The sequence below is a fragment of the Enterococcus sp. genome, assembly GCF_032555305.1.
Classification (GTDB): domain Bacteria; phylum Bacillota; class Bacilli; order Lactobacillales; family Enterococcaceae; genus Enterococcus_A.
This window is the reverse complement of record NZ_JAWGOQ010000019.1, coordinates 1-57,671: the sequence shown is the minus strand read 5'-3', so window position 1 is coordinate 57,671 and position 57,671 is coordinate 1. Positions and strand designations below refer to the sequence as shown.

57 protein-coding genes and 1 other annotated feature (1 of these 58 running past the window's edge) are annotated in these 57,671 nt (G+C 40.4%); of the genes, 7 read left to right on the top strand and 50 right to left on the bottom strand.

Annotation, left to right across the window (positions count from 1 at the left end; genetic code table 11):
- Nucleotides 1-62 carry the start of a Gfo/Idh/MocA family oxidoreductase gene (locus E6139_RS14250; RefSeq protein ID WP_316403746.1) on the bottom strand. It extends 940 nt beyond the left edge of the window, so only the first 62 of its 1,002 coding nucleotides appear in the window; its start codon is at nucleotides 60-62; its stop codon lies beyond the left edge, outside the window.
- Nucleotides 63-82: 20 nt separating this feature from the next.
- Nucleotides 83-814 (bottom strand): DNA/RNA nuclease SfsA, encoded by a 732-nt coding sequence (sfsA, locus tag E6139_RS14245; RefSeq protein ID WP_316403744.1) that lies wholly within the window; start codon nucleotides 812-814, stop codon nucleotides 83-85.
- Between the two features lie 237 nt (nucleotides 815-1,051).
- Between sfsA and E6139_RS14240 the strand changes: the two genes are divergently transcribed.
- Nucleotides 1,052-1,408 (top strand): DUF4828 domain-containing protein, encoded by a 357-nt coding sequence (locus E6139_RS14240; protein ID WP_316403742.1) that lies wholly within the window; start codon nucleotides 1,052-1,054, stop codon nucleotides 1,406-1,408.
- 32 nt (nucleotides 1,409-1,440) lie between these two features.
- Here the strand turns inward: E6139_RS14240 and E6139_RS14235 are convergent, their stop codons facing one another.
- The gene (locus E6139_RS14235; RefSeq protein WP_316403741.1) at nucleotides 1,441-2,877 is read right to left on the bottom strand and encodes a glutamate synthase subunit beta; all 1,437 of its coding nucleotides are present in this window, start codon (nucleotides 2,875-2,877) and stop codon (nucleotides 1,441-1,443) included.
- A 1-nt stretch (nucleotide 2,878) separates the two neighbouring features.
- Entirely contained in the window at nucleotides 2,879-7,375 is a 4,497-nt protein-coding gene (gene gltB / locus E6139_RS14230; protein WP_410470545.1) for a glutamate synthase large subunit, read from the bottom strand.
- A 209-nt stretch (nucleotides 7,376-7,584) separates the two neighbouring features.
- Between gltB and E6139_RS14225 the strand changes: the two genes are divergently transcribed.
- Nucleotides 7,585-8,232: a metal-dependent transcriptional regulator gene (locus E6139_RS14225; protein WP_316403738.1), complete on the top strand. Its 648-nt coding sequence runs from the start codon at nucleotides 7,585-7,587 to the stop codon at nucleotides 8,230-8,232.
- A 287-nt stretch (nucleotides 8,233-8,519) separates the two neighbouring features.
- A complete protein-coding gene (zwf, locus tag E6139_RS14220) occupies nucleotides 8,520-10,034 on the top strand; it encodes a glucose-6-phosphate dehydrogenase (protein ID WP_316403737.1) in 1,515 nt (504 codons plus the stop codon).
- 148 nt (nucleotides 10,035-10,182) lie between these two features.
- Here the strand turns inward: zwf and ileS are convergent, their stop codons facing one another.
- The 17 genes from ileS to E6139_RS14135 form a co-directional block, all read right to left on the bottom strand.
- On the bottom strand, nucleotides 10,183-12,969 hold the full coding sequence (gene ileS / locus E6139_RS14215) for an isoleucine--tRNA ligase (protein ID WP_316403735.1): 2,787 nt from the start codon (nucleotides 12,967-12,969) through the stop codon (nucleotides 10,183-10,185).
- 148 nt (nucleotides 12,970-13,117) lie between these two features.
- Nucleotides 13,118-13,330: a binding site (T-box leader), on the bottom strand.
- Nucleotides 13,322-14,029 carry a DivIVA domain-containing protein gene (locus E6139_RS14210; protein WP_316403734.1) on the bottom strand — a complete coding sequence of 236 codons (708 nt, stop codon included), beginning with the start codon at nucleotides 14,027-14,029 and terminating at the stop codon, nucleotides 13,322-13,324. It overlaps the preceding feature by 9 nt.
- A gap of 22 nt (nucleotides 14,030-14,051) precedes the next feature.
- Nucleotides 14,052-14,834, bottom strand: a complete 783-nt coding sequence (locus E6139_RS14205) for an RNA-binding protein (RefSeq protein WP_316403733.1) — start codon at nucleotides 14,832-14,834, stop codon at nucleotides 14,052-14,054.
- A 12-nt stretch (nucleotides 14,835-14,846) separates the two neighbouring features.
- Nucleotides 14,847-15,116, bottom strand: a complete 270-nt coding sequence (locus E6139_RS14200; RefSeq protein WP_316403732.1) for a YggT family protein — start codon at nucleotides 15,114-15,116, stop codon at nucleotides 14,847-14,849.
- An 18-nt stretch (nucleotides 15,117-15,134) separates the two neighbouring features.
- A complete protein-coding gene (locus E6139_RS14195; RefSeq protein ID WP_316403731.1) occupies nucleotides 15,135-15,767 on the bottom strand; it encodes a cell division protein SepF in 633 nt (210 codons plus the stop codon).
- A gap of 9 nt (nucleotides 15,768-15,776) precedes the next feature.
- Nucleotides 15,777-16,454, bottom strand: coding sequence for a YggS family pyridoxal phosphate-dependent enzyme (locus E6139_RS14190; protein WP_316403730.1), 678 nt, complete (start codon nucleotides 16,452-16,454; stop codon nucleotides 15,777-15,779).
- Between the two features lie 14 nt (nucleotides 16,455-16,468).
- Nucleotides 16,469-17,707: a cell division protein FtsZ gene (ftsZ, locus tag E6139_RS14185; RefSeq protein ID WP_316403729.1), complete on the bottom strand. Its 1,239-nt coding sequence runs from the start codon at nucleotides 17,705-17,707 to the stop codon at nucleotides 16,469-16,471.
- Between the two features lie 21 nt (nucleotides 17,708-17,728).
- Nucleotides 17,729-19,054, bottom strand: coding sequence for a cell division protein FtsA (gene ftsA / locus E6139_RS14180; RefSeq protein ID WP_316403727.1), 1,326 nt, complete (start codon nucleotides 19,052-19,054; stop codon nucleotides 17,729-17,731).
- Nucleotides 19,055-19,219: 165 nt separating this feature from the next.
- Nucleotides 19,220-20,338 (bottom strand): cell division protein FtsQ/DivIB, encoded by a 1,119-nt coding sequence (locus E6139_RS14175; RefSeq protein WP_410470544.1) that lies wholly within the window; start codon nucleotides 20,336-20,338, stop codon nucleotides 19,220-19,222.
- A gap of 4 nt (nucleotides 20,339-20,342) precedes the next feature.
- Nucleotides 20,343-21,434, bottom strand: coding sequence for an undecaprenyldiphospho-muramoylpentapeptide beta-N-acetylglucosaminyltransferase (murG, locus tag E6139_RS14170; protein WP_316403725.1), 1,092 nt, complete (start codon nucleotides 21,432-21,434; stop codon nucleotides 20,343-20,345).
- Nucleotides 21,435-21,443: 9 nt separating this feature from the next.
- Entirely contained in the window at nucleotides 21,444-22,808 is a 1,365-nt protein-coding gene (murD, locus tag E6139_RS14165; protein WP_316403724.1) for a UDP-N-acetylmuramoyl-L-alanine--D-glutamate ligase, read from the bottom strand.
- 14 nt (nucleotides 22,809-22,822) lie between these two features.
- Complete coding sequence (mraY, locus tag E6139_RS14160; RefSeq protein ID WP_316403722.1) at nucleotides 22,823-23,785, bottom strand: phospho-N-acetylmuramoyl-pentapeptide-transferase; 963 nt, start codon at nucleotides 23,783-23,785, stop codon at nucleotides 22,823-22,825.
- 16 nt (nucleotides 23,786-23,801) lie between these two features.
- Nucleotides 23,802-25,991: a penicillin-binding transpeptidase domain-containing protein gene (locus E6139_RS14155; RefSeq protein ID WP_316403721.1), complete on the bottom strand. Its 2,190-nt coding sequence runs from the start codon at nucleotides 25,989-25,991 to the stop codon at nucleotides 23,802-23,804.
- Nucleotides 25,992-26,369, bottom strand: a complete 378-nt coding sequence (gene ftsL, locus E6139_RS14150; protein ID WP_316403719.1) for a cell division protein FtsL — start codon at nucleotides 26,367-26,369, stop codon at nucleotides 25,992-25,994.
- A gap of 5 nt (nucleotides 26,370-26,374) precedes the next feature.
- Nucleotides 26,375-27,328 carry a 16S rRNA (cytosine(1402)-N(4))-methyltransferase RsmH gene (gene rsmH / locus E6139_RS14145; protein WP_316403718.1) on the bottom strand — a complete coding sequence of 318 codons (954 nt, stop codon included), beginning with the start codon at nucleotides 27,326-27,328 and terminating at the stop codon, nucleotides 26,375-26,377.
- Between the two features lie 15 nt (nucleotides 27,329-27,343).
- On the bottom strand, nucleotides 27,344-27,775 hold the full coding sequence (gene mraZ / locus E6139_RS14140; RefSeq protein WP_316403717.1) for a division/cell wall cluster transcriptional repressor MraZ: 432 nt from the start codon (nucleotides 27,773-27,775) through the stop codon (nucleotides 27,344-27,346).
- 168 nt (nucleotides 27,776-27,943) lie between these two features.
- Entirely contained in the window at nucleotides 27,944-28,315 is a 372-nt protein-coding gene (locus E6139_RS14135; RefSeq protein WP_316403716.1) for a DUF3397 domain-containing protein, read from the bottom strand.
- A gap of 228 nt (nucleotides 28,316-28,543) precedes the next feature.
- Between E6139_RS14135 and E6139_RS14130 the strand changes: the two genes are divergently transcribed.
- A complete protein-coding gene (locus tag E6139_RS14130) occupies nucleotides 28,544-28,660 on the top strand; it encodes a DUF4044 domain-containing protein (RefSeq protein WP_010745911.1) in 117 nt (38 codons plus the stop codon).
- A gap of 26 nt (nucleotides 28,661-28,686) precedes the next feature.
- Here E6139_RS14130 and recN read toward each other — a convergent pair whose 3' ends face one another.
- The 17 genes from recN to E6139_RS14045 form a co-directional block, all read right to left on the bottom strand.
- The gene (gene recN / locus E6139_RS14125; RefSeq protein ID WP_316403714.1) at nucleotides 28,687-30,357 is read right to left on the bottom strand and encodes a DNA repair protein RecN; all 1,671 of its coding nucleotides are present in this window, start codon (nucleotides 30,355-30,357) and stop codon (nucleotides 28,687-28,689) included.
- A 29-nt stretch (nucleotides 30,358-30,386) separates the two neighbouring features.
- Complete coding sequence (locus tag E6139_RS14120) at nucleotides 30,387-30,845, bottom strand: ArgR family transcriptional regulator (RefSeq protein ID WP_316403713.1); 459 nt, start codon at nucleotides 30,843-30,845, stop codon at nucleotides 30,387-30,389.
- Between the two features lie 15 nt (nucleotides 30,846-30,860).
- Complete coding sequence (locus E6139_RS14115) at nucleotides 30,861-31,676, bottom strand: TlyA family RNA methyltransferase (protein ID WP_316403712.1); 816 nt, start codon at nucleotides 31,674-31,676, stop codon at nucleotides 30,861-30,863.
- A gap of 20 nt (nucleotides 31,677-31,696) precedes the next feature.
- The gene (locus E6139_RS14110; RefSeq protein WP_316403711.1) at nucleotides 31,697-32,581 is read right to left on the bottom strand and encodes a farnesyl diphosphate synthase; all 885 of its coding nucleotides are present in this window, start codon (nucleotides 32,579-32,581) and stop codon (nucleotides 31,697-31,699) included.
- Complete coding sequence (locus tag E6139_RS14105; RefSeq protein ID WP_016180539.1) at nucleotides 32,582-32,803, bottom strand: exodeoxyribonuclease VII small subunit; 222 nt, start codon at nucleotides 32,801-32,803, stop codon at nucleotides 32,582-32,584.
- Nucleotides 32,803-34,137: an exodeoxyribonuclease VII large subunit gene (xseA, locus tag E6139_RS14100; protein WP_316403710.1), complete on the bottom strand. Its 1,335-nt coding sequence runs from the start codon at nucleotides 34,135-34,137 to the stop codon at nucleotides 32,803-32,805. The genes E6139_RS14105 and xseA overlap by 1 nt, the downstream gene beginning before the upstream one ends.
- 15 nt (nucleotides 34,138-34,152) lie before the next feature.
- Nucleotides 34,153-35,010: a bifunctional methylenetetrahydrofolate dehydrogenase/methenyltetrahydrofolate cyclohydrolase gene (locus E6139_RS14095; RefSeq protein WP_316403780.1), complete on the bottom strand. Its 858-nt coding sequence runs from the start codon at nucleotides 35,008-35,010 to the stop codon at nucleotides 34,153-34,155.
- A gap of 54 nt (nucleotides 35,011-35,064) precedes the next feature.
- Entirely contained in the window at nucleotides 35,065-35,523 is a 459-nt protein-coding gene (gene nusB, locus E6139_RS14090) for a transcription antitermination factor NusB (protein ID WP_316403709.1), read from the bottom strand.
- Complete coding sequence (locus E6139_RS14085; protein WP_316403708.1) at nucleotides 35,516-35,941, bottom strand: Asp23/Gls24 family envelope stress response protein; 426 nt, start codon at nucleotides 35,939-35,941, stop codon at nucleotides 35,516-35,518. Before E6139_RS14085 ends, nusB begins: the two co-directional genes overlap by 8 nt.
- Nucleotides 35,942-36,034: 93 nt before the next feature.
- Nucleotides 36,035-36,592 (bottom strand): elongation factor P, encoded by a 558-nt coding sequence (efp, locus tag E6139_RS14080; RefSeq protein ID WP_316403707.1) that lies wholly within the window; start codon nucleotides 36,590-36,592, stop codon nucleotides 36,035-36,037.
- An 85-nt stretch (nucleotides 36,593-36,677) separates the two neighbouring features.
- Entirely contained in the window at nucleotides 36,678-37,742 is a 1,065-nt protein-coding gene (locus E6139_RS14075) for an aminopeptidase P family protein (RefSeq protein ID WP_316403706.1), read from the bottom strand.
- Between the two features lie 125 nt (nucleotides 37,743-37,867).
- Nucleotides 37,868-38,104, bottom strand: coding sequence for a GlsB/YeaQ/YmgE family stress response membrane protein (locus E6139_RS14070; protein WP_410470543.1), 237 nt, complete (start codon nucleotides 38,102-38,104; stop codon nucleotides 37,868-37,870).
- A 212-nt stretch (nucleotides 38,105-38,316) separates the two neighbouring features.
- The gene (locus tag E6139_RS14065; RefSeq protein WP_316403705.1) at nucleotides 38,317-39,018 is read right to left on the bottom strand and encodes a hypothetical protein; all 702 of its coding nucleotides are present in this window, start codon (nucleotides 39,016-39,018) and stop codon (nucleotides 38,317-38,319) included.
- Between the two features lie 232 nt (nucleotides 39,019-39,250).
- A complete protein-coding gene (locus tag E6139_RS14060; protein WP_316403704.1) occupies nucleotides 39,251-40,030 on the bottom strand; it encodes a histidine phosphatase family protein in 780 nt (259 codons plus the stop codon).
- A 2-nt stretch (nucleotides 40,031-40,032) separates the two neighbouring features.
- Nucleotides 40,033-41,457 (bottom strand): family 1 glycosylhydrolase, encoded by a 1,425-nt coding sequence (locus tag E6139_RS14055; protein ID WP_316403703.1) that lies wholly within the window; start codon nucleotides 41,455-41,457, stop codon nucleotides 40,033-40,035.
- A 12-nt stretch (nucleotides 41,458-41,469) separates the two neighbouring features.
- Nucleotides 41,470-43,329 carry a beta-glucoside-specific PTS transporter subunit IIABC gene (locus tag E6139_RS14050; protein WP_316403702.1) on the bottom strand — a complete coding sequence of 620 codons (1,860 nt, stop codon included), beginning with the start codon at nucleotides 43,327-43,329 and terminating at the stop codon, nucleotides 41,470-41,472.
- Nucleotides 43,326-44,177: a PRD domain-containing protein gene (locus E6139_RS14045; protein WP_316403701.1), complete on the bottom strand. Its 852-nt coding sequence runs from the start codon at nucleotides 44,175-44,177 to the stop codon at nucleotides 43,326-43,328. Before E6139_RS14045 ends, E6139_RS14050 begins: the two co-directional genes overlap by 4 nt.
- Before the next feature lie 385 nt (nucleotides 44,178-44,562).
- Between E6139_RS14045 and E6139_RS14040 the strand changes: the two genes are divergently transcribed.
- Nucleotides 44,563-45,090, top strand: coding sequence for a PadR family transcriptional regulator (locus E6139_RS14040; RefSeq protein ID WP_316403700.1), 528 nt, complete (start codon nucleotides 44,563-44,565; stop codon nucleotides 45,088-45,090).
- Between the two features lie 105 nt (nucleotides 45,091-45,195).
- Nucleotides 45,196-46,422: an MFS transporter gene (locus E6139_RS14035; protein ID WP_410470542.1), complete on the top strand. Its 1,227-nt coding sequence runs from the start codon at nucleotides 45,196-45,198 to the stop codon at nucleotides 46,420-46,422.
- A gap of 345 nt (nucleotides 46,423-46,767) precedes the next feature.
- On the opposite strand, the gene E6139_RS14030 is transcribed toward E6139_RS14035, so the two are convergent.
- From E6139_RS14030 to E6139_RS14015, 4 genes are all read right to left on the bottom strand, one after another.
- Nucleotides 46,768-47,136 carry a hypothetical protein gene (locus tag E6139_RS14030; RefSeq protein ID WP_316403698.1) on the bottom strand — a complete coding sequence of 123 codons (369 nt, stop codon included), beginning with the start codon at nucleotides 47,134-47,136 and terminating at the stop codon, nucleotides 46,768-46,770.
- A 2-nt stretch (nucleotides 47,137-47,138) separates the two neighbouring features.
- Entirely contained in the window at nucleotides 47,139-47,768 is a 630-nt protein-coding gene (locus tag E6139_RS14025; RefSeq protein WP_316403697.1) for a TetR/AcrR family transcriptional regulator, read from the bottom strand.
- 162 nt (nucleotides 47,769-47,930) lie between these two features.
- Nucleotides 47,931-48,668, bottom strand: a complete 738-nt coding sequence (locus tag E6139_RS14020) for a MurR/RpiR family transcriptional regulator (RefSeq protein ID WP_316403696.1) — start codon at nucleotides 48,666-48,668, stop codon at nucleotides 47,931-47,933.
- Between the two features lie 99 nt (nucleotides 48,669-48,767).
- Nucleotides 48,768-50,213 carry a glycoside hydrolase family 1 protein gene (locus E6139_RS14015; protein WP_316403695.1) on the bottom strand — a complete coding sequence of 482 codons (1,446 nt, stop codon included), beginning with the start codon at nucleotides 50,211-50,213 and terminating at the stop codon, nucleotides 48,768-48,770.
- Nucleotides 50,214-50,585: 372 nt separating this feature from the next.
- Here E6139_RS14015 and E6139_RS14010 point away from each other — a divergent pair, with 372 nt between their 5' ends.
- The gene (locus E6139_RS14010) at nucleotides 50,586-51,299 is read left to right on the top strand and encodes a glucosamine-6-phosphate deaminase (RefSeq protein WP_316403694.1); all 714 of its coding nucleotides are present in this window, start codon (nucleotides 50,586-50,588) and stop codon (nucleotides 51,297-51,299) included.
- Between the two features lie 53 nt (nucleotides 51,300-51,352).
- On the opposite strand, the gene E6139_RS14005 is transcribed toward E6139_RS14010, so the two are convergent.
- From E6139_RS14005 to E6139_RS13970, 8 genes are all read right to left on the bottom strand, one after another.
- On the bottom strand, nucleotides 51,353-52,063 hold the full coding sequence (locus E6139_RS14005) for a glucosamine-6-phosphate deaminase (protein ID WP_316403692.1): 711 nt from the start codon (nucleotides 52,061-52,063) through the stop codon (nucleotides 51,353-51,355).
- A gap of 69 nt (nucleotides 52,064-52,132) precedes the next feature.
- Nucleotides 52,133-52,945 (bottom strand): RnfABCDGE type electron transport complex subunit B, encoded by an 813-nt coding sequence (locus E6139_RS14000; protein WP_316403691.1) that lies wholly within the window; start codon nucleotides 52,943-52,945, stop codon nucleotides 52,133-52,135.
- A gap of 12 nt (nucleotides 52,946-52,957) precedes the next feature.
- Nucleotides 52,958-53,548, bottom strand: a complete 591-nt coding sequence (locus E6139_RS13995) for an electron transport complex protein RnfA (protein WP_316403690.1) — start codon at nucleotides 53,546-53,548, stop codon at nucleotides 52,958-52,960.
- The gene (locus E6139_RS13990) at nucleotides 53,548-54,225 is read right to left on the bottom strand and encodes an electron transport complex subunit E (protein WP_316403689.1); all 678 of its coding nucleotides are present in this window, start codon (nucleotides 54,223-54,225) and stop codon (nucleotides 53,548-53,550) included. The genes E6139_RS13995 and E6139_RS13990 overlap by 1 nt, the downstream gene beginning before the upstream one ends.
- Nucleotides 54,226-54,237: 12 nt before the next feature.
- Nucleotides 54,238-54,801: an FMN-binding protein gene (locus E6139_RS13985; protein WP_316403688.1), complete on the bottom strand. Its 564-nt coding sequence runs from the start codon at nucleotides 54,799-54,801 to the stop codon at nucleotides 54,238-54,240.
- Entirely contained in the window at nucleotides 54,798-55,739 is a 942-nt protein-coding gene (locus E6139_RS13980) for an RnfABCDGE type electron transport complex subunit D (RefSeq protein ID WP_316403687.1), read from the bottom strand. The genes E6139_RS13985 and E6139_RS13980 overlap by 4 nt, the downstream gene beginning before the upstream one ends.
- Nucleotides 55,736-57,061 carry an electron transport complex subunit RsxC gene (rsxC, locus tag E6139_RS13975; protein WP_316403686.1) on the bottom strand — a complete coding sequence of 442 codons (1,326 nt, stop codon included), beginning with the start codon at nucleotides 57,059-57,061 and terminating at the stop codon, nucleotides 55,736-55,738. The genes E6139_RS13980 and rsxC overlap by 4 nt, the downstream gene beginning before the upstream one ends.
- Before the next feature lie 298 nt (nucleotides 57,062-57,359).
- Nucleotides 57,360-57,527 carry a hypothetical protein gene (locus tag E6139_RS13970; protein WP_316403685.1) on the bottom strand — a complete coding sequence of 56 codons (168 nt, stop codon included), beginning with the start codon at nucleotides 57,525-57,527 and terminating at the stop codon, nucleotides 57,360-57,362.
- Nucleotides 57,528-57,671: the final 144 nt, after the last annotated feature.

The following is a 57,671-nucleotide window of genomic DNA, read 5'->3' as shown; positions in this document are numbered from 1 at the left end:
TGAGCTGCTTGAACAAATTGATCGGTGATCCAATTCGTTCCAATAATACCTAAATTGATCATGATTCTTTTCCGCCTTTCAGTTACAGATTGGGATCAATAAATGCTTGTTCCAAATCAAAGGGAACAGCCCCTTTAATGGTAATCGTCTCCTGATCTACCTCACAATTATACGCTAAAACCTGTACGCCGTCTGCCACAGCCATTTTCACTGCTTCATAAAGGGCAGGTTGCATCACACGATGAATCGTCGCAGCTGTAATCGTTGGAAATTGTACGATGAATAGAACATAAGAATGATAGCCCATTGTTTGGGCTAACCTAAGCTCTTCCACATGTTTCAGTCCCCGTAATGTTGGTGCATCAGGAAAAGCTCCGATTCCATGATTTTCCAGCGTCATACCCTTAACCTCAACAAATCCTTTTTCCTGCTGATCGGTTTCAAAATAAATATCAAATTTTGAGCGCTCGTAGGTATACTCACGCTTTAGAAAGTTGATCGTTCCTTTTAATCCTGGCAATTTAATATCTCCAGCTAAAATTCCTTCGGCTGCCAAAGCGTTCGGTATTTGTGAATCGATATTGATCCACATTTCTCCCTTTTTCACAGCGATAAGATCATAAGCCGTCTTACGTTTGTCAGATGGTTGATGATTTACAGCCACCAGAGCAGATGGTAATAATAACTCTTTGCTGCGACCAGTATTTTTCACATGGGTAACGATTTCTTCTCCCGTGTGTATTAAACGGCAGCGAGCGATAAAACGATTGCTTCTTTCAATAAAGATAGCTAGATGAATCGTAGAATACTTCATTTTTTATCAAAATCCTTCTAAAAAAAGTTAAATAGTCCTTAAGCCTGATGGAAAGATGACAGACTTTATTATATAGTATAACAAAGCATGTGTGAAAGGATGCCAGCTCCGCTTTTTTAGATTTATTCGAAAATAATCAACTATCTAATAGTTTTTTGCGGATTGGTATACAACTCAAAAATCCCACAAATTTAAAAATTAATTTGTATCTGTTAAATTTAGAAAGGAGTTTTTTTGATGAGATTGAAATGGCCCGTTTTCCTCAGTGCGACATCTCTTGGTGTTGCTGCCTTGGGTTCTAAACTTGTCCGCAAGCGTGAAGCAAAGGACTTAAATAGCGTTTATGTCGGCTCTTGGGAATTCGCTCATCCAAAAGAACGCAGACATCACACGATTACAATCTATCCTGATTTATCGATTATTTTAGATGGCACAGCCATCATCTATCAGCTCATTGAACTTAGCGAACAAAAGCTTGCAATTCAAGATCAATATGGTTATCACTTGGTGATCAAAACCAAAAATGGATCACCAGACACTCTTTATGATGAGTTGGATGATGTATCTTTACCGATCGTCCCAGTGAAAAATTAAAAATGGATGCCAATTACGGCATCCATTTTTTGTTATTGATGAATCAACGAACGTAAAATCTGATCCACATTTTCTGCTGCTTTACGTCCCTCACGGATTCCCCAAATAACAAGGCTTGGTCCACGTCTGGCATCGCCAGCCACGTAAACTTTTTCATTGTTGGTTGTGTAATCTTCATAAATCTCCTGAACATCAAAAGCATCTAGTAAGCTTTTCTCAGCTCCAGTAAAGCCCATTGCCAATAAAACTAAGTCAGCTTTCAACGTTTTTTCAGTTCCTGCAATTGGCTGGAATTGATTATCTACTTGAGTGGTCTCGATCGCAATCACTTGTCCACGTTCTGCACCGATAAATGCTGTCGTAGACGTGCTATAGGCCGTCAACTCTGAATTTTTCAACGCGCCTTCTTCTTGTCCATACCCTTCACGATTGATCATAGAATATTCCGGCCATGGATTATTGGCTGCCCGTTGCACAGGCAATTGTGGCGTAATCTCTAACTGTTTTACCGAAGCGGCCCCTTGACGAATCGCTGAGCCAATACAGTCATTTCCGGTATCACCGCCACCGATAACAATAACGTTCTTGCCGGCGAGCTTCTGGTCTGTCACTTTCTTCCCATGCTTCATGACATCTTTCGTACACTCAGTCAGATAATCTACAGCAAACTGAATTCCATGAAGTTCTCGGCCTTTAATCTTCAGATCTCGTGGTACACTGGCACCACTAGCGATGATGATCCGGTCGTAGTTTGCTTGTAGTTCATCCGCTGTAACGTCTACTCCAACTTCGGTGTTCAATACGAAGTTAATTCCGACTTCCTCCATTACATCGATTCGACGTTGAACAATTTCTTTATCCAACTTCATATTAGGAATCCCATACATCAACAAGCCCCCTGCACGCTCACTGCGTTCGTATACGGTCACTTGATGTCCTAATTGATTCAACCGCCAAGCAGCTGAAAGACCTGCTGGACCAGAACCAATGATAGCAACGGTAAAGTTCGTTCGTTCTGTCGGCAGTCCATCCGCTTTGACCCAATCATTTTCAAAGGCATTATCAATAATGAAGCGTTCGTTATCATGAATCGCCACACCTGACCCGTTTAAACCTTCTGTACAAGATTTTTCACACGGCGCGGGACACACACGACCAGTCATTTCCGGTAAAGGGTTGGTTTTCGCCAACCGATCAAACGCACTTTTGAAATCCCCACGATAGACAAAATCGTTCCATTCCGGAATCAGATTGTCATTAGGACAACCTGAAACAGCACGTTTGCCGCCGTAAAAAATTCCTGTGTGGCAAAATGGAATCCCGCAGTTCATACAACGAGCAGCTTGCTCTTGCCGTTCCTCTACATTAAGTGGTATTTGCAATTCTTCCCAATCTTGAATGCGCTCTTCGACTGGTCGATAAGGATTGTCCTTCCGAGGATATTTTAAAAAGCCAAATGGATCTGCCATCCTAGCTACGCCCCTTTCCAGCCGGTACTGTTTGTTCACCAATTACTTCAATGAAAGCTTTTTCGATCAATTCTTCACCTGTTAATCCGGTCTTAGCTAATTCTTCTGTTACACGAACCATTTCGTGATATTCTCTTGGATAAACTTTCACAAAATGCTTTTGAGCATTTTCCCAATCATTCAGTAACTCAGCGGCTTTTAACGAATCTGTGTAAGCCAAATGCTTCTCAATCATTTCCTTCAAGACCGTATCGTCACCCGATTCTCCAAGGTTGAAAAGATCCACCATTTCTAAATTACATTTATCAGCAAATGTCCCACTAGGGTCATAAACATAGGCGACCCCGCCTGACATTCCGGCAGCAAAATTTCGTCCAGTTGAACCTAAGATAACTGCAACTCCGCCAGTCATATATTCACATCCGTGGTCACCAACGCCTTCGACAACAACATTCGCACCACTATTTCGAACACAGAACCGTTCACCGGCTTTTCCACGGAAATAGCCTTCACCACGATTTGCACCAAAGCAAACAACATTCCCTACGATCGGTGAATTCTCGACATCATATGCAGCATCTTTAGGGGGCACAATAATTACGCGACCACCACTTAGTCCTTTCGCTACATAGTCATTTCCCTCACCAATCAGTTTTAATTCCATCCCTTGGGTGATAAATGAACCAAAACTTTGACCTGCAATACCCGTGTAGGTATACTTGATCTGCCCTGGTGTTAACTGATAATTGCCAAAGCGTTCTGCAATCCAGCCGCCCATTCGCGCACCAACTGTTCTGTTGACATTATTGATTGAAGAACTCATTTTCACTTGTTCGCCGTTTTTAATCGCACCTTCGGCAAATTGATCCAGTTCTGGCCATTCGCGTTTTTCTTTAAACGGATCTTCTGTTTTACGTTCAATGCCAATGCTTGTTGATAAAATCCGAGAAAAGTCTAATGATTTCGCCTTACCTTTTGCAATGAAACGCGGCTCCAAGACTTCAGTATGACCAATCATCTCATCAATACTTCTAAATCCTAATTCAGCCATGATTTCTCGCAAATCTTCCGCGATAAAATACATCATATTGATTAGATGTTCAGGTTTTCCAACAAAGAATTTACGTAATGCGGGATTTTGTGTCGCCACACCAACCGGACAAGTATTCAAGCTACATACGCGCATCATGACACAACCAATTGCAACCAACGCTAACGAAGCAAAGCTATACTCTTCTGCACCTAGTAAAATCGCCATTGCAACGTCACGACCAGTCATTAATTTTCCGTCAGTTTCCAACGTCATGCGCTGACGTAAATTGTTCATCGCTAATGTTTGATGCGCTTCAGCAACACCCATTTCCCATGGTAAGCCCGCATCACGAATCGAATTACGTGGTGATGCTCCTGTTCCTCCATCGTACCCAGAAATCACGACGACATCTGCACCGGCTTTGACTACACCGGTAGCAATCGTTCCGACACCAGTACTCGATACCAATTTGACATTGATCTTGGCATACGGATTGATCGCTTTTAGATCATAGATTAATTGTGCTAAATCCTCAATCGAATAAATATCATGATGCGGTGGTGGCGAAATTAAGCGTACTCCTGGTGTTGATCCACGAATTTCAGCAACCCATGGGAAGACTTTGTTACCTGGTAATTGTCCACCTTCACCTGGCTTCGCTCCTTGCGCCATTTTGATTTGTAATTCTTCGGCACTCATTAAGTATTCAGCATTTACGCCGAAACGACCTGAAGCGACCTGCTTAATTTTACTATTGAAATTTTTCCCATCTGCTTGTGGCTTGAATCGTTTGCGATTTTCTCCGCCCTCACCACTGTTAGATTTTGCACCAATACTATTCATTGCCTCTGCAATGCATTGATGGGCTTCTTCACTTAATGAACCATAAGACATAGCCCCGACTTTGAAACGCTTCACGATTTTACTCGCTGGCTCTACTTCAGAAAGCTTCACTGATGGACGATCTTTTTTGAATTCCCACAATGCGCGCAAATTCGTCGGCTCTTCTAATGCTTCTTGATTCATTTGATCAACATAATGCTTGAACAATTGGTAATCACCGGCACGAACTGCTTGCTGGAAATTATAAATCGTTTTCGGATTGAACAGATGGTGTTCCCCATCCGCCTTGTACTGAAAACTCCCGCCAGAAGCCAGTAAATCATTTTGTTGCGGACCGTAAGCTAACTGATGCCTTTCAAGATATTCTTCTTCAATCTGATGCAACGATAATCCGCCGATACGACTAGCAGTACCAGTAAAGTATTTATCCGTAACTGGTTGGCTGATACCTACAACTTCAAATAATTGAGCTCCGTGATAACCAGCAATCGTTGAAATCCCCATTCGCGACATTACTTTAACGATGCCTTTTTCAGCAGCTTTTCGATAATTCTCCAAGCCGTTCTCAATGTCAAAATTCTTCAACGTTGCATATGCACCATAAGGATGTATACCGCTAGCTCCGTAACCGATCAATGTGGCAAAATGGTGAACTTCGCAAACTTCTGCAGAATCTACAACCAAACTTGCTAATGAAGCTTTTCCTTTTCTTACTAAATAATTATGCACACCTGATACAGCCAACAAAACTGGCATCGCCATTTTGGTTTCCACTGACCCTCGATCACTTAAGATTAAGATCGTTGCCCCCTGATCGATTGCGGACTCAGCCTCTTTAAACATCTGCTCCAAGCCATCTTCTAGGGCATTATAGCCGCCAACTGGATACAATGTTGAAATCGTCACTGCTTTTTGTTCCTTCGTGCTTAATTGAGTGATTTTATTAAAATCAACACTGCTGAGGACAGGACTTTTTATTTTTAGCTTTTGGCAGTTATTAGCATCATCAACTCGTATGTCTCCGTCCCGTCCCAAGAACATCTCAGTTCCGATTACTAATTGTTCACGAATCGCGTCAATCGGCGGATTCGTTACTTGAGCAAACTGTTGTTTGAAATACGTAAACAACGATTGGGACTTCTCACTTAAAACCGCTAGAGGTGAATCGTACCCCATTGAAAGAACAGGTTCCTCGCCTTTTTCCGCCATTGGTAATAGCTCGTCACGGATGATTTCATCCGTGTAGCCATTCAGTTTCCACATCTTTTGCAATTCTTTTTCTGTCATCACCGATTCTTTTGATTCAATTTCAGCAAGTTGAGACAAATCGATCCGATTTTCAGCTAACCATTCACTATAAGAATGAGCCTTTGCATATTTTTCTTTGATTTCCTGGTTACGATAAAATTTCCCGTTGATCGTGTCAACTAAAATCATGTTAGCTGGACCTAAGACACCTTTTTCAATTACATTTGACGGGGCAAAATCTACAACGCCAGATTCTGATGCGACTTGAACGAACCCGTCTTTCGTAATGGAATAACGTGAAGGTCGTAAGCCATTTCGATCCAAAGTAGCTCCTACCATCTCACCGTCCGTGAAGCACAAAGCTGCTGGACCGTCCCATGGTGCCATAAAGCTGGCGTTATACTCCTGAAAAGCAGTCATTTCTTCACTAAGTCCCGCTTCTTCTGACCAGGCTTCTGGTACCATCATCATCAATGCGTGAGGGATATCACGACCATTACGGTACAAATACTCCATACAATTCTCTAACTTTGCCGAGTCAGAATCTTCTTCGTTATATACTTCGATGCCATGACTCTTCATCCAGTTTTCTGATCCACGCAACGTATTAATTTCTCCGTTATGAGCAAGAAAACGGAAAGGTTGAGCGCGGTCCCAACTAGGGAATGTATTCGTAGAAAATCGAGAATGTACAACAGCAATACTAGCTGCGAAATCTTTATCCTGCAGGTCATCATAAAAAATACCTACCTGATACGCATGAAGCATCCCTTTGTAAACAATTGTTTTACTAGACAGGCTACAGATAGCCATTTCACCTGCATGATAGGTTTTCTCTAATTTACGACGCAAACGATACATGCGATCTTCAAAGTCACGATCAGTTTGGACTTCTAACGGGCGCTTTATGAATAGTTGCACAAAACTAGGCATTACCTTTTGCGCGCCTGGTCCACAATTCTCGTATTGAAAAGGAACGTCACGTTGCCAAGGAACTAAGTAACCCGCGGCTTCGATTTCTTTTACAAGCGCTTGCTGTAATCCTATCTTGTGCTTTTCGTCGGCTGGTAAAAAGAACATCCCTACCGCATATTGGCCACGTTCTGGTAAAGATGCACCGGCTACTTTTGCTTCTCGTTGGAAAAATTTGTCAGGAATCGTTGCTAGTATCCCTGCACCATCACCAGTTTCAGGTTCTGCTCCGGTTCCACCGCGGTGATTCATTCGTTCCAACATTGTTAACGCATGCTTCACTAATTGATGTGAAGCCTTCCCTTCCATCTGAGCAATAAAGCCCATACCACAAGCATCCTTCTCAAAAGCGGGATCATACATGGTCGGGGCTCCTTTTTTATGTTGCTTTGTCATTGACATCAATCCTTTAAATAGTTTGACAATTCTCATTTATTTTTAATATACTACCTTTTTTTTCTAAGATAGGCAAGGATTCTTAGAATATTTTTTTTATTACTTCTGTTATTAGGCGTTTTCTTCTTTAAAAGATCAGTCCAATCAAATGGAAAAAATGAGATTAATTTGGTAAACTTAATCTGATATGCTTCGTTACGAAAGGATGAACATCAATGACACCGAATCGGGAAGATTACTTAAAATTAATATTAGAATTAGGTGGCGACAAAGAAAAAGTTAGTAACAAAAAAATCGTTGCTGGTTTGTCCATTTCTGGCGCTTCTGTCAGCGAAATGATCAATAAATTAGTAAAAGAGGGCCTTGTTGAACATTCGCCATATCAAGGAGTACAACTGACACCGACAGGTTTAGAAAAAGCGAGCACGCTTGTGCGCAAACATCGCTTATGGGAAGTTTTTTTAGTGGATCACCTAGGCTACTCATGGAATGAAGTACATGATGAGGCTGAAGTTTTGGAACATGTGACCTCTTCACAGTTAGAAGAAAAATTGGATACTTATTTAAACCACCCCACATTTTGCCCACACGGTGGGATGATTCCACAACAAGATCAGACAGTCCACGAAAAGGATCGTCAAACTTTAGCAAATTACCCAGAAGGCACTAAAATTCGAATCGCACGCGTCTTAGATGAAAAAGATCTGCTTGACTACTTGATGGATCTTGGTATAAAAATCCACGAAGAGTATAAAATCACAAATATTGCGGCCTATGAAGGACCAATTACTTTACAAAATGACCTAAAAGAGGTTTCAATAAGTTACAAAGCAGCATCAACGATTTTTGTTGACTCATTATAACCATAGGATGCTAATCCAACTTTGCCAGTTTTACTTCCTGCTTTAGCAAGTTAGTAAAATGATATGCGTTGTGACGATCAGACTCATGTTTCTCATGAAAAATGAATACATTATTATGAACTAGGATGCCAGTCCAACTTTTCGCAGTTTTTTACATCAAGTATTAAACTTATCTAATACATCAAGTCTATGCTGTATTTTCTTAGTTGGATGGTATGCGTAGTGAAGATCAGATTCATTTTTCACTTGAAAAATGAATACATTATTATGAACTAGGAGTGGAATTTATGGAACAAGCAGCATTATTCACCATTTTTGGTGGAACAGGCGACTTAGCGCAACGAAAACTTTATCCTTCGTTGTTTCGCCTATACAGAAAAGGCAACTTAGCAAACCATTTTGCGGTAATCGGTACGGCTAGACGACCATGGAGTGATGAGCACTATCGTGAGATCATTCGAGATACGATTAAAGATATTGCACCAACAGAAAAAGAAGCACAAGAATTTTCAAGCCACTTTTATTATCTGTCACACAATGTCAATGATACCGATCATTATGATCAGTTAAAAGAATTGTCAGATAAGCTAGACGAAAAATATGATCTACAAGGAAACCGTGTATATTACTTAGCCATGGCACCTCAATTTTTCGGTACGATCGTCAACCATTTGAAATCGCAGGAAATTTTAACTACCACCGGCTACAATCGTTTAGTAATCGAAAAACCATTTGGCTTTGATTATGATTCGGCTAATGAACTGAATAATCAAATTCGTAAGGTCTTTCCAGAACAAGATATTTTTCGGATCGACCACTATTTAGGTAAAGAAATGATTCAAAACATTTCCGTGATCCGTTTTGCTAATAATATTTTTGAATCCCTTTGGAATAACCGGTACATTGAAAATGTTCAGATCACTTTTTCCGAAGCGCTTGGCGTTGAAGATCGTGGAGGCTACTATGAACGCAGTGGCGCATTAAAAGATATGGTTCAAAACCATATTCTGCAAGTGGTTGCTTTGTTGGCGATGGAAGTCCCTACTTCTTTTTCTAATAAATCGATTCGTGAGGAAAAAGTGAAAGTTTTACAGGCGATTCGCCGCTACGATTCAGACGAAGTTTTACAGAATTTTGTACGAGGACAATATGACGCCGGCGCGTTAGATGACAAAAAATTTGCAGCCTATCATGATGAGCCAAATGTTGCAGAAGATTCTTTGATGGAAACTTTTGTTGCTGGTAAATTCTTGATCGACAACTTTCGCTGGTCTGGTGTTCCCTTCTATATTCGAACTGGTAAACGTATGACAGAAAAAGGGACCCGAATCAATATTGTCTTTAAACAAGTTCCAGTGAATGTCTTTAACTTTGAACAAGAGGAATCAGATGGTGAAGAACTGCCGCAAAATATTCTAACCATCTACATCCAGCCAACAGAAGGTTTCTCCTTAACCTTAAACGGAAAGAAAATTGGTCAAGGCTTCAATACTGACCCAGTGAAGTTAGATTTCCGTCAGAGTGCAGAAGTAACAGAAAATAGTCCGGAAGCATACGAGAAATTGTTGTTAGACGCCTTGAACGGTGATGGAACTAACTTCTCTCATTGGGATGAAGTTGCTAACTCATGGGAAATCGTTGATCGTATCCGCAATACCTGGGATCAAACTACTCCAGGTTTTCCAAATTATGCTGCTGGTACGATGGGACCTCAATGTGCCTTTGATCTGTTAGCAAAGAACGGGCATGAATGGGCTTGGCAGCCTGATCAATGGTATCGTGAGCGTGGAAAATTAAAATAATTTTTCATCAAGATAGAAGCTGGGATTTTTCCCAGCTTTTTTGTGTATGGTGATCATAGAGAAAAACTAGAAATTTTTAAGTTACATGAGTACGTAAAGAAACCCGCACCGATATTTCAGTGCGGGTTTCTTCCATTATAATAGTTTCTTATTCCAATCCTTCTGCTACAGCTTCTGGGTAATTTTCCTCTACAATATGAGCACATGAAGCACATAAATGTGGAAGTTTTTCATCTTCACCAACTGTCGTCCGAACTTGACGGCAACGATCGCAGACTTCACCTTCAGCCTTTTCTACTAAGATCGCTACATCATCAAATTTCATAGCATTTTCTGGTTCTGCTTCTTTTGAGACACTAAATGAATCTGGAGAAACGATCAATAATTGAGCAAGATCTGCGTCCAATGCTGTTAACATCACTCGTACTTGTTCATTCGGATAGATCGTTACTTTTGCCTCTAACGATTTACCGATAACTTTTTCATTACGAGCTTCTTCCAAAGCTTTCAAGACTTTATCTCGGAAATCCATGAAGGCCTTCCATGTATCTAACAATTCTGCTTGATTAGGGAATTCTTCGTAGCTTGGTAATTCCGCTAATTGCACATACTCTTCTTCCTCTTTCAAGTACGTCCAGATTTCTTCAGTCGTATGAGGAATGATCGGTGTCAACAGTTTCGTCAATGCCACCGCAGCTTGATAGAAAACAGTTTGCATGCAACGACGTTCGTAGCTGTCTTCCGCCTGAATATAGACCACATCTTTTGCAAAATCTAAATAGAATGAAGAAAGATCAACTGTCAAGAAATTCACGACTGTCTTATAGATTTGAGTAAAATCATATTTATCATATCCATCTTCACGAATCGTTTTGATTACTTCATTTAGACGAATCAGCATGTATTTGTCGACTGAACGTAATTCGTCATAAGCTACCGCATGTTTTGCAGGTTCAAAATCATTCGTATTTGCTAATAAGAAACGCATGGTGTTCCGAATCTTACGATAAACTTCAGAAACTTGATTCAAAATATCCATTGATACCCGTACATCCGCTTCGTAGTCGACGCTGCTGACCCACAAACGTAAGATATCTGCTCCCATTTGATTAATGACTTTTCCTGGTACAATCGTATTGCCTAGTGATTTACTCATCTTACGGCCTTCGCCATCTAAAGTGAAGCCTTGAGAAAGAACGGATTTATAAGGAGCAACACCATTGATCGCCACACTGGTCGTGATACTTGAGTTGAACCAACCACGGTATTGGTCAGAACCTTCCAAATACATGTCAGCTGGGAAAGTCAAGTTCTCACGTTGACGTAACACCGCTTCGTGAGAAGAACCAGAATCAAACCAAACATCCATAATGTCAGTTTCTTTAGTAAATTTACCATTTGGTGAACTTGGATGAGTAAAGCCTTCTGGTAACAAATCCTTCGCTTCACGTTCAAACCAAACATTTGAACCATGTTCCGCAAATAATTGTGCGACATGTTCTGTTGTTTCAGGTGTAATGATTGCTTCACCATCTTCACCATAGAAAATTGGCAGCGGCACACCCCATGCGCGTTGGCGGGAAATAACCCAATCGCCTCGATCACGAATCATATTATATAAACGTGTTTTTCCCCATGGAATGATCCAATCTACTTTTTCAATTTCATCCAAGATATCTTGACGGAATTTATCAATAGAAGCAAACCATTGCGGTGTTGCGCGATAAATGATCGGTTTCTTTGTACGCCAGTCATGAGGATAGCTATGCATAAAGAATTCTAGCTTAAGAAGCGCACCTTTTTCCTTTAATAGATCAGTTACCATTGCATTGACTTTATCATAAAAGACACCTTCAAATCCAGGAGCTTCAGACGTCATGACTCCACGGTCATCAACTGGTGAAATGATATCGTTACGATATTTTTTCCATGCAAAGTAATCATCTTCCCCATGTGCAGGAGCTGTGTGTACAACACCTGTACCAGCTTCCAAAGTGACATGGTCTCCTAAAATTACTAATGATTCACGATCATAAAATGGATGCTGGGCTGTCATGTATTCAAGGTCTCTTCCTTGAACTTCTTTTAGTACTTTAGGTTCTGACCAATCCAGTTCTTTTGAAACAGAATCCAATAGATCTTTTGCGATGACATATTTTTGCCCCGCTTCTTCAACTACCACATAAACATAATCTTTATTTACAGAAATTGCCTGGTTCGCAGGTAATGTCCATGGCGTTGTGGTCCAGATAATGAATGACGTATCAGTATCTAAAATACCTTTGCCGTCCTTCACTTTGAAGGCCACGAAAATAGAAGGAGATTTAACATCCTTATACTCCACTTCGGCTTCTGCTAATGAAGACTCACTTGAAGGTGACCAATAAATGGGTTTCAACCCTTTATAGATATATCCTTTTTCAGCCATCTTTCCAAATACGCGAATTTCAGCTGCTTCGTAATCAGGTGTCAGGGTGATGTAAGGATTATCCCAGTCACCTGCGATTCCTAAACGTTTGAAATCATCCCGTTGTTTATCCACTTGTGACAACGCGTACTCTTCACATTTTTTCCGATATTCAGCCATTGTCATTTCCTTACGTTTGATGCCTTTATTTGTAAGAACTTGTTCAATCGGTAAACCATGTGTATCCCAGCCAGGAACGTATGGCGCACGGAATCCAGACATTGATTTTGAACGAACAATAATATCTTTACTAATTTTATTCAAAGCATGCCCGATATGGATATTCCCATTGGCATACGGAGGGCCATCATGTAATACAAAAGTTGGTTTGCCTTCATTTAGTTGTTGGCGTTTTTCGTAAATCTTATTTTCTTCCCATTCTTTTTCCCATTGACTTTCGCGGTTTGGTAAATTACCGCGCATTGGAAAGCCAGTTTTTCCTAGCTGAAGCGTTTCTTTCGTCTTCACTATCAATCGTCTCCTTTTATTAATAAGTATTTCCTACAAAATTGAGCATGGAGGTACTTTTACGAGTAACCCTTTAAATCACGAAAAGTTTGCAGAAATCCGACCGTCGGTAATAAGTCGTGAAAAACAAAAAAAACAAGCCTATCCGCAAAGGGACGAGCTTGTCGTGGTACCACCCAAAATTTGAAACCTAAGTTTCCTCTAATCATCGCTAACGAGATGACCCGTCGATTACTACTGAATAGTTCGCAATCGAATGATCTAGAGGATCTTTCCAATTAGAGGGTCTGCCGAACTCTCACTATCTTCGGCTCGCTTAAAGAATCTAATCAGCTTTTCTGTTCTAGATTGCTTAATTTTCGTCTGATTTAATCAATTCAGGAATATCAATCGTCAAACCCATATCTTCTTCTTGAGGTTCAGCAAGGACGATTGGCTCATCTGAGTCTACTGCATTCTCAGTGTCGCTGTCAAGTTCATTAGCTAAAACTTCTTTTAAAACCTCATGACCATCACCAACATAAGAAGACATTGGTTTCAATACTTCCTCCCAGTCACCGCTGCGTGCTTGATCGATTTGAGTTTCCAATAATAATAGTAATTGTTGGTGGAAGACACGCGTCTTCTTCTTCAAATCATTTGTTTCAGCAGCTAATTGACGTGCTTTAGAAGTAGCATCTGTTAAAATTTCTTTCGCCTTATCTTCAGCTGTTGTCGTTAATAAGTTAGCTTTTTGCATAGCATTGGAAATCAACTCATCTGCGCGATTTTGAGCAGAAGTAACGATAACTTCTGATTCTTTACTTGCAGAAGATTTAACCTTATCAGCAGTATCTTGTGCCACGACAATTGATTGGTTCAAGGCTTCTTTCAATTCATTGAAATACTCAAGCTTTTCTTCTGAATGTTTTAAAGCTTTTTCTAACTCACGATTTTTTGCGATGCTGTCTTCATAATCGCGAACGATCATATCTAGAAAATCATCGACTTCATCTTGATTATAGCCACGCATTTTGGTGGAAAAATTTTTGTTTTGGATATCTAATGGAGTTAATGCCATTTTTCTGTTCACCTCATAAAATTTATTTTCGTAAAACGCCTAAGCGCAAACGGAATTTTTCTTTCTTTGTTTTTCCTTCTAATCCTTGGATCTGAATTCGCCCAAATCCTCGAACTGAAACGACATCTAATAAATCAAGCAAATAGTCTGGACGCTCATTGGAGGACCAATTCACTTTGACTTTTCCAGCCTCAACCAATTGTTTTGAACGTTGGCGGGAAATATTATAAACTGTTGAAATAATCGCATCCAAGCGCATTGAGGTTGCCGTGGTGGTTTCTTCTACCCAACTATCTTTTGGAATAATGATATCCGTGTATGGACGTTCCTCTAAGTGAACAGTCACTCGACCAATTTTTGTTACCTGACTTACAATATAGCTAGCAGAGTCTCTCGCTAAAAAGATTTGCCAGCGATCACCATCCGAGATAATATCGCCAAAATAATCTCGTTTGATTCCCGCATTCATTAACGTTCCCAAAATTTTTCCATGGGAAAGCTCCGTGAATTTCTGAGGATAATTAATCTCGATCATTACAAGTTCAAAATCATCGATTTGCGGTTCATAGTAATCAGGATAAATCATGCAGCGACAACGTTCAGCATGTTCGTAACCGCCATAAAAAGAAAATTTCAATTCGCTATTTTCACGAATTAAAGTCTCTAAAATATATGCCTGGCGAGGATCTAAAAAGTTCGTCAAATAAGGAGCGTATTGGCTTTCAACTTGTTCTAACCAATCACCAACACTGTCAACAAATGGATGCTCTTCTGGTCTAAAATGTTGATAGACATTCGCATTCATATTGCCACCTCCTTAATAAACAAGATTTATCAGAATTCTTTGTAAAATATTCATGGCAAAATTCAATGCTAAAATCGCTGCCATAACTGAAAAATCCAATCCGCCAAATTGCAAAGGCAAACGTCGGAACAAATCAAGAAACGGCTCACAAATGCGACCTAAAATTTGGCCGAACTTGGACTGATACGCTCCTGGAAACCATGACATTAATGCATATACGACTAAAAGAATGCTGTAGAGATAGACCAGTCGATTCAAGTAATAAAAAAGTGTAATTATCATTCCGTATAAGCGGCTCCTTTACATTTCTAATCCATAAATATCGTCATCGACCATAGAACTTAGAGCTGTATTGGTGATTTCAACATTCGTTGGCGTACATAAAAACATTTCATTTCCGACACGTTTGATATCTCCGTCAATCATAAAGACGGCACCTGTTAGAAAATCAACGACACGACGTGCTCTCATTTCATCTAAAGACTGAAAATTGATCAAAACGACTTCGCCCTGACCTACCCGCTTTGCAATCGTCATCGCTTCATTGTAAGCCCTTGGTTCTACGACGGAGATGCGGTTTGTACGTCTTTCTTCATTTTTTGGTGCAAGTCGTTGCGCCCGACTGTTGTTATTAGGCATTGACACAACTTTTTCATTTTTCTTAGGCATATTTTCTGCCTTTTTCATAACACTTTCAGCACGGCGATTCGTCGGCTGTGTTTTTTCAACTACCGGTTTAACTTGCTCCTTGACAATTCTTTCTTTTGGACGCTCCTGCTTTTGGTATGTAGGACGTGCTGTTACGCGTTCTTTTTTTAATGTTTCGCTTTTTGGGCGGCTAACCTGCTTCTTTGGGGCAGGTGCTGCTTCTTCATACATATCATCATCTGCTAAACCAAAAAAATCAGTGATCTTTGCTAGACTAATTCCCATTAACTTTACCTAACCTTTCCTAAATAGTGCCGTTCCGATTCGAACAAACGTAGCACCTTCTTCAATTGCCGTTTTGAAGTCTTGGCTCATTCCCATGCTTAATTCCGTACATGGTGCGTATAGCAAGTTTTGCTCTTTCACACTTTCCTGAAGTTGTTTTAAGTTAGAAAAAATATCCCGAACTTCTTGCTGACTTGCCTCATATGGAGCCATCGTCATCAAACCGATCATTTTAATTTTATCTAATCCTTCTAATTCTCTAATAAAAGAATCAAGTTCTGACGGCTTAATACCGTACTTCGATTCCTCCCCAGAAACATTTACTTCAATAAAACAATTTATTTGATGTTCAGCACGTTTTTGAATTTCTTGAGCCAAACGTAAACTATCTAACGCATGAAAGTAATCAATTTCGTTTATAATTAATTTTACCTTGCGACGCTGTAAATTACCAATAAGATGCCATTTAATCTGCTGATAGTTTGAGAGACTTTGCTTTTTTTCTAGTAGTTTATCTACTCGATTTTCTGCTAAATCGGTCACACCTAATTCAACGAGTTCATTTGCAGTATTGGAGTCGACACTCTTGGTCACCGCAACCATCGTAATCTCCTTCGGGTTACGTGAAACAAGAGCACACGACTCCTGAATCTCTTGCTCGATTCTATGCAAGTTTTCAGCGATCATGTGCTCTCCCCCTCTTATTTTCTTCGGCGAAAGAATGGTGGTGTATCTAGTTCTTCGTCTTTTTCAGGTTTTACTTCTTCACGATTAAATGTTTCAAATTCTTTCTTTTCGATATTATCAAATTGCGTTTCTTCTACTTTTGGACGAATGTTTTCTTCTTTACGAATATCCCATTCACCAAAAGCCGATTGCCCATCATTGCCTCTTGAAGGTTCAATGTCTAAGTTTTGCTTTTGAGGAACTGATTGGATTTGACTAGCACGTTGTGTATTACGTGTAGCCTTACGCTCCTTTTTTGTTGGATCAATCCCTGTCGCAATCACTGTAACGCGAATTTCATCGCCTAATTCTTCGCTGATTGATGTTCCTAAAATGATATTTACATCGCCTGTTGCCGCACTTGAAACAATATCAGAAGCATCTTGTGCTTCAAATAGAGTCATATCTAACCCGCCAGTAATGTTCAATAATACTTGTTCTGCACCATCAATAGAAGTTTCTAATAATGGTGAAGAAATTGCCTTCTTCGTTGCTTCTACCACGCGGTCTTCACCGCTAGCAACACCAATCCCCATTAATGCAGTTCCTTGGTTCGCCATCACTGTTTTCACATCGGCAAAGTCCAAGTTCACATAGCCAGGAGCTGTAATCAAGTCTGAGATACCTTGAACCCCTTGACGTAAAACATTGTCTGCTTCACGGAATGCTTCTAACATCGGTGTTTTCTTATCTACAACTTCAAGCAAGCGATTGTTTGAAATAATTAAAAGCGTATCGACGTTTTCTTTCAGTAATGAGATACCTTCTGCAGCGAAGCGCCCGCGTTTAGGACCTTCAAAGCTGAATGGACGCGTAACGACGCCAACTGTTAGTGCACCTAAATCTTTTGCAATCTTCGCAACGATTGGAGCAGCTCCAGTACCCGTACCACCGCCCATGCCGGCTGTGATGAAAACCATATCCGCACCTTCAAGTGCATCACGAATAGCTTGTTCACTTTCTTCTGCTGATTTTTGACCAACTTCCGGTTGCGATCCAGCTCCTAATCCGCGAGTATATTTAGGGCCTAATTGAATTACAGTCTCTGCTTTTGAATTTTTAAGGGCTTGGACATCAGTGTTTGAAGCAATGAATTCAACGCCTTTGACGTTTTCCTCGATCATGCGATTGATGGCGTTTCCGCCCCCACCGCCAACACCGATAACTTTAATAACTGCACCTTCGTTAATATTGTTATCTATTGAGAATTCCATGTTTTCTATTCCTCCTACAAATTAGTCAAAAATATTAGAGAAGAAGTCTTTAATCTTCCCAGTAACTTTTTCTTCATTTTTTGGTTTTGATTCTTCTTCATAATCATTGGATGCTTCGTAATCGTCATATACAGGTGCTGTAGAAACAGCATTCGGTTGTGGTGAAGCAGATAGAGAAACTTTTTCACCCGTTACCGCTGATTTCGCTAAATGGTAAACATCACTCAATTCAGCTGAATAATTTACGATGCTGATGACATTTGTAAAGACAGGATTTCTCAAGCCCATTTGATTTGGAACGTGCAGCTTCACAGTAGTTCCAAAAATGTCTTCGGCTAAGTCAACCACACCAGGCAAACTGGCTGCTCCGCCTGTTAAAACAACCCCACCAGGCAGATCAAGTGCTTCGATCTCATCTAATGCTTCCTTTGCTTTACGGAAGATTTGTTCTAAACGAGCTTCGATAATTTCTGCTAAGTAACGTTCATCAACTTTAACCGGATCCGTTTTTCCAATTACATCTACTGGAAAATCTTCATCCGCAGAAGTTCGGCTCGGATAAGCGTCCCCATAGTTGATTTTTAATGCTTCAGCATTATTAAATGAAGTGTTTAAGACGATGGAGATATCTTTGGTAACAAATTCTCCGCCCTCTTGGTCAACGTGAGTAAATTTCAATTGTTTATCGTGCATGACCGCGGTCGTTGTCTGACCGCCGCCCATATCAACCACAATCGTCCCAAAGTCTTTTTCGCCATCTGACAAAATCGACTCTGTCAAAGCTAAAGACGTAATCACTGTTTCAGCAACTGATAATCCAGCTTTCTCCACACATTTTGTGATGTTATGGATGATTGTTTTAGGACCTGTGAACACTAGCCCGAACATTTCGAGACGAACACCGATCATTCCGCGAGGATCTTTGATGCCTTCAAAGCCATCAACGGTAAATTCTTGAGGCAATAGCGCAACGATTTGTCTTTCAGGAGGAACTGAACGAACCATTGCTGCGGAAGCGACATTACGAACATCTTCATCCATAATCTCTTTCGAATCATTGTTAACAGCGATCATACCTTGACAAGGCTCAACTTCTAATAAGTTGGCAGGTAATCCCACGCTGACACTTTTTATCTGAATCCCAGCTTTTTCCTCGGCCTGTTTTACTGCTCGTTGAATCGCCTGTACTGTTTTATCGATGTCTACGATAATCCCACGATTGATTCCTTCTGATTTTGCGTTTCCAACACCAATGATATTCATTTGGCTATCGATGTACTCGGCAACAACAACTTTTATCGATGTTGTCCCGATATCAAGGCCTACATACATTCCTGCTTTTGCCATGAATGGGATTCCCTCCTATTTTCAAATAAATGCTTTATTCAGATTTAATATTTTAACTTACTGTTAAGCATGAAATATAATTATTTGCAAGCAATTCACTGCCTCCAATTTTAACACATTTTGCCTAGAATGAAAAAGAAGATTCAACATTTTCTTGTAATAAATTTAATCATTTCCAACTGGCGTCCCAGATTGATCTGTTGAGTTTTGTGTTGATTCCTCAGTAGTCGATTTTTCATCCGTATTTTCAGTGTATGGATAACTGTATATTCCTGCTTCCATATCAACGACTCCCTTAATCTGCTTGTCATTCATTTCTTTCGCGATTTGGGGGTAATAATTCATTTTCCCACCCAAATCATTGATGCTTACCAGTACCTTATTTCCGTCATTCATGAAAATTTCCAATAATTCTTTATTTTCAGTTGTGGGAGCGTACTTAATCTGAGAAATTCCCTGTTTGACTTCTTCAGACAATTTATTATATCCTTCGAGCACTTTCAAAATTCGTTTTGAGCCGGTAAAACTTTCTAAAATAGGCAATTCGCCATTACTTTTCTCGACTTCAATCGGGATGATTTTTCCATTTGAAATAACCGGAGAATACTTTCCATCGCTTTCTAAATAAGCAACTTCTGGATATTCTTTCACCTTCACTTCAAAATGATTAAATCCATCAATAGAGACTTCAGCATTTTCAATTTGAAGCTCTTGCTTTTTCAGATTTTTCACATGATCCTTGCGATCAAAATACTGACTCCAAAGATTATCTCCAACAGTAAAATTGAGTTCATTTTTAATTATCTCTGCGGAAATCCGTTCATTGCCTTTTACACTAACGCCGCCTAACTTACCTAATGGTGAAATGTAATATAATAATAGTAAAGCTGGAATAGAAAATAATCCAATTAGAATCGAAGATCTCCGTACAAGACGGCGATTGCGCTCATGTCTTATATTGGGCAGCCGATCTAAAAACGAGCCATTTTTTGGTCCATTTGAAGACTCCTCCAACTCTACTTCTTCTTCAGGCTCAATAGGTTCAGGCACCGTTTTTTCAGACTCTTCAATACTTTCATCGGCAGGCTCACTAGTACTTGGTGTATCAGTAGGCACATCAGAAGTTTCTTGTTCTACTTCTGGTTCGCCGTTTTCCAGTGCCTTTTGCTTCAAGTATTCCATATTGGCCAATTGCCAAGGTGTTAAATTTTCTTGTCTATTTTTTTCCTCTTGGTCTTTCTTTTCATCTGGAACTTCTTCACGACTAATGATCCTCACCTCCAAAATATTATTTGACGAGCTCGTTGACTAGTGACCATAAACGTTCAGCTGCATCTGGGATACCTTCTTTACGTGAAGCCGCCGCCATTGCTAATCTTCTTTCAGAATCCCCCATGATTTCATCAACTGCTGACACCAATGTTTCACCAGTTAAATCAGCATCCGTAATCATATTGACCGCGCCTGCATTAACTAAACTTTGTGCGTTCTTTGTTTGATGATCATTCGTCACATAAGGACTCGGAATAAGGATTGCTGGCAATCCTAAAGCAGTGAGTTCTGCAATTGAAGTCGCCCCAGCACGTCCAATTAGCAAATCAACATTAGCCATAACATCCGTCATATTTTTAATATAGGGTTGCAGCGAAAGATTGCGACTGATTTTATCTATATCAAACCTTTCAGATATTTCGTTATAATACCTGTCTCCGGAAGCATAAAGTATTTGATACTCTTTTTGAGAGAACTTCGGCAATGCTTGGATGACGGCTTGGTTTATTTTTAATGCACCTTGACTCCCGCCAAAGATTAAAACTGTGGGAACTTCTGGCAACAAACCATATTGTTCCAACACTTCAGATTTTCCACTAGTTACCACTTCTTGTGCACGTGGATTCCCAACTAAAACCGTCTTATTTTCCGGGAAATATTGTGCAGCATCAGGGAAACAAATTCCTACTCGATCAACGAAACGACTCAAAAATTTGTTTGTAATTCCCGGGACACTATTTTGTTCATGAACGATTGTAGGTATCTTCATTCGTGCTGCCGCGTAAACCACCGACCCCGAAACATAACCGCCTGTACCGATTACGATATCTGGTTTAAACTCTCGTAAAATCTCTTTCGAACGTTTGATACTTTCCAAGAACAATTGAACTGTTTTTACATTATCGAGTGAAAGCTTTCGTTTAAACCCTTGGATTTTAATTGTTTTAAAAGAGATGCCTGTTTCAGGCACGATTTTATTTTCCAACCCGCGATGTGTTCCTACATATAAAAATTCGGAATCAGGTTGAATCTTTTGTACGTAACGGATAAATGCTAAGGCTGGATAAATATGTCCGCCCGTGCCGCCGCCTGTAACAAGTATTCTCATTCTATTTCCCTACTTTTCTAATTGTTTCACAGCCTGCATAAATTTATCTCCGCGTATCTCAAAGCTTGGATATTGATCCCAGCTAGCATTCGCAGGAGATAATAATATGCTGTCACCCGCTTCACTTTGTTCGTATGCCAAAGGAACAGCAGTCTCAACATTTGACGTCATAATGATTGTTTCAATACCTGCACGTCTAGCTGTATCAGCCATCTTATCTTTCGTTTCACCGAATAAGATGATCGCTTTGACCCCTTCAAGAGATGGAATCAACTCATCAAAGCTGTTTCCGCGATCCAAACCGCCAGCCAGCAAAATCAAACGATCATTATCAAAACCGCTTAGCGCCATCTCAGTAGCCAAGCTATTTGTTGCTTTAGAGTCATTGTAAAACTTACGACCATTGATCGTATCCACATACTGTGTACGATGAGGAACACCATGAAAATTGCTCAAAGCCGTTCTGATTCCTTCATTTGAAATGCCCTTTAGTTTTGCTACAGCAATCGCCGCTAGTGCATTCTCAATATTATGTGCTCCCGGTACTCCTAATTCAGAAGCATTCATAATCTTTTCTTGCTTATAGTAGAGCCCACCGTCTAATAGGTACGCTCCATTCACTAGCTTTTCCTTCGTTGAAAAAGGTACGACTTGCGCTTTAGTTTGTTTACTCATTGATTGCAGTTCTTCAGAATTCCAATTTAAGACTAGGTAATCAGCTGGGGTCATATTCGCTTGAATAGCCCATTTCGCAGCCACGTAATTTTCACGCGTTTTATGATAGTCCAAGTGCGCTTCGTAGATATTTGTTATGACAGCAATCTGCGGTTTGAATTCTTTTACGCCCATCAACTGAAAGCTTGACAGTTCCATGACAATATCATCATCCACTGTTGCTTTCGAAGCCACTTCACTACCGGGGAAACCGATATTACCAGCAAGATGAGCTTTTCCAGCGGTTCTCTCTTGATTCAACAATAGACCGATCATAGTGGTGGTAGTCGTCTTGCCATTCGTTCCAGTGATACCAATGATTGGGCATTCTGCGACTTGATAGGCCAACTCCACTTCGGTCAAAATGGGAATATGCAGTTCTTCCGCTTTCGCTACTAATGGATTATCGTAAGGAATACCAGGATTTTTCACCATCAAAGAAAAATCTTCATCCAATAATTCTATCGGATGGTGCCCTGTAATCACTCGTACGCCCTGTTCTAATAATCCTTGTGCCTCTGGATTTTCTTCAAAAGGCTTTCCATCGTTGACCGTAACAAGTGCGCCCAAGTCATTCAACAACTTGGCCGCACTAAATCCACTCTTCGCTAATCCTAAGACTAATACTTTTTCGTTTTCATATTGTTTAATTTGTTTCATTTCCTAGTCATCTCCTACAGTACGATCAGTAAAACAATAATGGATGCAATGAGCCCAATAGCCCAAAATACTGTGTCAACCTTCCACTCGGACCAACCTGACATTTCAAAGTGGTGGTGTAATGGCGACATTTTAAAAACACGTTTCCCTGTTAGTTTAAAGGAAGTGACTTGAATAATCACGCTTGCTGTTTCAAAAATGTAAACTAGACCGACTAGTAATAATGTCCATTCTTGATGTAAGATGATCGACACAGCTGCTAACAGCCCGCCTAAAGCAAGCGATCCTACGTCGCCCATGAAGATCTTTGCTGGTTTCTTATTATAAGGAAAGAAGCCAACAAGCCCCCCCATCACAGAAAGACAAACAATTAAAACCTCATACTGCTGTTGTTTCCATGCAATGATTCCATATGTTGCAAATGAGATTGTGCCTAGACCAGATACCAGTCCATCGATCCCATCAGTTAGATTCACTGCATTCGAAAAACCGACCAACCAAAAAACCACAAACAGACCATATAGAATATTTAGCGGCAGTTCAATACCAAAGAAATTCAATGTATTAGGATAACCTTCTGTTCGATAAATTATATAGAAGATAATCGCTACAACAACTTGAGCTATGAATTTTTGACTTGAAGTCAATCCTTCATTCTGTTTCTTCGCCAATTTTATGAAATCATCCAAAAAGCCGATGATCCCATACAATAATAAGACGAACACTAAAATCAATAGTGAAGTTGTCATTTTACTTGTCCAAAGGCTAAACCAAATTGCAGTGATCACAGCAGCAGCTAAAAATCCTAGTCCGCCCATCGTTGGGGTCCCTGCTTTTGAATTGTGCCATTTTGGACCTTCGTCACGAATTTCTTGTCCTTGTTTTTTCATTCTAAAATAGCCGATTATAAAAGGCATGCCTGCTACCGTAATTGCGAAACTACTGGCAAAGGCAATGAATAGTTGTGCCGGTTGCATTTTTTTCTCTCCAGTCCTAACCTAACGTGATTTTCAATTTCTTTTTCGATACTTCTTCATAAGGAGCGATGTTTTGCTTTGTGCAGTAGCCATCTCCTTTGAAGCTGACTTCAATATCTAGCAAGTTCGCTAATTTTAAAATATCTGCTTTTGACCATCCACGAACATCGGGCATCTCTTTCTTACCGTCTGTCAGCAAAATCAAATGCTCATTGGCCATGACTTTCTCTCCAGGTTTCGCAGATTGCTTGATGACTTTATCGCCATCTCCAACTACGACCGCAGTTACTCCACGTTTATTTGCATCAGCCGCAGCACTTGCCGTCTTGAGATTACGATAGTCCTCTACTGTAATTTTAGTGTTACTTTTTTCATCCGAAGAATCCATATTGCTATTTTGGAATTCCATCGCTCGGCTTAATAGCGGATTTGCTATTTCACCTAAGATACCTTCTTTATTTTCTTGTGGTTGCTTCATTGTAATATATAAAATATATTCAGGATCTTCTGATGGAAGCATCAAAGCAATTGAATAAATATAATTCGTATCTCCTGTTAAATACCTACCGCCCTCAGCAATCTGAGCCGTACCTGTTTTGGCAGAAATGTGGTAACCGGGTACTTTGTATTGATCATATGCTGAGCCATAGTTCTCACTCTCAACAGTATCTCGCATATATTCACGAACCTTTTGAGCAGTCTCAGCGGTGATCGGCTCTCCAACTACTTCCGGTTTTGTGATGATCTCTTTACCTGTATTAGGATTGGATACTTTTTCAATATAATGAGGTTGCAACATTTTTCCGTCATTTGCTACAGCAGTAAAGCCGCGCATCATTTGGAAATTTGTTACACCGATAGCTTGACCGTAAGAACTCATCGCTTGGTCAACGATATTACTGGTTGGCAATAGGCCCTTGTTCTCACCCGGCAAACCAGAATAAGTGCTTTGACCAAAACCAAAACGTTTCACATAATCAGGCCAACGCTCACCTAATCGCTCTTCCAATTTGACCATCCCAACGTTACTTGACCAAGATAATGCTTGACGCATCGTCAAAATTCCTTTTTTACCTAAATCCCAGTCATTGATGGTTGCATCCGCTACTTGAATCTTTCCTGAAACATAACTTTCATTCTCATTAAAGACTCCTTCATTCACAGCAGCCGCAGTCGTAAAGACCTTCATAGTCGACCCTGGTTCATAGTTGTCTTCAATTAGAAAGTTGCGCCAAGCATCAGACTCTCCCAGACCTTCTTTTGTTTCAGGATTGAAAGTTGGTCGCTGAGACATTGCCAAAATATCTCCGGTTTTTGCCTGCATCAACATCGCTGTCATTTCAGTAGGTTTAGCCTCAGTGTTAACTTTATCTAATAAAGTTTCTAAATAACTTTGTAGTCCCGCATCTAAAGTGGTATAAATATCTTCTCCATCAACAGCCTTTTTCTCTTCCGCAACACTTCCAGGAATCGGACGTTGATTCTCATCTTTTTGGTAAACGACTTTTCCATCTTTCCCTTTTAAAACATCATCATAAGCTGCTTCGACACCCATCATGCCGACCAACGATTCTTTTTTATCTGGTTGTGCATAGCCAATAAAATGAGAAGCGAAATTCCCATTCGGATACATTCGATCAGTGTGTTCAGTAAAGTACAGACCTTTGACCTTGGCTTTCTTCATGTCATCTTCAATGTTTTGTTTGGTCTCTTCAGAAATATTCTTTCCTTTGTCACCAAATTCAACCTGATAGTACTTGCTAGTACCATCACTATTAATACCGCTTTTCAAAGTTTTTAAGGCAGACTTTTCATTAATTCCTAAATACTTATGTAAAATAGAAGCCAATTCATCAAAATTCTTTTCTTGTGCATAAAGCTTTTCTTTTCCGGAAACATAACTCTCTGACAAAATTGCATAGATCGAATAAGAGGTTGCATCTTCTGCAATTACTTCACCGTTACGATCGTAAATCGTTCCACGTTTTGCCTTCACTACTTCTCCACCGTTATACAATTCTTCAGTCTTGGCTTCAAGAGAAGTACCGGCGACATGTCCACCAGCTACGACATAAATCATGCGAATGGCAAATAAAAAGAACAATCCAATACTCGTAGCAAACAAAATAACGCCTACTTTTTTGCGATTGTTCATCGGAGTCAAATTCTTTTTTCGGATTTTCCTTTTTAGCCTTTTAAAGCTCATTTACTTCACTTTCCTTAAATTCGCGTCATTGATAGAAAGCCCAGCTTTTTCAGCAACTTCCTTCAAACGATCAGAACGAGATAGTTCGCTCTTCTCCTGTTGTAGTTGAGAAGCTGTTTTTTCTTTTGCATCAATATCGGTTTGAATACTTGTAATTTCATTTTGAGTTTTGCTGATTTCATTTCGGTAATTAACCATCACAACCGATAATCCAATTAGCATCACTAAGAATGCAAATACAGCAATTTTTTCAACACGAGTGATTTTCTTTAGGCGATCTCCTGGAGAAACGAAGACTTTGAAAGAATCTGGCGTTTGGTGAATCTCTTCTTGCTGAGAATCAAATTGAAACTGTTGATTATTATTTAATTCTGCCATAATTCCTATCCTTTCTTCACTTTCTCCGCGATCCGCAATTTTGCACTTCTCGCACGATTATTATCATGTAATTCCTCATCAGAAGGAATAATTGGTTTTCGATTAACTAACTTCAATACTGGTTGGAACTCTTCAGGCACCATCGGTAAACCCGGAGGCATATCCTTCGGTGTACTGAATTCTTTAAACATTGTCTTAACGATCCGATCTTCCAATGAATGGAAAGTAATCACACTGACTCTGCCCTCTATAGTGAGCAAGTCAATTGCCTGTTCCAAAGAACTCTCGATTGCCCCCAGCTCATCATTCACAGCGATGCGGATAGCTTGGAAAACACGCTTTGCAGGATGCCCACCTTTTCGTCGTGCTGGTGCAGGGATAGCGTCCTTGATTAAGTCCACAAGCTCGCCAGTTGTTTCGATCGGCTTATCTGCACGTCTGCGCTCAATTAAGCGAGCAATCTGTTTGGAAAATTTTTCCTCACCATATCTGAAGAAAATTTTTATTAATTCATGATAAGAGTATTCATTTACGACTTGATAAGCACTCAGCGATGCATCTTGATCCATCCGCATATCCAATGGTGCATCTTGATGGTAACTAAACCCTCGTTCTGCCTCATCAAGTTGCGGAGAGGAAACTCCCAAATCGTATAAAATTCCATCGACCTCTGTCACGCCTAGGCGATTCAGTTCTGCCGTAAGTTCTCTAAAGTTTGCTTTTATAAAGGTCACTTGTTTCTTTGCGACATATTCGCCTAAACGAATCTTCGCATTATCGATTGCCTTTTGATCCTGATCAAAAGCGTAAAGATGTCCATCGGCATTTAACTGACTCAGCAAATATTCGCTGTGTCCAGCACCACCTAATGTACAATCAACATAAACACCGTTTGGTTTAATTGCTAGACCATCAACTGTCTCATGAAGCAAAACGGTTGTATGTTGAAAGTCTGTCATTGATAATCCTCTTCTCTAAAATCCAAAATCGACCATTGTTTCAGCAATGTCATCAAAACTAGCTTCTGTTTCTTTTGTAAACTCATTCCAGCGTGCTTGATCCCAAATCTCGATCCGATTCGCTACGCCGATAATTACACATTCTTTTTCAAGCGATGCGTGACTACGTAATGACACAGGAATATTGATTCTTCCCTGTTTGTCTATTTCACATTCAGTTGCTGCGGAGTAAAAGAAACGTACGAACGCGCGCGCATCTTTTTTAGAAAGTGGCATCTCATTCAACTTCGTTTCAAGTTGATTCCATTCGGATAAAGGGTATCCAAATAAGCACCCATCCATACCGCGGGTAACTACAAATTTCTCGCCTAATTGTTCACGTAATTTTGATGGTACGATCAATCGACCTTTTGCATCAATATTATGTTGAAATTCACCCATGAACATCTAGACTTCACCCCTTTTTACCACCGCATGAGATTAGTCTACCACAATCCCCCACAATCTACCACACTTTGCAAAAAACAAAAATAACAGTTTTTTGACCTTTTCTAACCATACTGATTTATCAAGGATACCAAGTGGAATAAGGAGTTTTTTTAAAGTTTTTTCGTATTATAACGCATTAATAATGCTCGCAATAATCAAAATAAAATAGACTAAGACCGACAATAAAAACGTTAAGCGCCAAAACATTTTAAAGAAACGACCGTACATGATTTCGCGATAGCGATAGGCTTGAAAAACAACTACGCTAATGCCCAATAATAGAATAGTTAGTAAAAAATATGGTAAAATCGAAAACGAGCTGATACTTTTCGAAATTTCGTGCATACCAACAATTAAAAATGGTATGGTAATATCCGGCGTTTTCAAATTGAAGCGTTGTTTTAACTTAAAAGTTGTTACGATATAATCAGACGCTAAAAAGACGATTATCGGAAAAATGTACCATAACAATAGTACTGGTGAAAATGATGCCAACAAACACAGTCCTTCCTCTTCAAACTACTATCCTCACTATACTGCATTATCGTTACATTCGTGTTTCAATTCATTTAAAATATAAAGGATTTAGCAAGTTTTAACAATTGAATTCGCAATATTGGCGCGAAAAGATTTCTTAGTATTTTTTAAAAGTTTTTTTCGGTTAATTGCGGAGTTTTGCGAAATGGAGTATGATGAGTTTAATATTTTTTCGAGGATGGTGACATCATGAATAACAAAAAATCTACTAGTACATTTTCTAAAGTTACTAAGGTTGTTATTTGGACCATGTTAATTTTAACAATTGGCTCATTAGTTTTGAGTAGTCTGTTGAGTATTATGTAAGCAAATAGCCGGAGCATCTGCTCCGGCTATTTTTTTGCTAATTGCAATAATTCTTCTGCGTGTTTGACAGTCAAATCAGTGATTTCAGTCCCCGCTAACATCCGGGCGATTTCTTCTGTGCGATCTTGCTCAGTTAGCTCTTCTACTTTAGTAAGCGTCCGGCCATCCACAACCTCTTTTCGAATGAACAATTGATGATCCGCTTTTGCTGCTACCTGGGGTAAATGTGTGATGCATAAGGCCTGCGAATTTTGTCCGATTTGATAAATTTTATCAGCAATGGCTTGCGCCACGCGCCCGCTTACTCCTGTATCGACTTCATCAAATACGATACTGGTTAAGCCTTGCGTTTTCGAAAAAATCGTCTTCAAGGCTAACATCACACGCGAAATTTCGCCACCTGAAGCTACTTTGACCAATGGTTTTAAAGGTTCCCCAGGATTCGTCGTGATATAGAATTCTACCTCATCAATTCCATCCGATGTAAAAGTGGTTTCTTTGAAGCGGACTTCAAAGCGAGCATTTTCCATGTATAGATCCTTCAATTCATTCTGTATAGCGAACTCCAGCTTTTTCACCATTTTGTTCCGTGCCGTCCTCAACTTCTCTGCCAGTTTCTGCAAGGTTACTTTTTTTGTTGCTAACTCATTTTCTAGTTTCTCCAATTTATCACCAGAAAAATCTGAATCTAAAAGTTCTTGGCTAATCTGATCATAATAGTTCAAAATCACTTCGATCGAATCACCGTATTTTCGTTTTAATTGATGGATCAATTCTAGACGTTCATTGACTAAATCTAACCTTTCCTCATCTAATTCGAGCATATCTAATTGACGCCCGATTTCACTGACGGCATCTTGTAGTAAATAATACGCACTATGAACATTGTCGGAAATACTTTCATAATCCTTATCTAAAGAAGCGATCGTTTGAAGTTCTTGACTAGCAGAACCAATTGTATCAAGAGAGCTCGTTTCTTCATTTGTCATTGCTTGATAACTGTAGGAAAGACTGTCCACGATTTTTTGGTAGTTCGTTAGCTTCTCACGTTCCTCTACCAATTTTTCTTCCTCACCAGCAGTCAACTCGGCATTGCCAATTTCTTCTTGCTGGAAGGTCAGCATGTCGATTCTTTGGACAAAAGACTGTTCATTTTGTTTAAACTTCTTCACCTGATTCGCTAAAGTGACATAACTTTGGAAAGCCGTTTGATAGGTCATTTTGATATTTTGAAAAGAAGCATCGCCAAAACTGTCTAAAAGACGCAAATGCGATTCGGGATGCATCAATTCTTGATGATCGTTTTGACCTTGGATATCAACTAAAAATTGTCCGATTCGTCGCAGGTTTGCTAAAGTCACAATCCTGCCATTGACACGTGAGACACTCTTTCCAGAGATATTCAAATCTCGCTGGACAATCAATCCCGCCTCGTCGACTTCTATACCAAGCTCCTCCATCAATATTTCAAAGTCTGACTGCTTTGGTAAATCAAAAAGTCCTTCTACTAAGCACTTATCGCTGCCTTGGCGAATGTATTCGATTGAAGAGCGAGCACCTGCTAACAAACTCACCGCATCGATAATGATCGATTTCCCGGCACCAGTCTCACCAGTTAATGCAGTCATTCCATCAGTAAAACTCAAATGTAACGAAGAAATGATCGCAAAGTTTTTAATTGTCAGTTCTTGTAACATTTTGCACATTCTCCTTTTAATGAGACATACTAATTATTTTGACTTTTCTGAGCGATGTCTTGCTTAATACGCTTGGCATCTTCTTCCGTTCGAGCGATCATCAAAACGCTATCATCGTCATTTAAAGTCGTGAATAGAATTTTAGTGAACTGTTTTTCCAGCAAATTAGCACACGCCGAAGCATTTCCCGGCAGTGTTTTTACATTGATGAACTTTTCCATTTGATCAACAGAAATCACAGCTTCTTTCAAAAGATCAGCTAGTTTTTCGTTTACATCTTCTTGCTCCTTGCGTGGCATGCTGTACCGATAACCACCATTTTGAGCGGGTACTTTGATCAATTTCATTTCCTTGATATCACGTGAGATCGTGGCTTGAGTAACAGTTACTCCTTGCTGAGCCAAGATTGCCACGAAATCCTCTTGTTTCTTCACATCGAACTCACTCAGTAACTGAGTAATGATACGATGACGTTCTTGTTTTCGCATTCCTTCTCCTCCAGACTATTTATCTAGTTGCTGATGGGCTTCTGAGACAACAATTGCCAAATCTATTTCTGGATTTATGATGCCAGACTCAGGAACTTTTTTTAAATGAGCGAGAAATTCAATATTGCCCTCGCCGCCTGTTATTGGGGAGAAGGTTAACTCCTGCACATCAAATCCATGAGTTGTCGCGAAATCCGTGATTTCTTCCAAAACCATCAAATGCGTTTTAGGATCCTTGATGATGCCTTTTTTTCCAACATACTCTTTCCCTGCTTCAAATTGTGGCTTGATTAATGCCACTACATCACCTTCTTCTGTTAAAATATCATGAAGTGGTGGTAAGATTAGTTTCAAGGAAATAAAAGAAACATCAATTGTTGCAAAATTCGGCTGTCCGTGCTCAAAATCAGCTAGTTTAGAATAGCGGAAATTGGTTCGTTCCATCACTACTACACGTTCATCTTGACGTAATTTCCAGGCCAATTGATTATAGCCCACATCCAATGCGTAGCTCAACGTTGCCCCGTTTTGTAACGCAACATCAGTAAATCCGCCCGTAGAAGAACCGATATCCAGTAGAATCTTCCGATTGATATCAACAGAAAAAGTCTTTAACGCTTTCTCCAGTTTTAGTCCACCACGAGAAACATACGCCAAGCCTTGTCCTTTCACTTGTAAAATCGTCTCAATTGGGATTTTTTCACCTGGTTTGTCCAGCCGCTCATTTTTCTGATCGTAGACTAGCCCAGCCATCACGCCGCGTTTTGCTTTCTCTCTTGTCTCAAAAAGTCCTTGATTGAAAGCCAGCACATCGACACGTTCTTTTTTCATATCATTCCCTACTTCTAAAGTTATTTTTTTAGCGCAAACAGCTCAAGCAATTCTTGGAAGATTTGCGGGTGAAACTCAGCAACACTCGTCAATTGCTGCACAACAATCTCAGCCTGGTTCAATTCATCTGTTAATGCCTGTTTTGCTCCTTCAAGACCCAATAAGGCTGGGTAAGTGCTTTTAGCAGATTTTTCATCTTGACCAACTTGCTTACCTAGTTCCTCAGTGGTACTGACTACATCAAGCAAATCGTCACGGATCTGGAAAGCCAGCCCGATGTGTCCGCCAAGTTTTTCAAGCAGCTCAATCACGTATTCCGTTTGGTTTGCCAAGATGCCCCCAGCAACGAAGGCATAGGTCAAAAGCGCTCCCGTCTTCCCACGATGAATCGCCTTCAACTCGTCTAAAGGGACATGACGCTTCTCTGCTGCCATGTCCCCTGCTTGTCCAGCTACCATCCCGGCAGTACCAGAAGCTTTCGCTAAAAGCTGGATCAGTAAGACATTTTCAGCAGTACTCAATGTAGTTTCACTAATCAGTTGAAAAGCACCAGTCAAAAGTCCATCACCTGCTAAAATCGCCAGGGCTTCTCCGAAGACTTTATGGTTAGTAGGTTTTCCGCGACGCAAATCGTCATCATCCATCGCTGGAAGATCATCATGAATCAGCGAATACGTATGAATCATCTCCAGTGCTCCAGCTGTTTGGTAAACAGGTGCGGTCAGTTCCTTTTGAAATGCTTTGACAGTTGCCAAAACAATTAGCGGCCGAATCCGTTTCCCTCCTGCTTCAATGGAATAAAGCATACTTTCTTTCAGTTGTTCATGGGTCGTGCAGGTAGTAATAAAGTCGCGGATCTCTTTTTCGACTCTAGGTAGCTCTTCAGCAGAAAGCTTCTGCAACATTTAGGCTTCCTCCTCACCTGTAAAAGGCACTTCTTCGTCTTCGCTCATCATTTTAGTCAATGTTTTTTCTGCTTTTGTTAGCGTATCTTGACACTGTTTGCTTAAGACCATCCCTTTTTGAAACGCTTCTAGCGCTTCTTCTAAAGGCACATCGCCACGTTCTAGCTGTGTGACGATCGTTTCTAATTGCGTGATTGATTCTTCAAAGGTTGTATTTTCCATTATTCTTCCCCTTTATCAATTTCTAAAATCGCTGCTTTCACCGTTCCATCGACAAAATGAACAGTCATCTCTTTTTCCTGTAAATCGTCTACTGAACGAACCACCTGATTATCTTGCGTTGTATAAGTAAAGCCTCGGCCCATTGTCTTTAAAGGACTTAATAAATCTAGTGACGTGATGGCTTGTTGTACTCGTCGTTGTTGATTTTCCAAATAGCCTTGCATTTGCTGCTGTATGCGTTCCTGCAAATAGCTCATCTGCTGTTGCGCCTGTTTGACACGATTAATGGGGTTGGCTTGTGCCAAACGATTGCTATACTGCATCAATTCTCGCTCTCGCTGATTCACCAAAACAGTCATATTCTGTTGCAATTGCTGCGTTAAGCGATCCAACTGTACACTTTGTGCTTCATATAAGCGATTGGGTTGTCTAAAAATATATGATTGTTGCAGCCGTTCAAAGCGTTCTTTTTTACGTTGCAACTGATGCAAGAAGGCTTGCTCTAAGCGCGCTTGTTTTTCTTTGATGCGCAAGATTTCTTCTGATAAAACAGGCACCGCTAATTCCGCAGCAGCCGTTGGCGTCGCCGCTCGAACATCTGCAACCAAATCTGCAATTGTCGTATCCGTTTCGTGTCCCACTGATGAGATAATCGGTATAGGAGAAGCAGAGATTGCTCGTGCGACGATTTCTTCATTGAAAGGCCATAAGTCTTCGATCGAGCCGCCACCCCGTCCAATAATCATGGTATCAAAATCCATTGCTTCTGCTTTTTTGATATTTTTGACGATATCCGCTGCTGCTTTGTCTCCCTGTACTAATGTAGGAAATAAAACCAACTGGGTGATTGGATAGCGACGTTTCACTGTTGTAATGATGTCGCGAATGACCGCACCACTTGGACTAGTGATTACCGCAATCCGTTTTGGATAGCGCGGTAACGTTTTTTTGGGTCTTGAAAACAAACCTTCTTTGTCTAACTTCTCCCGCAATTCAGCTAAAGCTTGGTACAAAGCACCCACACCATCGGGCTCCATATGATCAATATAGATTTGATAATTTCCGCTAGCTTCGTAAAGTGCTACACGACCAACCACCAATACTTTCATACCTTCTTTTGGTGCGAATTTCAGTTTTTGAAAGGCACCTTTGAACATGATCGCACTTATTTTTGAGCGCTCATCTTTTAAACTGAAATATTGATGGCTATTTGCCCGCATACGAAAGTTGGAGATTTCTCCGGTCAAATAGACCCGTTCTAAATAGGGGTCTACGTCAAATTTTCGTTTAATATATTTATTTAGTGCACTGACAGTTAAATACTCTTGTGCCATTCAAACACCTCTTTGCTATTCATGGTCCAACACTTGGCGTTCACAACATTCTACCGTTTGCTGCATCAGCATAGTGATAGTCATGGGACCCACACCGCCAGGAACTGGAGTGATGTAGCCGGCGATTGGTTCGACCTCATCAAATTTTACATCACCAATCAATTTCCCATCTTCATTACGGTTCATACCAACATCGATTACGACTGCTCCTGGTTTGATAAATTCCTTTGTAACAAAATGACCTCTGCCGATTGCTACAACCAAAATATCTGCCTTCTTGGCAACTTTTGCCAGGTCCTCCGTTTTGGAATGTGTTAAGGTCACGGTTGCATTGGCTTCTAAAAGCAAGATTCCCATGGGTTTACCGACAATATTACTACGGCCGATCACAACTGCTTGCTTGCCAGCCAACGGAATATCATACGCTTCAAACATTTTCATAATCCCGTATGGCGTACATGGAATTGTATGAGGCATCCCTGCAAATAAACGTCCCATATTCATTGGATGGAACCCATCAACATCTTTTAATGGATCAATCGCAAGCAGGACCTTTTCTTCATCAATATGTTCTGGTAATGGTAACTGCACTAAAATTCCATGGAACTCATCAGAATTATTGAAATATTCGATTTCCTTGATCAAATCAGCCTCTGTAATCGTTTCTGAATAACGCTTTACTTCTGAGTGGATCCCAATTTTTTTTGCTGCGCGTTCTTTGTTTCGCACATAAACTTGACTGGCGGGGTTCTCTCCGACTAATAATACGACCAAGCCAGGATGGATACCTCTTGTCGCTAACGCTTCAACTTGCGTCGCCGTTTCTTGTTGTAGCTTCTCAGCTAACTCTTTCCCATTGATAAGTTGTGCCACATTCATTCCCCGCTTCTTTTAATAGTTTAAATAAAGCTGGGAAAAATAGCTTTATCAGCTATTTGCCCCAGCTTCATCGATCTCTTTCATTACATTAGATAAGATTCCATTGACAAACTTTCTTGATTGATCATCACTGAAAGTTTTGGCTAGCTCGATTGCTTCATTTAAAACAACTCGATTGGGTACTTGAGTGTTATACAACATCTCATAGATCCCTAGTCGCAAGATAATCAAATCCATTTTAGCAATTCGTTGAATCGACCAGTTAGAACGTAGATGTTTTTTGATAATGTCATCTAGCTCTGCTTGGTGTTCTACGACTCCACCAACTAATTCATCAAGATAGACTGGAACGAAAGCATCTTCGTCTTCACTGACGAATTCTTGCTGGTCAATACTTAATGCATGGTTTATGGCGTCTTTTTTGGTTAACTCCTGGTTGAAATCTAATGGGAACAAAGCCTGTAAAGCCTTCTCCCGAATCTCATGACGTGATAATTCTTTATTCATTATTTTCCTCTTCATCATTGAATAATTCTTCTAATGTTGGTTGTTCAAGTTTTTCTGCAACAACACCGACTACGTGAATATTAACTTCGCTTAGCGCAACATCTGTCATAAACAAAACTTGCTGTTTTACACGTTCTTGCATCGCCATTGCCACTTTTGGAACAGATGTGCCATAATCAAAATATGAATAAATGTCGACCTTTAAGCCGTCTTCATCATTTTTTAGATAAACACCCTTGCCATGAGCTGCTCTTCCCAGCAACTCTGTCATGTTACTAGCAATAGAACCGCGCATACCGTAAACCCCGTCGACTTTAGAAGCCGCGATCCCGATAATTACTTCGATTACTTCTGGTGCGATGATAATCTCGCCAAGTTCAGGACTCTCGCCTAAAACTAAATTTCTTTCATCTGCCATCTTACTCTCTCCTTCTATCATCGAGCGAACTCTTTAGTAGTATATGATTATTCTAACGTCAAAATTCAAAGGCTTTCCGTATCAATATCATTATTATGCTCTAGAAACGTAGCTGCCATCTTGTGTGTTGATGATCAGTTTGTCTCCTTGGTTCACGAAAAATGGTACGTTGACTGTCAGGCCCGTTTCCATCACAGCTGGTTTTGAACCACCTGATGAAGTATCACCTTTGATGTTTGGTTCCGTTTCTGCCACTTCTAAGGTAACTGTATTCGGCAGATCCACTCCTAAGACTTCATTCCCATACATAATAACAGTGAGCTCAGTATTTTCTAATACGTAAAGCATTTCATCAGCTACCTGTTGTTTAGGCATTTCAATTTGTTCGTAGCTTTGCATATCCATGTAGACATAGTTGTCACCATCATCATATAAATACTGCATTTTTTTATTATCGATTTGAGCTTTTGCTACCTTTTCTCCAGCGCGGAACGTTTTTTCTTGAACCGCTCCAGTACGCAGATTTTTAAGCTTTGAACGAACGAAGGCCGCACCTTTACCTGGCTTCACATGTTGGAAATCGACTACACGCCAAATGCCGCCGTCCACCTCAATTGTTAACCCAGTTTTAAAATCGTTTACTGAAATCATGATACTTCCTCCTAATTCAATCTCTGCAGATTTGGTTCTAGTTTATCATTTCTTGTTTACTTACGCTACCACTACTCTATCACACTTACAAAATGATGAGCTCTTTTGGAGACTGCGTCAGAATTCGATTACCATCAGCTAAAATCACCAGATCATCCTCGATTCGAACCCCGCCCAAACCAGCTATATAAATCCCTGGTTCATCAGTAATAATATTGCCGACATTCAATGGATCATTATTTGTTTTGCTGATATTCGGACCTTCATGAATCTCCATGCCGATTCCATGACCGGTAGAATGTCCAAAGGCTTCGCCATAGCCGGCTTCAGTAATAAAACCACGAGCAACAGCATCTAATTGTGCACCAGTCACGCCTGCTTGCGCTGCATCAATGACCTTTAGCTGTGCAGTCAAAACGATTTGATAAATATCTTTCAATTGCTGGCCAGGATCACCAATCGCAAATGTCCGAGTGATGTCCGAAACGTATCCTTGGTAGACACAGCCAAAATCTAGTGTGATTAGATCGCCATGTTCAATCATTTTTTCGCTGGCAACACCGTGAGGCAAAGCGGACCGTACTCCGCTTGCTACGATCGTATCAAAAGATGTTCCTGTTGCGCCAAGTGAGCGCATAAAGAAATCTAACTGATTAGCTACCTCAATTTCTGTCATACCTGGACGGATCATTTTTAAGACGTGGTCGAATCCTTCGTCCGCAATCGCACAAGCTTTTTCAATGATTGCGATCTCTCCATCATCTTTTTGCTCTCGCAATTTTTCAATCAAACCACTAGCTGGTGCTAGCTCCGCATCAATGACTTCTTCAAAGACAGAATATTCCGCATACGTCATGAACCCATCTTCAAAGCCAAGCGAACTAATACTCTCGCTTTCTACCAGCTTGATAATCTCGCCCACTATATTGCCTTTATGCTGGATGATTGTCATCCCTTGAACCTGTTCGCTCGCTTGTTCAGTATAACGAAAATCAGTAATAAAGAACGCTTTTTCTAATGTAATGAATGCTAGACCTGCTGTCCCAGTAAAATTCGTCAAATAACGAAGGTTTGCTGGACTTGTTACTAAATACGCATCAATGACTTCTTTTTTCATTGATGCACGCAATTTTTCAATTCGTTTTATCATTCTTATCACCCATCTTCCATTATAACAAAGAGTTTCGAAAAGCAGAACGAACTCGACTAGAAAAAAGAAAAGACCTTGGCAAACAAAAAAAGAAGCCGATCTCTCGACTCCTGTTATGTTTCGTTTCATCGTCTTCCTGTGAAAAATGAAACAACTGCGACTATTATCACTGCTCCCAAGATTGATGGTACCAAAGCCATCCCAGCCAAATGCGGACCCCAATGACCAAAAACTGCTTGGCCGATATAAGATCCCGCTAGACCAGCAATGATGTTAAAGATACAGCCCATTTGCTTTCCACGTCCAGAAAGACTGCCGCCGATTGCTCCAATCACAGCGCCAACAATTAAAGTCCAAATCATAATTATCCCTCCATTTTTTAGTGTACCATAGTCTTTTATCGTTCATATGTCTGAGTTGCCATCACGAATGTCAATAGTCCAAAGACGTTTTTCTCAAAAAGTTTCCCAGTTGTGAAACTCTATCAAAGCCTGTTGTGAAAGTGTTTATCGCTTTGTAAGCGGCTAAATCGAATGATAAAAACGCTTTTTCAGCATTCCCTGTGAATAACTTTTTATTGAATCAAATCTGATCGCAATTTCACGCTGTTTTGCTCCCAATTGACCGTTCCTAACTGGTAAGGGAAATTACCAGCTAAAGAGAAACTTCCGACTTCTGGTACATTGATTTTATTCATTCGAGCACTACCTTTTGCTAAATAGCCAGTTCCCATTTTCAGCATATCCTTCAGATTAAGATTGCTGCCGGAATACTCTTTGATCGTTCCATAATTACTCGTAATCGAAGATAAACGTGGGCGAACAGTCTTCCGTTTCATCAGCCGAATAATATCTTCTTGACGTTCAAACACATCAATCCGACCATCCTGATCAATTTGATAACTTATATACGCATCTATCTCATCAAGGGTCAATCGCTGATTGCCCTTTGTGAATCGCTGGCCATTTTTAATTGCAGTGAAATCTTTGTAAACAGTCACTGGCATTTTACCATCTTCCTCAAGGCCTGCTTCTTTGACACCTAGCAAACTATCAGCTTTTTTCAGAATCAAGAATTTTTTTACTTCTATAGAAAAGGCGACTGAAAAATAGCTTAAGAATTTTTCAATTGGTACCTGCGTGTACAGCTCCCCAATGGTCAGCTTTTGAATTTTTATTTCTGGCGAAACACGCAACAGGGTATTTACGCCGCTAGTCAGATCATACACAAAAAAACTAGAAAATTCATGATCCTCAAATACAAATAAAACCTTCATGACGTTCTTCCTCTCTGAAATAAGTGTATAAAAAATTGAAGAGAAAAACATCCGCCGTAAGTCTGAGGTTTAATAGTACGCCCAAATAAGGAAATTTTCGTACCTCGAACTATTTCATTCCACATGATGCTTCCTGATTTAGTACTGGGCGATTCCTTATCAATCAATTTATTTATGAAAATAATTATAAAAAAACTACTCTCGATAAGTTTCATCGAAAGCAGTTCTCAAATTATTCTACATATTGAGTATCGTTGATTTTATCGACTGAATATTTGCCGTCTCTGTACTTCAATGTAGTGACACTGCAATTATCAATGGCTTCTCCTTTGTATTCTCCAGGCACAAGCATTTCAAGTAGTGTCGGGATCATACTTCCAGAAGAAACGATCAAAACATTTTTAGCTTTTTTCTTTTCCGCGTCAGCAATGACTTTATCCATCGCTGCCTGACCTCTTTTAGTAATGTCTTTATAGCTTTCTGCTACTTTCAATGGATCGCTTTCTGCTATAGCATCTGCTACTCCTTCATCGCCTAACTTGTTGACTAGCTTATCATAGTCTGTCCAATCTTCGTCAAACTTCAAATCATTCGCTTCAAAAATCGGCGTCCACATTTCTGCATTCGTTTTCCCTTCAAAACCACCATAATTCCATTCTTTGAAGCCATCGTGTTCAGAAAGCTTCGGTGTTTTTTTCTTATTTTCAGCAAGGATCAGCTTAGCAGTGTTTCTTTGGCGACCTAAGTCACTGGAATAGGCGAGATCAAACTTTTTATTTTTCAGTCCTGCTCCAACTTGTTTTGCCTGCTCGATTCCTTTATCTGTTAGAGGTGAATCAGCAAACCCCTGAACCTGTCCGGTAGTATTGAAAAAAGTTTTGCCGTGACGAACCAGATAGATTGTTGCTTCACCTTCTTTATCAGAATTTTTTTCCTTTGCTTGAGCCGAAACTCCGCTAGTTAAACTAAAAGCCAACAAAGCTACGAACAATAGTCCCAAAATTTTCTTCATCTTTATAGTGCCTCCCCATTGCTTCTAATCACTTTATGGTACCAATCAAAAGAATCCTTTTTTGAACGTAGTAGGCTACCTTGACCTTCATTATCCAGATCAACATAAATGAAGCCATAGCGCTTACTCATTTCTCCCGTGGTGGCACTGACCAAGTCAATTGGAGCCCAAGTCAAATAGCCAAAGCATTCCACATAATCTTCCTCCACCGCTTGTTTGACTGCCTGAATATGTTTCTCCAAGTAGTCGATCCGATAATCGTCATGAATTACGCCATTTTCTATTTGATCGACAGCACCCAGCCCATTTTCAGTAATAATGATGGGAAGCTCGTATTTCCGATACAAATAATTCATGACATAGCGAATTCCCACTGGATCAATGCCCCAGCCCCATTTCGATTGTTCGAGATATGGATTTTGCAGGCCGCCAAATAATGCCGCTTCACCTTCAACGGGTTTATTCGGCTCAGAAATGCTGGACATATAATAGTTCAAACCAATGAAATCAATCGACCCTTTGGCAAAATCTTCAATGTCGCTTGGTTGGTTTTCTAAGTTGATATTCAACGCCTGATATTGCTTCATTTTATATTTAGGAAATTTCCCATTACACATCGCATCGACTTGGTAGTAATCACGATCGTTGTCTAAGAAACCTTTCAAAACATTGTCTGGTTGACAATCATAGGAATAGATCGGATTTAAGCCGAAGACACAGCCGATTTTATTTTCAGGATTGATTTCACGTGCCACCCTAACTGCTTTAACTCCCGCTAAAGTCATATTATAGCCGATCCGTGCTAAATCTTGTGCTGGATTTTCCATCTCGCTATATTTCAAACCAGCGATCAAATAGGTAAAAATATCGGATTGTTCAGACTGCGGATCTAAATGGTTCATTTCATTAAAAGTTATCCAATATTTCACTTTGCCATTGTATGCTCGCATGACTGTCTCGCAATAATGCAGATAAAAATCAATGACCTGCCGGTTTTTCCATGAGCCATATTCATGAACTAAATGAATCGGCATTTCAAAATGATACAAGGTGACGATGGGCTCAATGTTATTTGCTAGTAACTCATCAATGACTTTGTCATAAAAATCCAGTCCGGCCTGATTGGGTTCTTGCTCATCGCCTTTTGGAAAAATCCGCGACCAGTCGATCGAGATACGTAAAGCGGTGAAACCCATTTCTTTAAAAAGCTGAATATCTTCTTTATAGTGATGATAAAAATCGATTCCTAGATGTGAAGGATAATCTAGCTTTGGATCAATTGATTCAGTAATCGTCCGCGGTTCTTTGTTTGATCCTTTAGTAACAAAATCCATAATCGCCGGCCCTTTACCACCTTCTTGCCAAGCTCCTTCACACTGATGGGCGGCGATACTGCCGCCCCAGAAAAAACCTTTCATAAACGTCATTTGCTTCTCCTTTTACAGAATCACTGTAAGTAATTCGTCGTCTTGTTCGTTACTGGTTGAGATCACATCGAGATAATCATTTGAATTTGTTACGACCACGATAATCACCGGATCAAAACCAGCTTCTTCAACTTTATCAGCTTGATATTTAGCTATAATGTCGCCTTTTTTTACCTCTTGTCCTTGTTCTACAAAGCCTTCGAAATAATTCCCTTCTAAGTTCACCGTATCGACACCGATGTGGATCAATAATTCCACACCATTTTTTGTTTTGATGCCATACGCATGTTTTGTAGGAAAGGCCACTGTTACTGTTCCTTCAACTGGCGAGATAATTGTTTCTTCTGCTTGAGAAGGCAAGATTCCTACTCCTTTTCCTAACGCACCAGAAGCAAATGCTCTATCGCTGACTTCGCTCAAGGGAATTGCTGTTCCTTCAGCGATTCTACCAATACAAACCTGTTTCAATCCTTGGTTGCCTTCTAATGCTTCAACGAGTTCTTTTTCTTCAAGCTCTTCTTCTGATTCTTCTTTAGGAATTCCAACACCGTAAGCCACTGCGGCTGCCCCGACGAAGCCGACAATGACACTGATGAGCATCCAAATGAAGTTGCTTGTTCCACCTGCTAAATAGGTTGGTAAAGCTGCTAACCCCCAGACAAATCCCATGGTTCTCACACCAGCTAAACCAGCGATTAATCCACCAAGCCCGCCGCCGATAATAACCGCTAAGAAGGGTCTGCGATACTTTACAAAGACACCAAATACTGCCGGTTCGGTGATTCCCATCAGAGCACTGAAGCTGACCGTACCGAACATTTGACGTTGATGACCTTTTTTCGCACGTAGGAAGTAGCCGAACATCGCACCACAAACTGCGATATCTGAAATCGTTGCTGCATGGTTGATGATTGGGTCATACCCTAATGTTCCTAAGAAGTTCAAGACGATCGGATAAGTAAAGTTGGCAGCCCCCAAAACGATTAGGAATGGTTGGAAGGCGGCGTACAACATGACAACAATCCAGTTACCGATCGTACTCATCAATACGTTAAAGAAAGCATTTACGCCATCACCGATTAATGTTCCGATCGGACCAAAGACAACGAGAATAACTGGAAAAGTCAAAACTAGCGATAGTGCAGGAACTAAGAAATATTGCAGACCGCTTGGAATGATTTTTTTCAGATACTTTGTCACAATACTCAAGAACCAGACACCTAGTAAGATCGGGATAAAGGTATTCGCATAACCAATTGTCGGCAGATTATAACCAAATAATTCCAATCCTTTGGCACCATCAATATTAGTAGAAAGCAAGCCTACCGCTAATGCCATCGCCACATACTCGTTCAATTTCATTCGTTTTGCCGCTGATGCTGCAATAAACACTGGCAAGAAGTGGAATACCCCACCTCGTAATGTATCGAAAATCATATAGGTCGAACTGTCCTTTGAAACCAACCCTGTTAATGAAATGATCGCCATGATTCCGGCAATCATCCCAGCTGCTAGTAAAACTTCGATGATCGAAGTCATGGTTTCTGAGATCATTACTAGAATTGATGATGCGATTCCTTTGATTCCCTTAGCTTTCGGCTTTTCAACCTCTTCTCCATCTGGCTTTAAGCCCAGCATCGCCATAAACTCGTTATAGACGTCCGTAACATGCGTTCCAACAATAATTTGATAGGCTACTTCATTGGAAACAACATCTATGACCCCATCTAAATTTTTGATTTCTTCTGTTTTTGCTAGACTACGGTCATTTAGGGTCAGACGCAGACGTGTTACACAATGTGCAACCGCTTTGATATTCTCTTTACCGCCAACCAGCTCGATCAGCTGTTTGTTTAATTTTTCGTAACTCATTTTTTGTCCTCCATTCTTTCTGTCACACGATTAATGTGAAGCATCAAATAGGTTTCTTCATTGATTGAAATCTCTAAGTTAAACTGTGATTGTACGTAAATTTTCATTTTCTGGACTGCTTTAAATGATTCTGGATACAATTGGCAAACTTGCTTATAAAGCTCCAAGGTTTCTGATCCGTCATTAAAGGTTTCACCATCAACGATTCGCTGTACAAAATATTGCAAATGAGTAGTAAAACGCATGTAATTGGTCGATTCCTCGTCCAAAGCTAAATTGAAATGACGTTCCACGATCGAAACAAGGTCCCCCAGCGTGCGCATTTCTAAAACATAGTCTTTGCGACTGTCACGACTTTCTTCCATATTGACAAAATGCAAACACAGTGACACGGCTTCATCTTCTGGCAATTGTAATCCTTTTTGTTCCTCGATCATCTTCAATGCCTTCAGTCCAACACTAAAGTGATCCGGATAAAAACGTTTCGTATCCCAAATCAAGGGACTTTTGATGAATTGTTGCTTTTCAACTCGTTTCAGCAAGAACTCCAAGTGGTCAAGAAGAGCCAAACTCAAATAATCACTTGCCTTGATGCCCAATTTTTCCTCTCCATAGGAAATAATGTTGCTAATCAAAAGAATATCGTTGGGATCAGAATGAGATAGTAAATAGCTAAAATGATCCAGCATATCGAAAGAATCAAGAATGTACATTTTCTCAACTTCCTCTTCCGCAATCTCCTGTCCTTTTTTCTTCTTGAAACCAATTCCTTTTGAAACGACGAAGACCTCATTTCCTCCTCGCTTCACCAATGCAACGTTATTATTTAAAATTTGGCTGATCTTCATTTTTTCCTCCTTTCCAGAAAAAAAACCCAAGAAAGTATACAGCGGGACCTTGGTCTCCAGCTATTCTTTCTTGAGTTCTGCCTGATCATTTTCAGTAACATACTCACAATCATGACTCCGGCGCCATGATCGGTCTTTTCTCTTAATTATTTTATAGTTTCATTCTAAGTGATGAAAACATGAATGTCAACGCTTTCTTAAAATGTTGTCACCTCTTTTTCTTTATAATATATTCGGATTAGTGAAAATATTCGTTATTTAAATACCACTTTGCATCTGAGCCGATAGTCTAATTATCAAAAATCAAAAACAGTGATACAATAGAGACGGAAAAAGTAAACAAAAATGCCTATTTTGAAAAAGCATGAACAGAAGGGGTCACCCGATGAATACAATTAGTTATGTTATCTTGGCGATGCTCGTCCGCGCACCTTTGACTGGTTATGAATTAAAACGATTTTTGAATTTATTTTGGGAAGCGCATCATAGTCAAATCTATCCCACTTTGAAAGAATTACGGGAACAGAAATTGATTGAGATTATTGATATTCCTGATGGCAAACGCAAGATTTATGACATTACGCCCGCAGGAAAAGAATTAGTTAAAGAATGGGTCTTCACTAAGAGCCACGCTCCCTCGCAAAAGGATGAATTTTTAGCAAAAGTCTTTACTATCTCTGCGCTGGATCGGGATACAGCAAAATTTTTGATTATGGAGCGAAAGCAATATTTTCATGAACAATTGAACGAATATTCGGACGTTCTCGACAGCTTAAGCGATCTCGATGAAGAGGGGCGACGAAAAAACTTTGGCCGCGAGCTGATTCTTGAACGAAAAATTCGTTTATGCAAAGAAGAGCTTTCCTGGTGTGATTGGACAGAAGAAAAAATCGAAGCCTACTTTGCAAAATAAGCTTTAAAGCAGATCCTTTTGGGTCTGCTTTTTTTGGTCAAAAAATATATGTAATTTTGTTTATGTAAATATTGACATAAATTATAGCTAGGACTAAACTGTTGAATGGAAAGTGGTGACTTTATGGAAAATTTAAACGAAAACAACGAAAATTTAGTTACAGAAAAAGAAAATGGCAAGGCTGCATATGTCGTCGCTTTTGCCTGCATGATCGCCTTTATGGGCATCGGATTGGTCGATCCAATTTTAAACTCGATCGCCAAGTCCTTACAGGCAACACCTGCACAAACAACGCTCTTATTTACAAGCTATATGATGGTGACAGGAATCGTTATGTTGTTCACTGGGTTTGTTTCTAGTCGTATCGGCACCAAGAAAACTTTGCTGCTGGGATTATTTATTATTGTTTTATTTGCTCTTTTTGCTGGATTGTCAAATACGATTGATGCATTAATCTATTTACGCGCGGGCTGGGGTTTGGGAAATGCTTTGTTTATTTCAACAGCTTTATCTGCAATCGTCAGTGTTTTGATTGGTCAAACAGAAAAATCAATCATGCTTTATGAGGCTGCGATGGGTCTAGGGATGTCAATCGGCCCTCTTGTCGGCGGATCGCTTGGGTCAATCTCTTGGCGCTTGCCTTTTGCTGGTGTATCGGTTCTAATGCTGATTTCTTTCCTATCAATCTTAATCATGTTCAAAGAGCCCAAAGGTGAAAAAGAAAAGGTTGCCTTTTTTGCTGGTGTCAAAGCCTTGAAAAATCACAAGCTGCGTTCAGTTGGTTTGATCGCTTTGCTCTACAATTTTGGCTTTTTTACTTTACTTGCTTATGCCCCATTCTTAATGCCAAACTTTTCTGAAATGGAGATCGGAATGACTTTCTTTGGTTGGGGAATTTTGTTGGCAATCTCTTCGATTTTCTTGGCAACCCGGTTTGAGCGGAAAATCGGTACCTTCTATACTTTGATGATCGGCTTTATTGGCTTTGTGATTTGCTTGATGCTGATGGGAATCAATGCAGATCAGCCCTCACTTGTTGCAGCAGCCTTAATCGTCGCTGGTTTTTTCCAAGGTATCATCAATACTTTGATGACTACGATTGCCATGGAAATTCCTGGAATCAAACGCAACATTGCCTCATCAACGTATAGTTTTGTCCGTTTCTTCGGCGGTTCACTTGCACCATTTGTGGCTGGTTTGATCGGCGCAAAATTCGGTGGTAATTATACCTTCTACTTCGCTAGTGCTATGGTCTTTATCGGAATCGTGCTAGTCGTTGTTCATTCGCAATATTTCGAAACGAAAGAAGACGAAAATCTAGAGGAAAATTAACTCAAAGAAAAACTGTAGACACTATCCATAAATTGGTGTTTTCTACAGTTTTTTGTTTTCAATTGTAAGAATGTTTGCTATTGAAATCGTAGTACAATACATTACAAAAGGAACGAGTATATACGGAAACACGCAATATTATTGCAATACGGAGATTCGGATGAAGTAAAAAAGAAAGAATTAGAATTGGTACTTGAGGTTAGTTATTTTAGTACGTTGCCAGAGTTGAAATAGAATAAAAAACGAAAAACAAGCGCTTTTTTTACTGACGAGCTGCGTTGTTCGTTTTTTTGTATATCTTCTCTCATCAATTGATCAAGTATCCACTGTACTAAAAGTAACGGCCTATTTCATTATCAGATAAGAAAATCTGCCAATAAGCGATTTAATTACAATACAACCCGCAATGACAATAAGCGCCATCTTAGGATCATAAATAAACGGAACCTGCCATTTAAATAGTTGCGCTGCCGTGGTAAAAAGTGCAATTGTACCAAAGATGTAGCCCATAATCGTTAAGGGATGTGCAGGAGCGTTACTAATAAATTTGCCAATCGTCGGCATCAAGGTACACATCGCAAATCCAATCACTCCTAAGGTGATAACCGCCGATCTTGGTCCGTCAATAAAAAGCAATTTCCTACCGCATAAAGCAGCATAAACAATAAATCCAGCAACTAGCCACTCTACTATTAGTATTCCGATCCCTTTCATGATTACTCACTCCTCAAATAGCTTTTATTGAACTGGGTAATATGTTTTTTTAGAAATGACACCGCTTCTTGATATTTTTCAGGCTGATTATCGTATTTGGTCAACAGTAAATACAACGGTGAATAAAACTGCAAAGCCATTACATCAGGATCCTCGTCAATAAAGAAGTTTTCCTCAATTAATTTGGTAAACACGCCTGCGATATATTCCAAACCATTGTTAATCACGAGTTCACGGAAAAAACTGCTTACTTCAGAATTACGGTATTGCTCGATCGTCAGCATCCGCCGCAATTGCGAACCGTATTCGGTTTTTAAATAAAAGTGAAACATGGTAAAACTCATTCGAACCAACTCTTCAAGTAGATCATTTTCGTTCCAGAGATTATCATCTAAACTAATTGAACTGTCGATTTCAGTAGTTTCCTCTTGATAACGCTGCTCAATGTCCTTAATTATCGAATCAAAAATATCTTGTTTTCCATTGTAATGTCTATAGATTGCACTTTCTCGGATACCAATTTCTTTTGCTATATCTCGAATTCCAACACCATCGAAACCTTTTTCAGAAAACTGCCTTAAGGCCACCTGTAAAATAAGTTTTTTTGTGTCTCTTGCTACCTTTCTTGGCATAATGATCTCCTCCACAGAATAAGTTAACGAATGTTCACTTATAGCATAGTGAACATCTGTTAACTTGTCAAGTCGTCATGAAAATAAACAGTTGATACGGTAGAATTTCTCGTTCAAACTAAAAAAGGCCCTCTATTAGAGGAACCTTTCATCCAAGTCTCTTTAATTTTGCATCAATTGTCGGACTTTTTTTGCTAACACTTCAATCATATAAATTACCGGAATTTGAGTTGTCGTGTCGATCAAGTATTCATAGGACTCAATGGTTTTCTTTTCTTGCTGAACATAATAAGCCAAGTTACAATCCGATATTTTAGCTAACGGATTATTTCGACTGTTGGTAATCGAGATTATTTTAGCCTCACTGGCTTTGATCAAAGGTAATGTTTTTAAAAAATATTCTCCCGAAACGGAAAAGAAAATAAAAACCGTATCTGGCGAAGTCGGCATATCGATAGCAAACATCGGATTATCGACGTTGACGGCAAATTTCCCTAACGAAGAAAAATAGCGGGCTGCATAGATTGCCATTACGCCAGAGTTGCCTGTTCCAACACAAATGATCATACGCGCATCAGCTAGAACTTGTGCAGTTTCATTCAGCTTTTCCTGAAAGTTGTTCTCTTTCGCTCGAGCAAAAAAGGCTTCAGCAACAGAGATATCATCAATAATCTCTGGTTCAGTTACTGTTTGTTCTTTCTTGAACAGCAGCTTAAATTCCGTGAAGCCGTTACAGCCGACTTTTTTCGCAAAGCGCGTGATCGTCGCTGTCGATACATGAGTTTCATCTGCAAGTTCACGAATGGTCATATAAGGAATTTTTGCTGGATTTTCAATAATAAAATTGTAGATCAGGTAATCTAAATCGTTAAAGGTTGAAAGCTGTTCGACTGAAAACATAGTCATCTCCTCCAGTGCAATCTCAAATAAATTGTACTGGTTGAAACGAATGAATGCAATCAACAAAAAATCTGCCAGCATAGCTAGCAGATTTTTATCTTAGAGATTCGCGCCATTTTGCTGGATCGTATTTTGGAACCAAGTAAAGCTATCTTTTTTCAGGCGTTGTTTACTTCCTTTACCATAATCATCAATATCAACATAAATGAAGCCATAGCGTTTGCTCATTTGATGAGATGAGGCGCTGACAATATCAATCGGGCCCCAGGCATAGTAGCCGCGCACATCTACGCCATCGTAAATCGCTTCTTTCACCTGCTTCAGATGCTCTGCCAAATAGTAGCTGCGATAGTCATCATGGATGCCGTCTTCCTCTACAATATCATTTGTTCCCAGCCCGTTTTCCGTAATGTAGATCGGACATTGATAACGATCGTAAAACTCGTTCAATGCGATTCGCAAACCGATTGGATCAATTGACCAACCCCAAGGTGATTGTTCCAATTCCGGATTTTTGAAGAAAGAACGGTTATTTGCGACGGACTCTTTTGAAACTAAACTCGAATAATAATAGGAGAAGGAAAGAAAGTCGGCTGTATTTTTCAAGACCTCTTCATCACCTTCATAAAACGTGATATCAACCCCCTGTTCTTCAAAATAACGGAAGGCATATTTAGGATATTTTCCTCTCAGTAAAACATCGCTGTAAAAATAATCCATTTGCGAATACTGCAAGGCTGCCAATACATCCTCTGGTTTTGTCGAAGCAGGGTACACTTCATCAGCAAAAACCATCATTCCAATTTCCATTGCTGGATTAATAGCTGTCGCAGCTTTTTTGACTTTGGCACTGGCTACCATCATGTTGTGCAGACCTTGATATTTAGCTTCTAATAAATTATCTGCACCATCTTCTGTTATTCCGATGTGACAAAATGCTTCATAACTTATCAGGTTGATCTGATTAAAGACGATCCAGTATTTCACCTTATCCTTATAACGTTCCAAGATCGCGTTGCTGTATTTCACAAAGTGATCAATGACCTCTCGGGAATACCAGCCTTGATAATGAGTCGTCAAATATACCGGCATTTCGTAATGAGACAAGGTTATCATTGGCTCCATGCCATTTTCAAGGATCGCATCAATTAGCTGATCATAGAATTTCAATCCCTCTTCGTTCGGTTCATCTTCTACACCAGTTGGAAAGATCCGTGACCAGTCGATTGAGGTACGGAAAGTATTCAACCCAAGTTCTTTCAGTAATTTCAAATCATCTTGATAAGTATGATAAAAGTCAATGCCTCGCAATTTCGGAAAATTTCGCTCTTCCCCTTTTTCAATGCTTTCAATGGCTTCTTTGACAAATGTCGATGTCGTATCACGTTCCATTCGATCTTCCAGAGGAATATCATCTACAAATTCATTGATGTTTGAAACGTTCAGCCCTTTTCCGCCAACATTATAAGCACCCTCCGCTTGATTAGCAGCGATTGCCCCGCCCCAAAAAAAATTTTTAGGAAATTCACGTTTATTTTCTTTCATTATTTTGGCTCCTCTCTTGATTAATTCGAGTATAGCCAGCAGGCAGTCAAAATGTAATCCCTTTGCAACTTTCGGTCACAAGAAACAGATCGAGATTCTTGTTACAGAGCTGGTACAAGGTGTGACAGAGGAAATGACTTTAAAAAATATTGAGGAAGAAAAATTATTTTAAGTGTCTTTACACAAAGTACGGAAAAACATGGTAAGGTTTAGATGAGGATATTAGCACGAAATTTTAGTCAAACATAAAATCAAAATAACGTTTACTAGTGGAACTTTTATTAATGAGGTTTGTTTTAGCATCAAAAATGCGATCTAGAAAAACTCTTATTTACATCTTAATGAAAACAAAGCGAAATGGAGGATAGCTTGATGAAAATCACAACTGTAAAAACTTACGAAGCAATGAGTGAATTGGCAGCGGCCACAATTTTGTCAAAAATGACCGCCGATCGTCGAGTGAATTGTGCTCTAACAGCTGGCTCGACACCTAAAAAAGCCTATGAACTAGTCATTAGCCGAATGAAGAACAACAATTGCTCCAATTTCCATGTCTATACCTTTGATGGTGCACCCTATGAAGGATCTGATCATACTTCTACTTATCTTGAAATGAAGAAAATGTTTTTTGATCCAGCGAATATCAAAGAGGAGAATATCCATGAGATAACGATGGAAAACTTTGCGACATTTGATCAGAAGATCGAAGATGCCGGTGGTCTGGATCTGATGGTGATTGGCTTGGGCAGTGATGGTCATTTCTGTGGGAACATGCCGAAAACGACTGATTTTGACAGTCTATCTTATGAAGTGGAAATTAAGCCTGAATACCCTTGGTACGATGTTTTTGTCGACATGTACAATGGCTATGGTCAAGCAGTTCCGAAATCCTTTGTGACGATGGGTCCACTTAGTGTCTTGAAGGCAAAAGAAGTTCTCCTAATCGTCAATGGCAGTAATAAGGCGGAGGCTTTGGCAAAAATGCTAAAGGGACCGTTGACAGAAGATTTCCCTGCGTCAGCCCTGAGATTGCATTCAAATATCACCGTCATCGCTGATGAAGAGGCTGCGAAGCTGATTAGTTAATTGAGTCCAGTGAAAAACGAGAGACGCTCATCGTCTCTCGTTTTTGTTTAGGATTAATCTAATAGACTAGCTGCTTCTTGATCTAAAATCACCGTCAAGTTTGGATGCAAGCGCAGTACAGATGCTGGAATATCTTCAGTAATCGGGCCTTCCAAGGCTTGCTTGATGATTGCGGCCTTCTTTTCGCCATTGACGATCAGCACTAACTCTTTCGCTGCTAAAATCGTTTGCGGACCAAAAGTCACCATTTCTCCACCTGGTTCATGAGGACTTGCTTCATCAATAAACTTGTACAGATCGTCACCTTTTTCAATCGGCACACGATAAACACCATAGTCGAAAGAAGTAAATTCTGGCAAGTTCCCACAGAAATGGCCGTCTCCGCCAATTCCCATCAAGACCAAATCCAAGCCGCCGTCTTCAGCGATTTGATAATCGTAATCCTGATAGTTCTTTGCATCTAACACTTCAATATTTTCTTCTTCGATCCCTAACGGCTGGAATAACTCTTTGGTTAAAGCTTGCATCGTTAAACCATATTCTTGGTCCTTTAATGAGATCTCGTCAAAGTTATAAAAATGTGCCAAATTCCGATCAAAATTCACTTTTTGCAGCCGATCTGCTAAAATTTCATAGGTCCGTTTCGGTGATGAACCAGCAGTCAATGCCAAGTTCACGCGACGACTCTCCGCCCACTTCATCAAAACAATATCCGCTGTAATCTGACTTAATGTTTCATAGTCCTCTGTTATTAATAATTTCATTTCAACACCTACCCTTTTCTTTTTATGATAGCACAAAATTGAAAGGGCTTTCGTTTTTTTGGATTTTTATCAGCTAGGAACCTTTTCCTTAATCGGCATACTCATGATGCAGTTTTGCGGACAGACCTCCACACACTCACCGCAATCGGTACATAACTCTGGATCAATCACCGCGACGTTATTTTCCATCTTAATTGCTTTTTGCGGGCAAGCCTTCACACAACGGTTACAGGTGATACAGCCGACATCACAAATTTTGCGAACACCGCCACCCTTATCCTGATTGGAACAGGCCACAATCGAGGTGTTTTCTGCCGGCAGCATTTTAATCAGATTTTTCGGACACACTGCGATACATTTTAAGCAACCGACACATTTATCAGGATTTATTTTAGCGATGCCGTCCTCAATGTGGATCGCATCATAGTCACAAACTGTTTTACAATCGCCATAACCCATGCAGCCAAAACGACAAGCCTCCGGTCCGCCAAAAATCTGATTGGCACCATAACAGGTCGCGGTTCCATTGTATTCCATCTTTGTATTCGTATACTCGCAGCCGCCATTGCAGCGGACGAATGCCGCAACTTTTTGAACATCACCCACTTCGACTCCCAAAATTTCTGACAAGGCTTGCCTCGTTGTTGCTCCCCCCGGTGTACAATTAGTGACTCCTGCTTCACCTTCAGCCATCGCTTTGGCATAGCCGTCACAACCGGAAAAGCCACAGGCTCCGCAGTTAATTCCCGGTAATGCCTCACGCAGAGCTTCTTCTTTTACATCACCTGGTTTATGAAAAATGATCGTAGCGAGTGAAAGAATGACTCCTGCGATCAATCCCATACCACTGACAATGCCGATGGGTATCATGATTTCTGTCATTTTTTCCACCCCCTACTGGAATAATCCTTCTGCCAAACCGGCAAATCCTAGAAACGACAAGGAAACAATTGCTGCAGCAACAAGTGTGATCGGCAGGCCTTGGAGCGACTCGGGAATATCATTGCCCTCCAAGCGTCCGCGCACACCAGCGAAAATCACCATCGCGAGTAGGAATCCGACGCCTGCGGCAAAGGAATTGACTAGCGATTGGACATAGCTGTAACTTTTTGAAAAATTCAAGATCGTCACACCAAGAACCGCACAGTTCGTAGTGATCAGTGGCAGATAAATCCCTAGCGCATTGTACAGTGGCGTCATGTAGCGTTTCATCACAACCTCCACCAGCTGCACCAAAGCAGCGATGGTCAGGATAAAGACGATCGTCTGTAAATAATCCAAGCCCAAGGGTACTAACAAGGAAGCGTAGATCGGATAAGTCACCGCGGTTGCCAACACCATTACGAAGGTAACAGCCAAAGACATGCCGACTGCTGTGTCCAGTTTTTTTGATACTCCTAGAAATGGGCAAATACCCAAGAACTGCGACAAGACAAAATTATCAGTCAAAATACCCGCGACTAATATTGTTACAAATATCTGCATTACTGATCACCTGCCTTTTCTTCACAAACCGTTGTACAAGCTTCCGCGATCGGACAAGCACCGCAGTCGAGCTCTTTTGTCTTGCGATCACTCAATTTATTCGCCACCATCACCAGCATGCCGAAAACAAAGAAGCCCCCTGGCGGCAATAGCATGATTGTCATTGGTGGTACGACACCTGCGGTAATCGGGAAACCTAAAAATGTACCGCTGCCGATCAACTCGCGAATGCCTCCCATACAGAGAAGCGCCATCGTAAATCCGACACCCATGCCTAATCCGTCCAAAGCAGAATGAAGCACCGTGTGATCCTTCGCATAAGCCTCTGCTCGACCAAGAATGATACAGTTTACTACGATCAATGGTAAATAAATTCCTAAAGTAGCATCTAGCGCGGGTGCTAATGCTTTAACGACCAATTGAACGACCGTCACAAATCCTGCGATGATGGTGATAAAGGCTGGGATTCGGACGCGATCCGGAATCACTTTCCGCAGAAGTGAAATCACGACATTGGAGCCAAAAAGTACAACTGTCGCAGCTACACCCATACCGAGTCCATTCAAAGCGGAAGTAGTGACTGCCAGAGTCGGACAGGTCCCCAACATCAGCCGCAGAACTGGATTTTCGGTGATCAATCCTTTACTAAAAATGCGGGATGCTTTCTCTTTTTCCATTGCTTATCCTCCCTACTTTCCTGACTTAGCGACTTGTTCAAACAGAGCAAGTGCTTCTTTGACTGATGCAGCTACGGCATTGGAGGATTTGGTTGCCCCTGTGACCGCTTCGACTTGATTTTTATCTGCTGGGTCGTTTTTCACAACCTCTAATGTACCATCTGTACCAGCAAATTGATCAATAAACTCTTTCTTAGTGACGTTTTGTCCAAGTCCCGGTGTTTCGTTTGATGCATCCAATACATCAACGCCCACAACTTTGCCATCCTTAACAGCACTCATGACACTCACGTCACTACCATACCCATAAGCAGCTGTTACAAAAAGATAGCCCACCGTTTCTCCAGAACTATCCACTGCTTGATACCCCTGATTTCCTCCTGAAACATCGATCTCTTGAAAATCATCCGCCTTGATCAGTTTGCTCATCACACTCTGCGTCTGCTCCCACTCCTGTTTGGCTATTCGATCTTTAAAGACTGATCGCGTACCTGCGACAGCGAAAGTAATCACGAGACAGATGATAAATAAACAAAGTGCATCAGTAAAAATTACTTTGGAATTCGAACCTTTCATTTAGACTTCGCCCCCTCACCAAAGACCTTCGGAATCGTCAAATTCTCAATATGAGGAGTCAAAATGTTCATCAGTAAAATGGCATAAGACACTCCTTCCGGCAGCGCAGCGAAGAAACGAATCAATACCGTGACAATGCCACAGCCGACTCCGAAAATAATTTTACCGTTTCTAGTTACAGGTGATGTTGTATAGTCAGTCGCCATAAAAATCGCTCCCAGCAATAATCCGCCTGACATCATTTGATAGAGCGGATCGCCACCTAACAAAGTAGAAAAGATAACAACCGTTCCAATAAAACAAAGTGGAATGATCGGTGAGATTACTTTTCGAGCGACGAGATAGACACCGCCCAGCAGCAATGCCAAAGCACAGGTCTCACCCAAGCTTCCTGCTCGAATACCCAAAAACATTTCTAACAATGAAGGAATCTTTTGCCCTGTTTGTGAAGCAGAAAAATATGTTGCCGACGAAATAACATCTGGACGGAACATGTAGTAATTTAATGGCGGCTGCCAAGTACTCATCTGAGAGGCAAAGGACATCATCAAAATGATCCGAGCGGTGATCGCCGGATTGACAAAGTTTTGACCGACACCGCCGAAAAATTCCTTCACGATGACGATGGCAATGACTCCGCCTAAAATAGCCATCCAAAATGGCAAAGTGACTGGCAGATTCAGCGCCAGCAGGATGCCTGTAACAACTGCAGTCAAATTATGGATCGTATCTGGTCGTTTCAAGATTTTTCTCGTCACATATTCGCTGATGACGCAAGCAGCAACCGTGACGATAATCAATATAAGAGCACGAAAACCAAAAATAATCGTCGAGGCGATAATCGCTGGAACCAAAGCGATGATTACGTCCAGCATGATGCTGCGACTGCTGCGTCCACAGTGAAGATGGGGTGAAATCGAAACAGGTAATTTGTTCATTGCGCTGCCTCCCTTTCTAATCGTTTGGCTTCCTTCATGGCCTGAACAAGTCTCCGACCAGCCGGACAGACAAAGGCACAACAGCCACATTCCATACATGCCGATACATTCAGTTTCTTCAACCCGGTGACATCTTTGTTCAACGTGCACCGTTCAATCTGAACGGGAAGTAAAGACATAGGACAGGCTTCGACGCATCGGCCGCATCGGATACACGGTGATTCTTCCGGCAATCTTTGCGCCTCAGATAAAATCGTGATAGCATTTGTCTGCTTCGTGACAGGCAGCTCCAATGAGAATTGTGCGATACCCATCATTGGTCCGCCTAAAATAATTTTGCTAGGCTCATCAATTAAACCGCCGCAATAGTCGATGACATCACTGATTGGGGTGCCAACTGGCACAACCACGTTTTTCGGTTGAGCCACATTGCCATCTACTGTGATTCGTTTGTGGGTCAACGGCATGCCAATCTCGATATAACGCTGGAGTAGTGAGATGGTGGAAATATTGGTGATCAGGCAGCCCACTTCAGATGGCAGCTTGCCAGGCGGAATCTTTCGTCCAGTTGTCGCATAAACAAGCATTTTTTCCGCTCCCTGCGGATACAAGGAAGGAATCTCCATCACATCAATCGTCGGATCAAGATCAGCCAGCTCATTCAAATGATCACGTAGGCGCTTCAATCCTTTTGGCTTATTACTTTCAATCCCGATCACACCATGAGGAATGTTGAGGTGCTTCATGATTACCTGCATTCCTGCAATGATCCGTTCAGGATATTCCAGACTTTCACGATAATCCGAAGTAATAAAAGGCTCACATTCTGCCCCATTAATCACCAGAGTATCAATCGGTGTCTCATCCTTGACTGCTAATTTCACATGTAATGGAAAACCGGCTCCGCCGATTCCGACAATGCCGCTGTCGCGAGCAGCCTTCAAGAGATCTTCCTTCGAATTAATCTCAATCGGCTTGGGTTCCGGAAATTCCACTGGTAATCCGTCACTGGCGATGTGAACTGCTTCGCAAGTCTGCCCGTTCATCATCAATACGGGTTTGATCCCCTTTACCTTGCCCGAAACAGAGGCATGGATCGGCGCCGAAACAAAAGCGTCTGAATGACCGATCACTTGACCAACCGTCACTACATCACCCTTTTTGACAGTCGGTTTACAGACACCTCCAATATGCTGCTGCATTGGAATGGTCACAATTTTCGGCGGATCCATAAAAACGCTTTCGAATTCTGCAGTATTTTTATTGTGGGGAACCCTGACACCTCCTTTAAACTTCGCAATTGCTTTCGTTAATGTTTCCATATACAAACCTCCCTTGTAATAATAAGAATCTCACAAACTAATGTGACTTTCGTGAATAATCACATCACAATTATTGTTAAATAAACATTTTCGATTGTGAAAAACTTATCATTAGCCGTTTTCCAAAAGTCCAGAACCTGTTTTATCTTTGTTATTATTATACCCTCATATAAAGCGGTTTCACAATCAATTATAGTGAGAATCGTTCTTAGTCGGAAAAAATCTGAAAAATTCTAAAATCCTTGAGACACAAAAAAAGCCCAGTTTCCTAGGCATTTTTTTCGTACTTTAAAAATTCTTATGGTCCATTAGTAACCGTCCATTGTAAAGTGGTTTGGTAACTTCCTACTTGTCTCGGTGTATTCTTCGGCACAAATAGCTGAAACTGATTCAACGGAATTTCAAAATAGCCAGTACTGGTCGTGCTAGGGAGATCAATCAACGTTACCTGATTTCCTGAAGTCATATAAATTTCTTGGTTTGAGATTGCGCTATAGGTAGAAAAAGTTGTATTTAATGTCTACTGAATCATTGAATTTTATTGTAACCTCAGTGTTTCAGAGGGATTTCTAGTATAATAAGTGCAAGGGTCTTTTCGTGAAATTGACGA

Bases quoted from the DNA above. Each gene is read 5' to 3' on its own strand.
- sfsA (WP_316403744.1), bottom strand. From the start codon at position 814: ATGAAGTATTCTACGATTCATCTAGCTATCTTTATTGAAAGAAGCAAT.
- E6139_RS14240 (WP_316403742.1), top strand. From the start codon at position 1,052: ATGAGATTGAAATGGCCCGTTTTCCTCAGTGCGACATCTCTTGGTGTT.
- E6139_RS14235 (WP_316403741.1), bottom strand. From the start codon at position 2,877: ATGGCAGATCCATTTGGCTTTTTAAAATATCCTCGGAAGGACAATCCT.
- gltB (WP_410470545.1), bottom strand. From the start codon at position 7,375: ATGTCAATGACAAAGCAACATAAAAAAGGAGCCCCGACCATGTATGAT.
- E6139_RS14225 (WP_316403738.1), top strand. From the start codon at position 7,585: ATGACACCGAATCGGGAAGATTACTTAAAATTAATATTAGAATTAGGT.
- zwf (WP_316403737.1), top strand. From the start codon at position 8,520: ATGGAACAAGCAGCATTATTCACCATTTTTGGTGGAACAGGCGACTTA.
- E6139_RS14210 (WP_316403734.1), bottom strand. From the start codon at position 14,029: ATGGCATTAACTCCATTAGATATCCAAAACAAAAATTTTTCCACCAAA.
- E6139_RS14205 (WP_316403733.1), bottom strand. From the start codon at position 14,834: ATGAATGCGAATGTCTATCAACATTTTAGACCAGAAGAGCATCCATTT.
- E6139_RS14200 (WP_316403732.1), bottom strand. From the start codon at position 15,116: ATGATAATTACACTTTTTTATTACTTGAATCGACTGGTCTATCTCTAC.
- E6139_RS14195 (WP_316403731.1), bottom strand. From the start codon at position 15,767: ATGGGAATTAGTCTAGCAAAGATCACTGATTTTTTTGGTTTAGCAGAT.
- E6139_RS14190 (WP_316403730.1), bottom strand. From the start codon at position 16,454: ATGATCGCTGAAAACTTGCATAGAATCGAGCAAGAGATTCAGGAGTCG.
- ftsZ (WP_316403729.1), bottom strand. From the start codon at position 17,707: ATGGAATTCTCAATAGATAACAATATTAACGAAGGTGCAGTTATTAAA.
- ftsA (WP_316403727.1), bottom strand. From the start codon at position 19,054: ATGGCAAAAGCAGGAATGTATGTAGGCCTTGATATCGGGACAACATCG.
- murG (WP_316403725.1), bottom strand. From the start codon at position 21,434: ATGAGAATACTTGTTACAGGCGGCGGCACGGGCGGACATATTTATCCA.
- murD (WP_316403724.1), bottom strand. From the start codon at position 22,808: ATGAAACAAATTAAACAATATGAAAACGAAAAAGTATTAGTCTTAGGA.
- mraY (WP_316403722.1), bottom strand. From the start codon at position 23,785: ATGCAACCGGCACAACTATTCATTGCCTTTGCCAGTAGTTTCGCAATT.
- E6139_RS14155 (WP_316403721.1), bottom strand. From the start codon at position 25,991: ATGAGCTTTAAAAGGCTAAAAAGGAAAATCCGAAAAAAGAATTTGACT.
- ftsL (WP_316403719.1), bottom strand. From the start codon at position 26,369: ATGGCAGAATTAAATAATAATCAACAGTTTCAATTTGATTCTCAGCAA.
- rsmH (WP_316403718.1), bottom strand. From the start codon at position 27,328: ATGACAGACTTTCAACATACAACCGTTTTGCTTCATGAGACAGTTGAT.
- mraZ (WP_316403717.1), bottom strand. From the start codon at position 27,775: ATGTTCATGGGTGAATTTCAACATAATATTGATGCAAAAGGTCGATTG.
- E6139_RS14130 (WP_010745911.1), top strand. From the start codon at position 28,544: ATGAATAACAAAAAATCTACTAGTACATTTTCTAAAGTTACTAAGGTT.
- recN (WP_316403714.1), bottom strand. From the start codon at position 30,357: ATGTTACAAGAACTGACAATTAAAAACTTTGCGATCATTTCTTCGTTA.
- E6139_RS14120 (WP_316403713.1), bottom strand. From the start codon at position 30,845: ATGCGAAAACAAGAACGTCATCGTATCATTACTCAGTTACTGAGTGAG.
- E6139_RS14115 (WP_316403712.1), bottom strand. From the start codon at position 31,676: ATGAAAAAAGAACGTGTCGATGTGCTGGCTTTCAATCAAGGACTTTTT.
- E6139_RS14110 (WP_316403711.1), bottom strand. From the start codon at position 32,581: ATGTTGCAGAAGCTTTCTGCTGAAGAGCTACCTAGAGTCGAAAAAGAG.
- E6139_RS14105 (WP_016180539.1), bottom strand. From the start codon at position 32,803: ATGGAAAATACAACCTTTGAAGAATCAATCACGCAATTAGAAACGATC.
- xseA (WP_316403710.1), bottom strand. From the start codon at position 34,137: ATGGCACAAGAGTATTTAACTGTCAGTGCACTAAATAAATATATTAAA.
- nusB (WP_316403709.1), bottom strand. From the start codon at position 35,523: ATGAATAAAGAATTATCACGTCATGAGATTCGGGAGAAGGCTTTACAG.
- E6139_RS14085 (WP_316403708.1), bottom strand. From the start codon at position 35,941: ATGGCAGATGAAAGAAATTTAGTTTTAGGCGAGAGTCCTGAACTTGGC.
- efp (WP_316403707.1), bottom strand. From the start codon at position 36,592: ATGATTTCAGTAAACGATTTTAAAACTGGGTTAACAATTGAGGTGGAC.
- E6139_RS14075 (WP_316403706.1), bottom strand. From the start codon at position 37,742: ATGATAAAACGAATTGAAAAATTGCGTGCATCAATGAAAAAAGAAGTC.
- E6139_RS14070 (WP_410470543.1), bottom strand. From the start codon at position 38,104: ATGATTTGGACTTTAATTGTTGGCGCTGTGATTGGAGCAATCGGCGGC.
- E6139_RS14065 (WP_316403705.1), bottom strand. From the start codon at position 39,018: ATGAAGGTTTTATTTGTATTTGAGGATCATGAATTTTCTAGTTTTTTT.
- E6139_RS14060 (WP_316403704.1), bottom strand. From the start codon at position 40,030: ATGAAGAAAATTTTGGGACTATTGTTCGTAGCTTTGTTGGCTTTTAGT.
- E6139_RS14055 (WP_316403703.1), bottom strand. From the start codon at position 41,457: ATGACGTTTATGAAAGGTTTTTTCTGGGGCGGCAGTATCGCCGCCCAT.
- E6139_RS14050 (WP_316403702.1), bottom strand. From the start codon at position 43,329: ATGAGTTACGAAAAATTAAACAAACAGCTGATCGAGCTGGTTGGCGGT.
- E6139_RS14045 (WP_316403701.1), bottom strand. From the start codon at position 44,177: ATGAAGATCAGCCAAATTTTAAATAATAACGTTGCATTGGTGAAGCGA.
- E6139_RS14040 (WP_316403700.1), top strand. From the start codon at position 44,563: ATGAATACAATTAGTTATGTTATCTTGGCGATGCTCGTCCGCGCACCT.
- E6139_RS14035 (WP_410470542.1), top strand. From the start codon at position 45,196: ATGGAAAGTGGTGACTTTATGGAAAATTTAAACGAAAACAACGAAAAT.
- E6139_RS14030 (WP_316403698.1), bottom strand. From the start codon at position 47,136: ATGAAAGGGATCGGAATACTAATAGTAGAGTGGCTAGTTGCTGGATTT.
- E6139_RS14025 (WP_316403697.1), bottom strand. From the start codon at position 47,768: ATGCCAAGAAAGGTAGCAAGAGACACAAAAAAACTTATTTTACAGGTG.
- E6139_RS14020 (WP_316403696.1), bottom strand. From the start codon at position 48,668: ATGTTTTCAGTCGAACAGCTTTCAACCTTTAACGATTTAGATTACCTG.
- E6139_RS14015 (WP_316403695.1), bottom strand. From the start codon at position 50,213: ATGAAAGAAAATAAACGTGAATTTCCTAAAAATTTTTTTTGGGGCGGG.
- E6139_RS14010 (WP_316403694.1), top strand. From the start codon at position 50,586: ATGAAAATCACAACTGTAAAAACTTACGAAGCAATGAGTGAATTGGCA.
- E6139_RS14005 (WP_316403692.1), bottom strand. From the start codon at position 52,063: ATGAAATTATTAATAACAGAGGACTATGAAACATTAAGTCAGATTACA.
- E6139_RS14000 (WP_316403691.1), bottom strand. From the start codon at position 52,945: ATGACAGAAATCATGATACCCATCGGCATTGTCAGTGGTATGGGATTG.
- E6139_RS13995 (WP_316403690.1), bottom strand. From the start codon at position 53,548: ATGCAGATATTTGTAACAATATTAGTCGCGGGTATTTTGACTGATAAT.
- E6139_RS13990 (WP_316403689.1), bottom strand. From the start codon at position 54,225: ATGGAAAAAGAGAAAGCATCCCGCATTTTTAGTAAAGGATTGATCACC.
- E6139_RS13985 (WP_316403688.1), bottom strand. From the start codon at position 54,801: ATGAAAGGTTCGAATTCCAAAGTAATTTTTACTGATGCACTTTGTTTA.
- E6139_RS13980 (WP_316403687.1), bottom strand. From the start codon at position 55,739: ATGAACAAATTACCTGTTTCGATTTCACCCCATCTTCACTGTGGACGC.
- rsxC (WP_316403686.1), bottom strand. From the start codon at position 57,061: ATGGAAACATTAACGAAAGCAATTGCGAAGTTTAAAGGAGGTGTCAGG.
- E6139_RS13970 (WP_316403685.1), bottom strand. From the start codon at position 57,527: ATGACTTCAGGAAATCAGGTAACGTTGATTGATCTCCCTAGCACGACC.